Source organism: Gluconobacter japonicus (assembly GCF_002723975.1).
GTDB classification, from domain to species: Bacteria; Pseudomonadota; Alphaproteobacteria; order Acetobacterales; family Acetobacteraceae; genus Gluconobacter; species Gluconobacter japonicus.
Genome location: NZ_BEWO01000003.1, coordinates 1 through 57671 on the forward strand (window position 1 = coordinate 1; position 57671 = coordinate 57671).

Consider the following 57671-nt stretch of genomic DNA (forward strand, 5'->3'; position numbering starts at 1 on the left):
ATTCCTGATGGCCGACCACTGACGGGAATCGGCTTTCCGGGCATAGTGCCACGAGACCCACGAAAAACGCGGGTAATCGTGCCAGGGTTTCGTCACAAGGCGGACAGGAGCCGCTCAGAGACCTTTGGCTGCACCAGCATCATCACGCATGATGACACCAACGGCGCGTTGCAGATCTTCCTTGAACAGGGACATGACAAAGCGCATTTCGGGGCGCGTCTGCTCTTCCAGACGGGGAAGAAGATCAAGGATGTCTTTGTCTTCCGGCTGATGCGGATGACGGTTCTGCTGCCGAACGAGACGTTGTTCACAGCTGTGAGCCAGGGCACGAAGTGCATGGCTGAGACTTTTATAGAGCGGAACAAGACCCGTATTGCCTGCTGCGCGGCCCGTTGCGATTGCACGAGCCACCAGCATTGTATCGTTCAGGAGCCTTCGCATCAACCTTGGGAGGGCAGCCAGTACCGGGTCACGCTTTTCCAGATCGCTGAAACGCTCGCGCCGCGCCTCTTCAACCGCGCCTTCCAGTTCGATCAGCAGGGTCACGCAGGCTTCATTGCGCTTCTCAATTTCCCGCCAGCTTGTTTCCTGATCCAGCGCGCCATCCAGCAATCCATCAAGCCTCCTCAGCAGACGACCCGACGTGTGGAAAGCCTGCTTCCTGGCACTGCTATGCAGGACGACAAAAGACACCACCAGCGAGACCATGACACCAATCAGAATGGCTGTCAGGCGCGTCACCATAGGCAGGAACGGACTGCCCTGACTGGGAAACAGGTACACGATCATGAGCGTAATGCAGGCAAACCGAAGATTCGTCTGCACTGCAGCCAGAAAAGCGAGAGGCGTCAGTACAATCCAGAAGGACAGCCATTGCTGACCCGTCCAGAGTTCCAGCAAAACAGCGATCGTTCCTGCCACAGCGCCCAGTAACGTCCCGGTAATCTGGTCACGCGCGGTGGCCATCGTCTGGGTAATGCTCGACTGAGTGACGATCAGCGCCGTCACCAAAGCCCAGATTGTTTCCTGCAAATGCAGAACAAACCCGACCAGCCATGCCGCAGCGATGGAGACCAGAACCCGGATGGTCTGGCGCGTTGCGGGCCGCATGACCTCGTGCCAGCTCGATCCCCGCGGCGGAACAAGAAGCCACTTCCGCATCAGGCCATTCAAAATTGTCATGGGACGTTCCAGCGCCCGTTCCCGCAATCAGTTCCCGAGAAAAGGCACAGGCACCCAGCGCAGACCATCATCATCCTGAACCAGAAGCAGCACTTCTGTTTTCTTCTGTTCCTGCGCCTGATGAATGGCCTTAGCGAAGGCATCAGGCGTGTCGATCTGATCCTGACCAACCTGCGTAATCACGTTACCGACCGCGATACCCCGCGACGTTGCCGGACTGGACGGCTCAACCCGATCCACCAGAACACCACGCTGATCGTCGGTCAGGGCGTATTGTGTGCGCATTTCGGCATCAATGGATCGAACCGTCAGGCCCAGTTCGCCGAAAGCCGCCTTGGTATGCGCCGGCTGATGCGTGTCAGACGGTGGCATATCCGGCGCATTCGGAGACTGCGCCAGCGTGATCGGCACTGTCTTGGTACTGCCCTTGTGCCAAACCGTCAGTTCCGTCTTCGTGCCCGGCAGAATGGACGCAATGATACGGGGCATGGTCTGACCCGTTACATCCTGATCCCCTACGCGGGTGATGATGTCACCAACCTGAAGCCCTGCCTGCGCTGCCGGGCTTTTCGACCCTACTTCAGAAACCAGCGCCCCCTTGCCCACAGTCCCGTCCGGCTTATGAAAATCCAGATCCTCGGCAATCTCATAGGATACGTTCTGGAATTTCAGTCCCATCCAACCACGGGACACATGCCCGGTCTTCCGCAACTGATAGATGATGCCGCGTGCATCGTCAGCAGGAATGGCGAAACCGATGCCGATAGAATCTCCACCAGCGCCACCATAAATCAGCGTGTTGATGCCGATAACTTCGCCGGAAAGGTTAAAGAGGGGGCCACCTGAGTTCCCTCGATTAATGGCGGCATCAGTCTGGATGTAGTCATCATACAGACCGTGTTCGACATTCCGCCCACGAGAGGAAATGATACCGGCCGTCACGGTGCCGTTCAGACCAAACGGGTTACCAATGGCCACCACCCAGTCACCAATCCGTGCCGCATCGCTATGCCCGAGCGGAACCGCAGGCAGTGGGTGTTTGGGCTTCACTTCCAACACAGCCAGATCGACCTGACTGTCACGCCCGACGATCCGCGCTGGAAGCTCTGTCCCGTCCTGAAGGGTCACGGAAACCTGATCTGCGCCTTCAATGACGTGGTTGTTCGTCACGATGATGCCAGCCGGGTCAAGAATGAAGCCCGATCCCAGCGCCTGCATCCGGCGCGGAGGACGGTTCGGGGCCGGCTTGTGTGTCATGTAATCATGAAAGAACTTCTCCAACGGGGAGCCCGGCGGAAACTGCGGTACCTGCGGCCCTGCCGGACTGCTGGAGTCTGGCCCCTTGTCCTCGTCCTTCCCCGGCTTGAGCACGGCTGATGTAGAGACATTCACAACCGACGGAAGGAGCCGGTTAGCCAGATCCGCAAAGCTCGATGGAACCGAACGTGGCGCCGGAACGGGAGCCGGAGAGGGCTGTGATGTCGTCTGCGCCTGCGCTAACGGGGCGGACAGCACCAGAGAAATGGCGCAGGAAAGGGCAAGGCGGGCGGTCAATCTGCTCATGGTGATACGCTAACGCAGAAGACCCTTCCTCGTCACTATGCCGCAGTTCAGGATGCGATCAGGAGATGCCTGTGCTAGGCTCATCTGCTTTCCTAGACAGGCCGTTTTCCAGAAAAGAGTCTTGGCATGACCGATCATACCCCCCCGACTACCCCTTCCGACACGCCGTCTGTCAGTGCCGAGAAACGCATCTCCGAAATTCTTGGAAGCGAACAGGCCGGGCCGGGATCGAATGTTCTGGCCTTTGCCTCTCTGGAAGGCGTTTCAGTGCGGGACGGGCACGCGCATGTGTCTCTTGCCACGTCGCGCGACAATGTCTCCCGCATGGAACCAATCCGCCATCATGTAGAAGCGGAAATCGCCCGCATTCCCGGCCTGACAGGTGCGACCATCTCCCTGACGGCCCATCGCGCCACGACGCCGCCACCAGCCAATGCTCCGGCAGGCGGTGGGCACCGGCCTTTCAATCTGGGTGGTCAAAGCCGCAACGCATCGAGCCGTCATGCCCCGGAGACGCTTCTGCCAGGTGTAAAAGCCGTTGTTGCCGTAGCCTCTGGCAAGGGGGGCGTCGGAAAATCCACCACAGCCGTCAATCTCGCAGCCGGCCTGGCAAAGCAGGGCATACGCACCGGCCTTCTGGATGCTGACATTTATGGCCCTTCCCTTCCCCGGATGCTGGGCAAGAATGCACGTCCGGAAGTTGTGGACGGGCGTATCCTCCCTATCGAGGCCTGGGGCCTGAAAAGCATGTCCATCGGGTATTTGGTGGATGAACATCAGGCCATGATCTGGCGTGGACCAATGGTCATGGGGGCTCTGACACAGTTTCTGGGAGAAGTGGACTGGGGGGAACTGGATGTCCTCGTCATCGACATGCCGCCGGGAACCGGAGACGCTCAACTGACGCTGGCCCAGAAGCTTGGGGCCAAGATGGCCAAGGGGGGAGCCGTTATTGTCTCCACACCGCAGGATATTGCCCTGCTGGATGCCCGACGCGGCGTCTCCATGTTCGAACGCATGGAAACACCCATTCTCGGTGTCGTTGAGAACATGTCCTATTTCTGCTGCCCGAACTGCAATCATCGGACGGAATTGTTCGGTCACGGTGGCGCGCAGGAAGAAGCAAAACGCCTTGGTGTTCCTTTCCTCGGGGAAATTCCCCTTTTGGCCGATATCCGGGCAAGCGGAGACGATGGCACTCCGATTATCCTCTCCGCCCCTGCCAGCGAAGCGGCACGCGCCTATACAGCCCTCGCCTCCACCATTGCCGCCGCACTTGCCGCATCTGAAGAAAAGGCTTCCTCATGACCCGTATTCTGCTTCTGGGAACAGCGCTGCTCCTCTCAGCCTGCGCCCGCCCCCCTGTCGTCCATCACGGGCTCTCATCTGACGGCTATGGATTCACGAACAACTCGTCCCATCTCCCCCCTCCACCAAGCCTCATGGCACCATCAAAGTGAGAAAATTACAGAAATCGTCTCTCTGACGCTTGACCAAAGGGGCCTCGGCATGGAAAAAGCCGGGCTGTGGATGCCGGGTTAGCACAGTGGTAGTGCAGCGGTTTTGTAAACCGAAGGCCGGGGGTTCAAATCCCTCACCCGGCACCACGATTTTTCCCAGAAAATCAAGACTTTGACGCGATTCTCTTCAGAGAACTACGCGCAATTTGTTATCCACTTTTCCGGGGCAGAACCCTGTGGATAAGTTTGTTGATTAAGAGTCCTGGAATGTGAGTCCGGCAGGTTTCTACATTCGTTCTCAGGGGAATCCGTTCAGAAACAGCGATTCTGGAAAAACAGATCATCCACCGGCTGTAAGACTTACAAAAACCGGCCCTTCAGTCTTCCGCTGTCGGATCTACTTTATAGCAGTGTTCCGTCAGACCATGTTTGCACAGAGCCATGTGCTTATGTGGCGGAACAGGCCAGAAAACATGAATAAAAACCGAAGCGAGCATGAGCAATCCTGCCAGAATCGCCCATGGCCACATCCGCGGTGGCCGGGGGCCGAATCCGGGAACAGGGTCTTCCTGCACAGGGGCAGGATCATTCAGAATTTTATCAAGATCGCTCATGCAGGACGCAACCGTCCTTATGCTTCAGAATCGATGATGGCGTTCATCTCGATCCATTCGCGTTTCGTCAGACCCGACGTCTCCTGCGTGACAGCCTCGCCTGCCAGACGACGACGCAGCACCTTCAGCATCCCTGCCGAGAACGTGAATGCGCCACGACGGTATTCTTCAAAGGCCGCAGCCGTTGCGGGAACCCAGGCATGCAGCAGTTCGATCATTTTTTCAGCATAAACGCGGATTTCGTACTGCGCATGCGGATCGGCGCGCAGGGCCAGGAAGTGCATCAGATTGTGCAGATCAATCTTCCAGTACCACTGCGTATAGGTGTTGAGCGTCAGGTTCATCCGCGCCAACTCGCGGGCCAGACCGGTCTCATCCGGATTCAGCAGGCTCTCGTAATCATCGTAGCACTGACTCGCATCGCGACGCAGAATCTCCAGAACGCGCTCTGCCGTCTCCGGATCAAGAGCCTCGCTCCGTCCCTGTCGATTAGAGGCGCTCTGGGAGGCAACCTGGTCCAGCGCGGGCAGGTAAAACTCACGATCCAGAATGGAATAGCGTGCAGAATATTCGTTCACGCTCGCCATGCGGTGGCGAATCCATTGCCGCGCCACAAACACCGGCAGCTTCACATGAAACTTGATCTCGCACATTTCGAACGGCGTGGAATGGCGATGCCGCATCAGATAACGGATCAGGCCCGCATCCTCGGAAACCTTCTTCGTACCGCGACCATAGGACACGCGGGCAGCCTGAACGACGGCCCCATCATCGCCCATGTAATCGACAACGCGCAGGAACCCATGGTCCAGCACTTCGATGGGCGTGAAAAGGAGTTTCTCCATCGCCGGAACGGTCGGGCGGGAGGTCAGCTGGGGCTCGTTGCGCTGAGCTTCGATCTCAGCGCGCTGTTCGGATGTCAGTGCCATAGGGCGCGGCTCTAGCATGACGAAACATCTCCCGCCACCGCTCGAGACGAGTCCGGCCGCTGTCATCACACGCTTCGTCTTTTCCCCTTGCAGGACGGCAACAGCACTCCTATGTTCAGCAGTGCAAGGGGTTCGTCCCCGGCTATGGCGATAAACGGTAAGTGAAATAAGTGTTGTGGACCCGGGGGCAGTGCCCGGCGTCTCCACCAGAAAAAATCCCTCGCAAAAGGGATCTGTGGGGACGAAACAGGCTCGACGCGCATGGTAAAGACTTATCTTTTGCCCGGCATTGTACCACCGTCATCGGGCTAAACTTACAAGTGCCAACGATAACTCTGAGGTGCTCGCTGTCGCTGCATAAGCGATAAGCGCGGTTCGGGAGGGCACCGGGCAACAGAAGCCCTCCCACCTCAAATTTCCTTTTCTGCAAAACGTCTTGCCATTCAGGCCGGTCTGTCGCATCCCTGAGAGGATTGACTGAAACATCAGGCTTGCGACCATGAGCGACGACGATCACACCGGCCAGGACGGCTTCGAACACGAACTGCCGGAAAGCCTTCTCCCCTATGACGACTGGGTGGAAGACGCCTACCGTGAAGTCATGCTGCGTGCCATTGAGCATGTTGCCGCAGAAGGCCTACCCGGCGCCCACCATTTCTATCTGACATTCCGCACCAACCGCCCGGACGTTATTATTCCGGCTCGCCTGCGGGCACAGTACCCGGAAGAAATGACCATCGTTCTTCAGCACCAGTTCTGGGATCTGGCGCTGGATCGCGACAAGAACATCATTTCCGTCGGCCTGTCCTTTGGGGGCGTTGGCAGCATTCTGGTCATTCCCGTCTCAGCCATCACGGCCTTTGCCGATCCGCATATCCGTATGGCTCTGCGCTTTGTCAGTTCCATGCAGGATGATGAGGACATCGAGATCCCGGAAGACGCCGTCGAGCCTGACGACATTGATCCGGCTCATCATCCGGAAGTCCGGATCGAAGAGCCTCCTGCCGATGAAGAAAAGAAAGAGGCTGAAGTCGTCAGTCTGGCAGCCTTCCGCAAGCGCCCGCCGACCTGAAAACCTTCCGCCCCGGAGGGTTTGCTCCGGGGCCTCTGACGCCGTTCTCGTAAGGGATCATCATGCGCTTTACCGTCGATCGCCTCGATCACATCGTTCTGACCGTCCGTGACAGGACCATCTCGGCGTCCTGGTATCAGCGGGTTCTCGGTATGGATATCGAGGAGTACGGACGGAACAATCGCGTGGCCCTCTGCTTCGGAGGGCAGAAGATCAATCTTCGCCCGGAAAATTCCGAGGGCTGGGAAACGGCAGAGGGCGCGCAGCCGGGCACGTCCGATCTTTGCTTCACCTCGGCGATCGCCAGCGAAGACGTTATCCGCCATCTGGAAAAATGCGGTGTTGTGGTGACGGAAGGCCCTGTGGCGCGTCTGGGAGCTCTCGGCCCCATCACGTCCGTTTATTGCCGGGACCCTGACGGCAATCTGGTGGAAATCGCGTCCTACCAGCGGTAACAGGCAGGGTCTCCCCTGCCCTAAAGGCTGTTACCAGTTCTTGGAAATCAGCCAGAACTCTTCAGACGTCAGCGTGATCTGATTACAGTCCTTCGTCTCGGCAGCGGCCGTAGCAAGGGCTTCAATACGCTCGATCATGATCGTCTTGCGCTGATGCGCTTCGGACTGCTCCTTGACCGTGGAGAGCGTCTGCAGGGCAGACTTGGCGGCCTTGGCAACGCGGGCTGCATCAATTGCGGCATAAGACATGGTCTGTCTCCATGAGGGTGATAAACTCGCCCAAGACTACCGCACCCTTCGGGTCAGACCAAATCGCAGAACTCAGGCCAGAGACGCCTCGTATGCATCCAGAACCGTCTGGGTCGGTCCGTCCATGCGAACCTGCCCCCCCTCCATCCATAGAATCCGTGTGCACCATTTCCTCAGAACCGGAAGGGAATGTGACGTGACGACAAGGATCTCGGCGGCATCCACCATGCCTTCCATCCGGTTCTTCGCCTTGTCCTGAAAACGCTGATCACCGGCCATGAACCATTCGTCCATCAGAAGAATGCTCGGACGAGGCACCGTCGCCAGTGCAAAACCTAATCGGATTCCCATGCCAGACGAGTAAAGCCGAACAGGCAGATCGAAAAACGGTCCCAGTTCGGCAAAAGCCTCAACATCCGCTTCAAGCCCGGCGATATGCTCCTTGGCTACCCCCATCCGACACGCAAACAGATGAAGGTTTTCACGGCCTGTCAGTTCAGGGTTCATGCCGGACTGTGGATCAATCAGGGCATGACTGTCCCCTTCAATGTCCAGCACACCATCGGTCGTTTCATAAATCCCGGCCAGAACGCGAAGCAGCGTGGACTTCCCGGCCCCGTTATGACCGATCAGGCCAACACGCTCACCGCCCTCAATCTGAAACGTCAGACCGGAAAGCGCCTGAACCAGAACAGCATCAGAAGCAGCAGCGCCAAGGCGCATCCGACCGCCCACACTGGCAGGCTTCGTAACGGTCGCTTTTGCGCGCACCAATAGCGTCTTTTTCAGCGATCGCGAGGCGCCATGCAGAACGGGAAATGACAGGGACAGATTTTCAAGACGGATATGGGTCATGCTCAGATCCAGAACACCAGACGCGCCCGGACACGCACGAAAACCCAAATCGCCAGAGCACAGAACACCGCACTCGTTCCAACGGCCACACCCCATACCCCTGCTGACGGAACATGTCCCAGCAGGGGTGCACGAACGATTTCCAGCAAGGCATAGAACGGATTGTAAAGCAGGAACCTGGCCTTGCCCGCGAGTTGCTCCGGCTGCCAGATGACTGGGGTGACGTAAAATACGATCTGCATCAGGGCCCCAACGATCGGCGGAATATCCCTGAAACGTGCACAGAGCGCACCAAGCAGCATTGAGGCCGCGAAACCGTCGATTCCCCACAGCAGCAGCGAAGGAATAGCGAGCAATGCCGATGCGCCCGGCCAGACATGATAGAGGGCAAAAACACCAATCGGCACGATGATGTTATGCCCGAACACGATGGCATTGCGGACCACAACCCGAACAGCCTGAAGCAGGAGAGGCAAACGGCTGGACCGGATCATGCTGTCCGCATCCAGAAAGCTCGTACAGGATTCCTGTACAAGACTGGCCAGACCGGTTTGCCAGAGCGTCAGGGACAGTGCCAGAAACGGCAGATAAACCTTGAGATCCTGATGAAACAGCCGCCCGTACAGAACACCCATGGAAGCTACCATGAGGACGGACGTAATGGTCAGCCAGAAGGGGCCGAGCGCTGACCCGCGATAGCGCAGCTTGATATCCAGCCAACCCAGCATGACACCCAGCCGCCAGAGCTGACGCGTTTCGCAGAAATCATTCCACGCACGCGCGGCAGGACTGCCACGGCGCTGATCGAACTTCATCAGGCCGGAAGCAGGCGTCGACAGACTGTCAACGTGAGGTTCGGTCGGGGCCGGAGACAATGCGCTCATATGGTCCGCCTAACCCATAGACCTTTATCCCGCAAGCTGGCAGCCCCTTGATGGCTCCCTGCAGTTTCCCCATGTAACGATGTGCCATGCTCTTAAGGAGAGAGGGTTCCCGGAAAACGTCCGGTTTTCGTCATTTTTCCTAGTTTTGCCGCAATCCCTGTGTATGCTTTGCAGGTTGCGACAGTTCTTCCCTTGTCAGGTACCCTGCCCCGATGCCCAGCTCCGCCGTGCCGCCCCAGACTACTCCACGTTTCAAGACCGTCCTCCGTTCCGGTCTGGCACTTGGTCTGATTGGCCTGCTCGCGGCGTGCGCTGACACAGCTGACATGAGTTCGACCTCGCGCCTGCCCGTAACGCAGGAAGCTGCAAAATACCGGGCCCACGCCAAGTCATATTACGCCCCTCCAGGCCCACCGGATGATCCATGGGGTCCCTATATTGAAGAGGCCTCCGCACGTTTCGACGTGCCGGGACAGTGGATTCGGGCCGTCATGCAACAGGAATCCGGTGGCCATCTTTTTGATCACAACGGCAACTTCATAACCTCGACGCCCGGCGCCATGGGTCTTCTCCAGTTGATGCCACCAACTTATGACGACATGCGTCAGCAATACGGCCTCGGGGACGACCCTTTCGATCCGCACGACAATATCCTCGCCGGGACAGCCTATCTCCGGCAGATGTACGATATTTATGGCTCTCCCGGATTTCTGGCTGCCTATAACGATGGTCCGGGAAGTCTGGACAGCTACCTCCGCCGGGGACGTCCGTTGCCGCGTGAAACGCGCCGGTATGTTGCTTCCATCGGACCACGGATTGCTGGCATAACGCCTCATAACCGTTCGGCAGCAGATCTTCTGGTCGCCCAGCATGATCCGAACGCCCAGATCCAGATTGCAGAAAACAGTGCTCCGGCCTCTCCGACCAGTCAGGCTGTCAGTGCCGCTTGGTCGCACAAAGATACTGCTGATACGAGCGCGTCTTCTGCCGCTCCCGTAGAAGTTGCCGAAGTTCCAGAGACGCCTATTGCCGTGGCTTCCGCAGCGACACCTGCCGCAGGACCGAGCAGCGTCAGCGCCGCATGGGCAGCACGCGGCATCACCTCCCCCACACCAACGGTTCAGGCAGCAGCCTATCGACCAACCGTTGCAAACAGCATGGATACCGAACTGGCTGACAGTCAGGTGACCGCGCAGGAAATCCCCATCGGGCATCGCCTGAAGCCACAGCCGATCATGGCCATCATGCCTGCCGCCAACCAGCAGCAATATCGCCTGTCGCCAGGTCCCGCGCCCATTGCCCGTCGTGCGGCACCCGTTCAGCAGGATACATCGGGACCGCGCACATGGGCGATTCAGGTCGGCGCGTTCGCCAATGCCAGTCAGGCCAATACAGCCGCCTCTCAGGCACACAGCCGCGCCGGTGCCGCCGTTGCTTCTGCACGAACACAGGTTGCCAGCGTCAAAACAGGCAAGGGCCATCTGTATCGCGCACGTTTGACCGGTCTGACGCATGAAAGTGCTCTTGCAGCCTGCCAGCATCTGCCGCACGGTTCACCCTGTGTCGTGGTCCCCCCCGGCACATTCTGACACTCATTCAGGAAACAGAACTGACCCTATGCGCCTTCTGCTGCCAATCTCCGCTTTCTGCGCCCTCGCTTCGATTGGCACTCTTGCCTCCCCGGCCCATGCCGCACTGGAAACCGGAGCCCACGCTCCTGATTTCACGGCTCAGGCCAGCATGGGAGGACATCAGTTCAGCTATCATCTTGCCGATGCCCTGAAGACAGGCCCGGTTGTCCTGTATTTCTATCCTGCAGCCTTCACCAAGGGATGCACGATCGAGGCCCATGATTTCGCGGAGGCCATTCCGCAGTTCAAGGAAATGGGCGCAACCGTTATTGGCATCTCCATGGATCCGATCGACAAGCTGACAAAATTCTCTGTCAGCGAATGCCGCAGCGCCTTTCCTGTTGCAGCAGATCCAAACGGAACCGTAACGAACTCCTATAAGGCCAAGATGCCCGCAAAACATCTGGCCAGCCGCACGTCCTATGTGATTGCTCCGGACGGGCATATCGTTCTGTCCTATGCCTCCATGTCACCGGATGAACATGTCGAACGGGCACTGGCTGCCGTGAAAGCCCTTAAAGCCGGCCACTAACGCCGTCACACCATCCTCCGGATTTCCCTGCCATGTCCCGTTCTTCCCACCCCGCTCCTGAAAAGGAGCTGGCTGGTTTTGCCGACCTGTTTGGTCAACATCATGTTGGGCATGCACGCCCCCTTCGCCTGTCAGAAGACGTGCGCAGCACAGCCCTCTATGCAGGTCCCGGCGACTGCTACCGTTACACACTTGAGCGCGTGTGGGACGACAGCAAACCGATGATTATGTGGCTGATGATGAACCCATCTGTCGCCACAGAGATCGGAGACGACCGAACGGTCGCCAAATGCCAGCGCTACGCTCGTGCATGGGGGTATGGCGGCATTTTTGTTGGCAACAGTTTTGCCTATCGCTGTACGGATCAGAAACGCCTTCTGGAAGTTGAAGATCCGATCGGGCCAGACAATGACACCCATCTTCTGGCCATGGCGAAAAAAGCAGATCTGGTCGTTCTAGCCTATGGGGCCCCACAGGCCAAAGCCCTCAGGCCCCGTGGAACCGAAGTGGCCCGAATGCTGGGCCATCATGGCATCAAAGTCACTGCGCTACGGCTTAGCAAGAGCGGCAGACCGGAGCATCCGCTCTACCTGCCTTCTGTTCTAACCCCACAGCCACTCGACCCAGAAACCCTGTCCTGACACGAAGCCTGGTCAGTACGGGGTCCTCTCTCCCTCACGTTCCTTGATCTGCCAGACCAGAACCAAATGGTTGTCATGATTGGGGTAGACAACCTGAGGCTGGATTTCAGCACCCAGCTTCTTCTCCTGATAAACCTTCTGGATCGCCACTTCGTCAGCAGCCAGCGTCTCGTCTGAGATAGTCGCACCTTCCTGCAGATGCGTTGCCGCCGCCAAAGCCGGTGTTGGAACGCTGCTGTTTCCGTCAAAGGCGACCTTGTCGAGAATGAGTTTTCGCGCCTCGCGATTACGTGGAACTTCCTCTCGAAGAACAAGCTTTACGTCCACCTTGTCAGCGGAAATGTGCATCTGTTCGCCAAGATCCGTCCCTATGCCCCGGGACTGATACAGATCTGCCACACGCTTTTGCGCCGCAGAAAGCTGAGCACGGGTCACACTCTGACCAGACTGGTAACCGAACGTCTTCAGAATATCCTCTGATGGAACACTCTTATTGCCCTGCACAGAAACCGTTCCAAGCTGCAAAGGAGCGTCCATTGCGGGAACAGGAGGCGGAGCCGGTGGTGTAGCCGTATCGGCCGCAGCCGATCCCACCAATAATATCGCTCCCAGGCCAAGCCCTGAAGCTGCCTGTTTCAGCATGGAACGAGAAAACATCATGCTGCCTCCTGTGTCTTGAAAAAAATAAGAGACCCTCCTTTACGCTATAGAAACCCCGAGGTTGCCAATTATTCAGACCCGACAAGTCTCCATCCACACAACGTCACAATCCAACAGATCCCATCATCCCAACCCGGCTTAATCTCTTCGACGCATTGACACTGGGGGGACCGTTCTGCGACACACCATGTCTCCCTCCCTAAATTGGAATTCATTTTCTTCGTCCCATCACGGGAACAACAACGAAGAAAACATGTTTTCCACCCCACCATCATCAGACAGAAGAGAGACCTGCTGCCTCATGGTCGTGCTGCCTATTTCCGCTCGCGTTCCTCGTTCCGGATCTTTTCGTTCGGCCTTGCTCGGCGTCCTGTCCGCCACGACACTGGCCTTCCTGCCCGGACACGCCTTCGGACAGGCGGCCTCTCCTTCCGGATCTACACCCACAGCAGGCCCTTCTGCGGAACCGTCTGCCGGCAACAGCAAATCCGAACTCACACCTCACCCCATGGACACAGGCCGCCGCGTTCCTCTTTTGCAGAAAAACATGCGTGGCGTTCGCAGCGCAGGAGCCTCCGACGACATCGCAGACCCTGGGTCCTTCTTTGCAGCACCCATGGGATCACAGCATTTCTTTGGAGACTGGGGTGGCATCCAGCCCTGGTTGGTGGATCACGGCATTCACCTTCTCGCTTCCATCAACGAAGAATTCGCCGGAAACATCACCGGTGGAAAGCAGCGTGCCTATTCAGATACGGGTCAGGTCGGCGTTGAACTGGACGTCGACTGGAACAAGCTGGCCGGTATTCCGAATTTCTGGACCCACACCCTGATCGTCAACGGTCACGGTCAGAACGTGTCGCGCATGTTCGGGGATTCCATCGCGCCCGTTCAGGAGATTTACGGTGCCCGCGGGAACGTGGTTGCCCATCTGGTCTCGATGTATGGCGAGACGTCCTTTTACCATAACCGCATCGACATCAGCGCTGGCTGGATTCCTGTAGGCTCCTTCTTTGCAGCGTCTCCCCTGTTCTGCGACTTCATGAACGTGGCGGTATGCGGCAACCCGGCACCAAACAAATATACAGAAGGCAACCGTGACTGGCCGTCCGGTAACCTGGCAGCCATCGTTCGTGTCATGCCAACCGTCGATACCTACATCATGGGCGGTCTGTTTGCGGTCAGCCCTCATGCCTATAACGGCGGCATCTCGGGTTGGTCGTGGGCCCAATCCGGGTTGGGCAAGTTCTCAACACCCATTGAAATTGGATGGGTGCCACATTTTGGGAAAAACCGCCTCGTCGGCCACTACGAACTTGGTTATTCCTACGACAACTCACGTTATCCCAACCTGTATGAAGACATTCACGGCAACTCCTGGCAGCAGACCGGCCTGCCTCGCCGCTACGAAGCCGGCCGAAACAGTGCATGGCTCATCATGGACCAGATGCTTATGCGCAATGGCCCGGGCGATACCAATGGTCTGATCCTCATGGCAGGCGCCATGTATAGTGACGGCCAGACGGTTTCCATGCGTGATCACACATGGGTCGGAATGCTGGATACAGGCAAAGCGTGGGGACGACCGCTCGATACGGTTGGCGCCATGTGGCAGCACTTCGACATGAGTACGACCGCCGCCCTCCAGCAGGAATCTTCCAAAAACCTCAATCTTCCTTATCAGGATACACAATGGGGCGCGGTCTATGGTCCGCAGAGCCATGAGAACGTGTACGAACTGTTCTACAGCGCGCATGTTGCCCGTGCGATGGCGATCCAGCCGGACTTTCAGTACATCCAGCGCCCAAGTGCCACGACGACATTCCATGATGCGGCGGTCCTGGGGGTCCAGTTCACAGTCGTGCTCTGACGCAGCCCACCTTGCCTCTGACGACATAGCGAAGCCTCTTTCGGGCTTCGCTTGTGTCATGACCCAAAAGCCACGCTGTGCCCAAAATCATATTACGTTACATCAATCTATTTGAGATTAATTCTCATTCCCGTATGTAGCACTCACCTTCTCCTCCTCTCGAGGCTTTCATCGTGCGCGTACATCCGATCTTCCACACCAGACCTGCCCGATCCCGTAGCCGCCTGGCCTGCATCCTCCTCGCCGGCACCACCTTCCCTATCCTTGCGACAGCCGCGACCAGCTCTTCCGTTGCATCGCAGCAGGCTACCCAGAACACAGCCCCCATTTCAAAAACGTCGACTCCGAATGACGAAGAAATCGTCGTTAGGGCAAAGCGCCGGAACCAGATGGAAGTCACAAGCGGTGGTCAGCTTGGTGTTCTGGGAAACAAGAAAGGCCTGGACGTGCCTTTCAACATCCGCAGCTATTCTTCCAGCATGATCCTGAACCAGCAGTCCCAGACGCTCGGACAGGTTCTGGAAAACGATCCCTCTGTCCGCACCACGTATGGATACGGCAATTTCTCGGAGATGTTCGTCATTCGTGGCTTCGCCGTGAACGGAGACGACGTCGCCATCAACGGCCTGTACGGCATCACCCCCCGCCAGCTCGTCTCTCCACAGCTTTATGACAGCGTGCAGGTTCTCAATGGAGCCAGCGCATTTCTGAACGGGGCTGCACCGGGCGGGTCAGCCATCGGCGGCAACATCAACCTCATGTTCAAACACGCCACGGATGCTCCGATTACGCGCCTGAGCGCAGGGTATACCAGCAGCGCCATGGGAGACGGCAGCATCGACGTCGGGCGGCGCTTCGGAACGGAAAAACAATTTGGTGTCCGGCTGAATGTCGCAGGACAATCGGGCGAAGATTCCATCAATAACGAATATCGCCATTCGACGGCTCTGGGTGCAGATTTTGACTGGCACAGCCGGGATAACAGCACCCGTATCTCAATGGACATGAATTATCAGAACCAGGGCGTCGATGGCGGCAGACCCGCAATCTTCCTGGGTAGCGCAGTCACATCCGTGCCGCGTGCCGTTTCGCCATCCCATAATTACGGGCAAAAATGGGCTTATAACGATCTGAACTACATTTTCGGGATGCTCAATATCGAGCACGACCTCTCGAAAAATGTCACGCTATACGGCGCATTTGGTGCCCTTCACGGCGATGAAAAAGGCAACTACTCCACCCCGACCATCACCAATCCCACGACAGGCGACGGAACAGCCGGAGCCATGTATGTGCCGTATTCCCAGGCAAACGAAAGCACGCGCGCAGGCGTTCGCGCGCATTTCCGCACAGGCTTCATCAAACATGAAGTCAACGCCGGTGGATCGGCCCTTTGGGAAGATACCGGTGCAGCTTATGCGATGTCCCTGACCCCTCTCACCACCAATCTTTACAACACGCCGCAGAAAGCCGCCCCCGCTGAGACATTTGTTGGCGGCGTACTGGATAACCCACAGACAACAAGCTGGACACGGCTTTACAGCCTGTTCTTTTCAGACACGATGACGTTTCTGAACGGTCGCGTCGCGCTGACCGGTGGGTTCCGCTACCAGAACATGCTGATCAACGGATACGCCTATAGCAAGACCGGGCGCGGCGCACAGTCCAGTCATTACGACCAGGACGCCATCACACCGGTTGTGGGGCTGGTCATCCATCCAACGCGCCAGACATCCGTGTACTTCAACCGGATCGAAGGTCTGGCCAAAGGCGCGGTGGCCTCAGGAAATGTCATCAATCTTGGCGAAGTCTTTCCGCCTTACAAATCCACCCAGTACGAAATCGGTGCGAAATACGACATCGGACGGTTCAGTGCAGGTCTGGCCTTCTATCAAATCGCTCAGCCCAATGCATATTCTGAAGCGCTGGGAACAACCGGAAACTACATCTATCGTGTCAACGGCCTCCAGCGAAACCGCGGTATGGAACTGACCGTCAACGGCCAGATCCTTCCCGGACTACGCTTCAATGGTGGCGGCACTCTCATTCAGGCCGCTCTACGCCGCACAGCCGGCGGGACTTATAATGGCAACACGGCGATCGGCGTGCCCCACTACACGATCAACGGCAATCTGGAATATGACCTGCCCTTCCTGAAAGGTGCAACGGTGGTCGGGCGCGTCGTCAACACGGGCAAGCAATGGGTCAACCAGGCCAACACCCTTCATATTCCGGTCTGGACACGCTTTGATCTGGGCGCACGCTACACGTTCACAACCTATCACAAGCCCGTCACGCTGCGCTTCGGCATCGATAACATCGCCAATACCCGTTACTGGTCTTCAGCGTTCAACGGCTATCTGCTTCAGGGCCTCCCTCGGACGTTCAAGTTCTCTTTCACAACCGATCTCTGATTTCCCATCAGAGATCAGGCACAAAAAAAAACGCCCCCCCATGATGAGGGGCGCGTTTTTCATATCTGCTCCGAGCCGAAATTTAGAACGTAATACCTGTCTCGAAATCCATCAGCAGCGCATTCTTGTACCGGTTGGTACCACCCGGATGCATGATGTACTGCGCACCAGGCCGGATCACGAGCCACGGGGTCGGGCGCCAGCCGTAGTTCAGTTCGATGGCATGTTCTTCAGAAGGCTTATACAGCCCTGTTGCCCCCGCCGCCTGCATCTGGCGCGCCCAGATGGTCAGCTTCGGGTTCACCCACAGCATTTTCATGCCAAGGCTGATCGTGTCGTTCGGGCGGTCCTTGAAGGTGCCTTTGCGCGTGATGCCCCATGTGATGAAGTAAGGCGCAATTGCCGTACGCGGATCACCCCAGGTGAAAGAGCCGAAGAACGATGTTCCACGGTTCGGATCCGCCTTGTCACGCTCCAGCATCCGGTCAAACTGGAACCAGCCACCAAACCGACCACGCACCTGCTGGACTGGCGCCGAAATCAGATATTCCGTCGGAACGCCGAATGTTCCAAGCTGACCGTAAACATTCTTGACCTGAGAAGAATCCCAGTAGCCGCCAATCTTGATATTGGTCTGAAGCGGGCCGCTGTAATCATCCTTGCCGCCCTGATGCCAGCCAAGCTGGAACGGAACGTACGTGCCCGTTGCGCCATGAAGGTTCATCTTCCAGCCGTTATGCGTATTGGCAATCGTCGGATCGACCGAATACGCACCAAACTGAATCAGATAATGATTGTTCCCGGCGGGGTAGAACTTCACCCACGCACCCGGATGCGCCGTCGGGTAATATCCATAACCCGAGTTCATCGCGACAGACTGCGGCATACCGCAGATGGCGTTGGACTCGAACTGGCAGTACTGGCTCATGCCCCAGTACATGGAGGACTGTTCGAAATCGTTCTCGGTATTGATTTCACCGACTTCCGTGGAGACATACCGGTTCCACGGCATTTCCCATGACAGACGGGTCAGGCGGACGGTTTCACCCGATCCAAAGATCTGCTGAGGGCTATCCAGCGCCGGGAGCTTGGCGCCAATACCCAGACCCTGTCGGGCCGTACTCAGGAAGTGGAAGAGACCAAGGTTCCAGCCAGTCAGCCGCTTCAGATCAAGGTCAATATTCAGGCCAAACTCATCCGCATACCTAACGGTCTTGGCCTTGCCCCCCATAGGGTTGCCAGCGCTGTCCTGCAGGAAGTGCCCGCCGATATTGATACCTTTTTCCGTCAGCCAGGTCCGATAGCCGCCCCAGTCCCCTGTCATGGTGCTCTGGGTCAACCAATCGTGGAAACTGGCAGGGAAGAAACGGTTTTCCGTCGTATCAGAAGGCTGCACACCCGCCAGATGTGAGGGCGTCGGCGCGGGCTTGACCAGCAGAGGGCTGGGCTGGATGGATTTCGTGCGCAGAACCGGATGACCCGCACTGTTATGGGCGCGAGGCTGCTCTGCCGATCCTTGAGAAGATGCAGAAGCCGTTTCGGCGTATGCAATCTGGAATGTGGACAGAGCCGTACTCAAAAGACAGGCCGTCCCCAGAGCCTTCGTCAAACCGCTTCTATACCTCTGCATTTCTTTTCGCGTGTCCCTCTCGCGTGGCCTGTAGCTGGAAAATCGTGAACGACTGTCCAATACAGGCCGATACCGGTCCGGAATAGAGAGAGGAAGACGCTTGTTTTCCTAATCGGCACCCTCGGGAGATTTAAGACAAATGATGTCCAATCATTTTCCTAGGTTTTCTCCCGAATTACAAAAGTTTCACGTTCAAGAAATCGTGGAAAGTTTCTTGTTCACAGTTATGTGTTGTCGATCCCAACGCCGCGTCAAAGGCTCGATACAGGCCAGAATCACGACAATCGCAACGGCAATTTCACAAAGCGTCCGGAACAAACCCGCATAAAGAACATTGCCAGCAGATGTCGCCACATCGGCCGGCATGGCAGCCTCATTCGCAATAACGCTGCCCACATACATGGCAATGCCCCAAAGCAGGTAAAGGCCGCCCATCATGAAACCACCAAGCCTTGCCGGAGCGTAACGGGCGATAATGGCCAGCCCCAGACCATTGGTCAGCAATTCCGCAAAGGACAGCAGCCCGTAGCCCACAACCATGATCCATGGAGAAACAAGGCCCGTCGTTGCCGCCGTTGCAAACCACCAGACACCAAAGGCCAGTGCGACCATCGCATATCCGATCAACATCTTGCGGGCGATAGACAGATCCCGGCCCTGTGCACCGAAGCGATTGTACACGGTGGCCAGTATCGGGCTGAGCGCCATGATCCAGAGCGAGTTGAGAGCCTGGAACTGTCCGGCAGACATGTGCAGGATCGTGACGCCAGCAATTTTGAAATCACCGGACACATCCCGCAAGGCATAGAGCGTGAGAGACGTAATCATCTGCTGATAATAAATCAGATAGATCGTCCCCTGCAGGGAAAGCAGATAGGTCAGTTTCAGACCGGGCCGCTCTTCTGCTGGCGCGCGGCCATACAACACCGCCCAGATAACGGCCAGACCAACCCCTGCAACAATCACGCAAATTCTTGCAAGACCATCGCTGCTCAGAATCCACGCATTGAAAAGCGTCAGCAGCAGCAATCCCAGCCCCACCAGCCCAAAACGACTGAGTGGGATACCTTTCTGCTCGATCGGACTGGCCGTATAATCCAGCCAGTTGGACCGCCACAGATAATAGAGCAACCCGACAACAAGCCCTCCGGAGCATGTGGCAAAGGCAACTGGCGCCCCATAATGGACCTGTAACCACGGCGTCAGCAACATCGAAACGGTCGAGCCGACATTTACGGACATGTAGTAGAGCGTAAATGCAGCATCCAGCGCCGCATCATCCCCTTCATAAATCCGCCTGACCAGATTACCCGCATTGGGCTTGAACAAACCATTCCCCGTAGAAATCAGGGCCATAGCCAGCAACAGAAGAGTCGTGGAATTCAGGGACGCTGCAAGACAGGCATAACCAAGGGCCAGCGACACGGTCCCCATGACGACGGTCCGCCGCGTTCCCAGAACACGGTCTCCCAGAACGCCACCCAATGCTGGCGTGATATATGTCAGAGCGGAAAAAGCGCCCATCATCAGATTGGCCGCTGTGTCTGCCATCCGAAGCTGTTGCACCATGAACAGCGTCAGAACGGCCTGCATCCCGTAATAGCCGAACCGTTCCCACAGCTCGATTGCCAGTACGACAGTAAAGGCCCGGCGGCGTTGCGCCCCGGTATCCTGAACAGCGGGAGAAGAAGAAAAGGACGCCATGAAATACCCGTCAAAAGCAAAGACGGGCCTTACTTTAGGGCAAATGCCACTCCCCGGCGAGGATGAGCGCATGCGCTCCCATGATGCTTAGAGCCACGACAAAAATAATCGCGAAAATACCGCCAATGATCTGCCGCCATGGCCAGTCTGGCAGACGCGCTTTCGCGCGCCGGACCATGCCCATTTTCAGACCTCCTGAGCAGCAAAAAAGGCTTCAAGCTCAGGCGAGACAGTCCCGATATGCACCTGAAGGGTCACGAACAGATCACCTGCCGGATGCTTCTTGTCTGCACCAACGCCACGCCCCGCCAGCCGGAGAACCTTCCCGCTGTCAGAATGCTTGGGCACCTTGACCGCAACATCCCCCTTCGGCGTCGACACCGTCACCTTACCGCCCAGAACCGCTGTTCGCAGGTCCACATTCTGGGTGATGCGCAGATTACGCCCGTCGCGGGTGTAACGCTTGTCAGGTGTGACACTGATGGTCAAAAGCGCATCGCCCGGAACACCCGGCTGTCCATCCATCCCCGGACGACCGGGAGCTCCCTTGCCACGAACACGCAAGGTCTGGCCGTCTTCCACTCCGGGAGGCACTCGCACTTCCGTATGCCCTCCTTCTCCCAAAGCAAGATCAAGAGATGTGCCCAGAACAGCCTGTTCAAAACTGATGGTTACGGAAAACCGCCGATCCGATCCTTTTGAGGCCCGCCGTCCGGCAGCGCCACCGGGACGAAAATCCCCACTGAAGCCACCGCCCCCGAACATATCGGAGAAGAACGACCCTAGGTCTTCCTGACTGAAATTGCCCTGGAACCCATGCGCGCCGCCGCCCGGCCCACCACCGAACCCTGCGCCACCAAATGGCCCGCGTTCCTGCCCCTCGGCATCAATCTCGCCACGGTCAAAGCGCTCGCGCTTTTCCTTGTCTCCGATGATGTTATAGGCCTGCCCGACAGCCTTGAACTTTTCCTCGGCATCCTTGCTGTCAGGATTGTGGTCAGGGTGATACTGCTTGGCCAGCTTCCGGTACGCGCTGCGGATTTCCTTGTCCGTCGCTGTCTTGGCAACACCGAGAACCGAATAAGGGTCTTTCATCTCACCTCCGCATCATCTGCCGGACCATCATCCAGCAGGTCAATCAGGACTGCGATCACAACGTTACGCGCAAAACCCGCCTTAACGCCGTCTGCAATCAGGCTTTCCAACCTGGGGCTGAGGTAGTCCTCAGCCGGATGTCCATCCTGTGCCATATATACTGTTCCTCCGTTATCCCAGATGTGTGACGCCCGTCGCTCCGGGTCAATGACTGAGGACAAACTCTGCAATATGCGGGACAAGTTTTGGATCCAAAGGCACAGTTGAGTCTGTATAAGCCTTCATAAAATCCGCTTTGTCGGTGCCTTGAACATCCTTCAGCATATGATTGGCCTCTGGCAGATACAGTGCGTCCGCTTTTGGCGCAGCAGCTTTGAGAAGATCAAAATCGGCTGTCGGACTGATCTGCGTGTCCCGCCCACCCTGAACCAGCATCGTGGGACCTTGATAGGCAGCCACCAATTTTGCCGGGTCATAACGCATTTCATCCATCAGATAATGCTGAACATTAGAGCGGAAAAGGGTGCGCAGGCCCGGATGCAGCGTCTGGGGATCAACAGTTTTCCCTGCTTCAAGATCATTCAACGCTCCATCAATCTGAGGCAGAATGCTTTGTGTGCCAGGGGCCGCATGGAGCTGACTCCGAAGGATTTCTCCTATTGATCGCCCTGGCGCAGACAGCAGGATTAATCCGCATAGAGGCTTCACCGAGGACGCCGAAGCGAGAGCGACAAGCGCACCTTCACTATGACCTGCAACCCACACACAGGAAATGCCAGTTTGATGCTGGATTGTGTTTATCCAGCTTTGCACATCCGTGACGTACTCATGGATTGTGACGTTATTGGCATCGGGAATAGCCCGCGCGCTTCCGAACATACCCCGCTTGTCGATACGGACAGAAGAAATCCCATGTTCTGCCAGCCCTTCTGCCAGCAGACGAAGGGTCGCGGGCTTTATGGAGGTCAGACTGTCTCCGTTGCGATCGGTAGCACCAGAGCCGGGAATGAGAAGAACAACCGGCTTTTTCGCTCCCGCATCCAAGAAAGCTCCTGCCAGTACACCCTGAGGACCCGGCGCCTCGACAGGACTTTCCGTCGCAGCCAGTACAGTCGAAGGCGGGAGGGCAAACACCCCCAGAAGAAACAGGTAGCGGCGGAAACGATACATCTCAGTCCCCTTGCGTGACACACCCCGAAACCTGCCACGGACAACAACGCACCGCCACGTTTTTCACTCAGCGCGTAAAGGCACGCGCCAGAGCGTTCTGCTTCCCAACTTCAACCGGCAGACGCGTATCTGTGAGCTGACGTCCCTGCCAGCCAGCGCCCATGGCTGTATAAAGTGCAATAGCATCGCGCAGGCGCGCCGTGCGCCCGACAACGGCCTGATCCTGCGCGGTCAGAGCCGTCTGCTCGGTGGTCAGGACATTCAGATATCCTGTCAGACCAGCACCAAACAGCTTCTGAGCCCTGTCACGGGCCAGACCAGAATCCCGGGCAGCATCTTCAAGCTGACTGACCAGTTCATCGTCATGCCGCCAGTCGCCCAGTGAGTCTTCAACTTCCTCAAACGCCTTGAGCACTGTCTTGCGATAGACCAACCGGCTGGCTTCTGCTTCTGCACGGGCCTGAGCAATCTCAGCGGTATAGCGACCACCATGAATGACAGGCAAAGACGCCATCATCATGAAGCTCCAGGCCATACCGCCCATCTGGAACGCCTGATAAGCCGCCGAGGCATTCGGGTTGAACGTCAGCGGGATCATGAACTTCGGATAGAGGTTCGCGACCGCTACACCCACCTGCGCGGTATCAGCAGCATAATGTGCCTCAGCCGCACGAATATCCGGGCGGTTGGCCAGAACAATCGACGGCAGGGACGCAGGGAACGTCGGAACCGTTGGCAGCGGTTTGCGAACATCCAGCTCCTCTTCAAGCTTGCCGGGCATTTCACCCAGAAGCACGGAAATCGCATGGATCAGTCGCTCTTCCTGCGAGTGGAGAGGGGCAAGCCGTGAGCGTTCGAGATGCTCTTCGGTCTGCGCCTGCGCTACAGCCAGTGTATTGCCAAGACCGTGCGTATAAAGCTTTTCCGTCAATTCACGCGAGCGCTGTGCCACATCAATGCTGCGTTCCGTAACAGCCAACCGCTCCTGCACGCCGCGAAGCGATACATAATCCGATGCCAGTTCAGACAGCAGCGAAACTAGAATGGCGCGACGGTTTTCAATGGACTCTTCAACCAGCCGCTTGCGCTCTTCCACCTGACGGGAAATATGCCCGAACAGGTCAATTTCCCAGCTCGCACGCGCACCATAGGTCAGGACAGACGCCTGAGGGCGGTTTGCGGGATTACCAGGACGGAGCGGCCAGTTGTCCACATTGATGGAATACCGGTCATCACCGCCGCCCATAGCCGCATCAAGCTGCGGATACCAAGCTGCCTGCGCCTGTCGACGGACAGCACGCTCGGACACAATATGCTGGGACGCAATCTGAAGGTCGTAGTTCCCTTTGATCGCCTGCTCGACCAGTTCGTTCAGCATGGGATCGTGGAATTGCGCCCACCAGTCCTTCATGTCCGCTTCCGTTCGGGCAATCTCCTCTGCCGTCACCGAATGAGGCTGCTCAACGAAAGAGTCAGGCACCTTGATCCTGTCTGGCTTGAAATTCGGCCCAACGGTGCAGGCCGTAAGCGACAGACAGGTGCTAAGAGCGAGGGTAAGGAGTTTGCGGGACATGATCAGAGATGATTCTGCAGCCAGGTGGTCAGCTTGCCACGGGCGCCGGGCGTTTCGCGGCCGATCGTGACAGTCGCGGTCATACCGGCCGCAAGGGTGATTTCCGGCGGAACGTTATCCAGTTCCAGACGAACCGGAATACGCTGCGCCAGTCGGACCCAGGTAAAGATCGGATTTACATCCGGCAGGCCAAGGCGATCTGAGACACCATTGCGGTCATTAATACCACGACCAATGCTGACGACGTGCGCAGGAAGGATCTGCTTGTATCCCATCAGCTTCACACGGGCTTCGTCACCGACATGCACGCCGTGCATCTTGGTTTCTTCAAAGTATCCGTTGATCCAGTAGCTGTGCGCGTCAATCACTGCCAGACCGGGCTGACCAGCATGGGCATAGTCACCGACACGAAGATTGAGGTTGGTAATGTACCCATCAACTGGCGAATAGACTGTCGAGCGCTGAAGATTGAGCAGAGCGGTATTCAGTTCAGCTTTCGCCGCATTGACCTTGGCCCGCTGCGTCTCGACATTCGAGTTGAAGTCTTCCTGCTCTTCAGCAGAAACAATGCCACCCAGCCCCATACGGCGCTTGGCATCCGAAGAGCGAAGCTTCAGGTCTTCTTCCGCACCGGCAAGGCGCGCACGAGCCGCATCAATATCAAGGCGGAAACGCACCGGATCAAGCACGAACAGCGGATCACCGCGATGGACGAACTGGTTATCCACTACGGGAACAGAGACCACTGTTCCTGACACTTCAGGGGCTGCATCCACGACATAAACGCGAACACGACCATCTCTGGTCCACGGCGCGAGAACGTAAATGTCCCACATGGTCCGGCCAAGGCCGATAGCCATGGCAAGGACAATCAGAGTCAGCAGAACGCGGATCACACTGCGGGTCCAGTTCATAGCCGACCCCTCCTAGACGTAAAGGATGAGCAGACAGAGAACACAGACATAGAGCGCTATTTCAAATAGAGCGACGTGCCAGAACCAGCTTAAGGCGCCGGTCCGCCACAGAATGCTTCTCAACAGCAATGTCACGAACACTGCTGCAACGGCATAGATTGAAAGGGGTGCGACAAAGACGCCGAAGAGATTAACTTCCGTAAGCATCAGGTTGTGACCTTGCTGCCAACTAACGGACTGTTCGACGAACTTTCCACGGGACTCCTCGCAAGTCCGTGACGACTCCCACAAGGGCGTGATCACGGCACAGGCGAAGTCCTTACGCCATTAACCCACGGGTGGCCAGATGGCTTTGACAAAAATCAGTCATAAAATGTCTTATTTGGAATGACTGAAAAAACTTCTGATGAGTGAAAAGAGTTTCCGGCCTGTAAAACGTCCTGCCGGTCCAAGCAAAAGACCCGTCACGGCGGTGACCGCAATAGACTGTTTCAGTTCGACGAGCTTACGGTCACGACGGATACGAGCCTCGATTTCAACCACATCAGGGATGGACCAGGCCGCCAGCGCAGCGAAGATCACCACAAAAAGCATATCCACACCGATGACACAGAGGCTGGCTTTGACGTAGCTCAGCCCTGCAACACTGATAAAGAAAGCCCACAGGAAGCCATGAAAAGAAATGGCAGCGAACAACAGGAAGACGACTGCAACAAGGGCACAAGCCACCCGACGGCCGATTCGCATCGCGGAACGTGAGAGGATCTGGCCTTGGGCGGACAGGACTTCCTGACCGAGTTCGATAGGCTTCATGGAGGATCGTTCGCCTTTATTCTAAACAGGACGGGTGCAGGCCTGCGCACATCGCCTGCTTCCCGCCTGAAAAGGTTACGTGCCGATTACTTGGAAAAACGGCCCGCCAGGAAACCGACCACAGCCGAGATCAGAATAGCGGCGATAGGCCGCGACTGCACACGCGTCGATACATTTTCGATTTCATGATCCGTGATTTTACGGGCATTTGCAACGGCGTGCTCCGTGCGATCAGCAGCCTGAAGCAGCATAGGGCTGACATAGTCGTTCAGAATCTGTTCGACCTGCTTGCGAAGACTGTCAATCTGCTCCTGCGTGGTTTCTGCAGCGACTTCGATGTTCTTCTTGACGGTATCACGGCTCATGTTCAAACCCTCATTGCAATATAGTAGGGGCTTGGGAATCAAGCCCTGTATCTCACTTCAAACGCAAAACCATTATCAGAGGTTGCATGCCCCGCCCACCCGGCGCTCCACTTACCAACCCCAGAGGTCAGGCCGCTCCACGTGTAACGATGGCCCTTCAACTGGAGGCACTTCGTCTCGGTTTACAGGCGGAAGCCTTCGATCTGTCTGTTCCTCAAGGCGAGACGGTGACAGCGTATGGTACAGACACAGCCGTGCTGTCCGGTATTCTGGATCTGATCGCCGGGTTTTCTCCTTCAATGGGTGGCCGAGTTCTTGTATGCGGCACCGACATCACATCACGCCCGGCTGGTCAGCGCGGTGTGACGTTGATCAGCACCCGGGACCCGCTGTTTCCCCATCTGGATGTACAGAGCAATATCGTTTTCGCACTCCGCGCTCAGGGGCAAAAACACGCAGAAGCTGACGCTGGCGCGGGTAGAATGATGTCCCTTCTCGGGTTGGATGGCCTGGGGAAAGCAGCACCTCGCAGCCTTTCACCAGAACAAACACTGCGGACCATGCTTGCAAGAGCACTTGTTACATCCCCCGCCGTCCTCCTGCTCGACAATCCGTTCGCCGCACTGGATCCACAGGCAGCACGTCGAATGGCATCCCTGCTTTCAAAACTGACGCGCGCCCGTGATCTCAGCATCCTTCAGAGTGTTCCCAGCAAAGAAGACGCCTTACGGGCAGGAGGCTCTATTGCGTTTTTCCAAAATCAGACGCTCCTTCAGTCTGGCCCCGCCGCGGACCTCTACGACCGTCCGGCAGGCGTCGAGGTTGCTACACTTTTCGGGGAGGCCAACTGCCTGACCGGGCAGGTTCTCGATATCGGGGATGATATTGCGCGCATCCAACTTGCGTGCGGCGGAGTTGTTGAAGCCCTGGCCTCCGAGAGCGAGTTGGCTGAAGGACAAGCCTGTCTGGTCTGCGTCCGACCTGACCGGATTTCTCCTTTCTTCGGCACACAGTCTCTTGGACTGGAAGATGAGGATATGCCGCCTGTACGCGGCGCCCTGACAGAGACCGTGCATCTCGGGGACCACATAAGAATGCGAGTCCGTTGCCCGGAGGGCACCGAAATCGAGCTTCGTCGCCCTCCCCTTCAAACACAGAAACTCCCCCGCCCCGGCTCCCCCGTCCAATTAGCCTGGCCGGCAGGACATGCGACGGCCTTTCCGCTTCGGCCCGACCTGTATTAAAGTGCCGCCGCTTTATAGTGGGTTTCTGGCCCGCTCTCGTTTCTCCCTGAACTAAGGATCGTCATCTGTCCCGGCCCGCCTCCCTTTTGCGACAAACGCTCCCGGTCTGTATCCGGGCGGGTCTCGGTCGTGCCTTACGTCCTTCACGCCTGCTGACGGGTTTTCTGCTTTTTCAGTGCCTTCCGCTGAATATGCCTGCCCATGCCACTACGTCCAGCTCCTCGCAGAGTGCATCCGCGAGTGTGGAAAGATTCTTTTCGCATATTGGCCAAAGTGTCACGTCTGTTTTCTCAACACCCGAAGCCTCGGCTCATGCGCATAAACATTCCAGAACACACTCCGTCGCGAAACACCGGAAAAATACAAAATCAGCTGCTCCACCTGCACCAGGCTGGGGTGTCCCGGAAGGAACTGTCGCTGCCAACGCTTTGGCAGGAGCAGACAGCACAATACGACTGATTGAGTGGGATGGTCAGAAGACAACTCTGGATGTTGGCGTCCATGCTGCAAGAGCGGACTGGGCGGCAGTCCTGTTGAACGGAAGCCAGCTTTCAGAAGCCTGCCAGAAGAACTGGGTTCGCCCTATTGAGAACAACACATCATGCGGCGTTCCTGGAGGCCAGAGCACACTTGCCCTCGCCTGGGACAGGTCTCGCCTGCCGTCCGCTCCTGGCTGGAAAGATTTCTGGGATGTTGCCCGCCATCCTGGCAGACGCGGTCTTCGCCTGAGTGCACGCACAACCCTTGAAATCGCGCTTCTTGCTGATGGTATCGATCCAAGAGATATCTACACAGCACTCTCCACGCATGCTGGTGTGGATCGCGCCTTCCATAAGCTGGATCTGCTACGCCCCTATATCGTGTGGTGGAAAACGCCAGACGATGCCGCGCGCATCATGGAACAAAGCAGCGCGTTGATGACCAGCGCTCCCATGGCAGAAATTTCCAGCGTCAGCACAAAAGTGAAGGCTGGTCCGGCATCCTCGCTGTTTGTTGCTCAACCGGATGTGGTCCTTCGTACCCCCCTTTACTGGGCGATTCCTGCCAACACGCCAAACGAAGTAGCCACAAAAACGCTTGAGCACCTCAACAAAACATCCCTGCATCTGGATGACACCCCTGACAGCGCAGTAGCGCCTAACGGGATAATATTACCCGTCAACGAAGCATTCTGGACAAAATACGGGGATCAACTGGAGCAGAGATTCCAGGATTGGTATGGCAGCAAGCAGCCATGATGGCCCTCTCCCTCCGCCTTCATCTGGCGCCCATTCTCTCAGGACTGCTTCTGGGGTGCGCCGTCATCACACTGTTGATGCGCCTGCTTCCCGCCAGATATGTACGATTGTTAGGTCTTCTGGTTCTTTTGCCAGGGCCCGCGCTCGCCTTCGCCCTTCCTGAGCTACATAAAGCAGGCGTGATATTCGCCGGACGATATTATGATGTGCTTCAGGGCGGCTTAATCTCTCCTGCTGTTATGCTTCCATTCGGAGCTACACTTTTAGGTATGCCTGCTGGCACAACGCGCGCAGCAATAGGGCTAGGCGCCAAATTCTCAACGCGTGTACGACTGATCTGGCTGCCCCTTCTGCTCCCAGCCGCACTTCTGTCCTGCACAATGGCAGTTCTCCTGACAGTCGGGTGTGTGATACTGGATCGTCCATGACGTCCGTACCTTTTTTCTGGCAGACCACGCCTCTGGACCAGATGACACCTGAACAATGGGAATCCCTGTGTGATGGATGCGGGCGCTGCTGCCTGAACAAGCTACGCGATGAAGATACGGAAGAAGTCGTCTATACAACGGTCGCCTGCCGCCTTCTGGATACGCAGACCTGCCGGTGCACGAGTTATCTCAAGCGCCATCGCAAAGTTCCAGACTGCATCACACTGACACCGGAACTCCTTGCGGACATCGACTGGCTTCCCCCAAGCTGCGCATACCGATTACTGCGTGACGGCTTTGACCTGCCTGAATGGCACCCCCTTCGCAGCGGCACCCGTGACAGCGTCCACACGTCCGGTGCATCTGCTGGCGGTCGTTGCATCAGCGAACGGCACGCGGGCTCATTAGAAAATTACATTGTGGACTGGCCTGGAGAGTGGCCTGAAAACTCGCCCCCCTGCATGTCCTTGAAGCAGTCCGGCTAGAACACCTTTCATGCTTCCTCCGACCGTCCCCCTTGTCTGGCGACGTTCGAAACGTGCCCGCCGCATGACCCTGCGGATTGATGCCATGCAAGGCAGCGTCATTGTAACAATGCCTGATCGTATAAGTCGCAAACAGGGATTGGCGTTCGTCCAGCAACATATGGACTGGATTTCGACGTCTCTAACGTCCTTGCCTGAAAAGCCGGTTCTGGCGCATGGGCATGACATCATGATCGAAGGCAACCTCGTCCCCATTTTCCATGAACCGACTGCACGTCGCGGTACATGGTTGGACGATGACGGGCTTCATGTGAGCGGAGATGCCGAGCATACCGAACGCAGAGTGCGGGACTTTTTGCTTAAACTTGCAAAAGACCGTCTGGATACCGCCGTAAAACGCCACAGCGAAAGAATGCAACTTGTTCCTTCCCGTCTGGATTTACGAGACGTCCGAACACGCTGGGGCAGTTGCACCCGTCAGGGTCGCATTATGCTAAGTTGGCGCCTGCTGATGACACCGGTTGAAATTCGGGACTACGTCATCATCCACGAACTCGCCCATCTCAGACATTTTGATCATGGTGCCGATTTTTGGGCTCTTGTTGATCATTTTTGCTCAAATGGTCGCCCAGGACGTCTTGCAGCGGAGCGCTGGTTGCGCGAAAACGGGACCGCCCTGCTGCGCGCAGCATGAGGCGTGTGCGAGCTTGGCGGAATGGTAGACGCACGAGACTTAAAATCTCGAGTCCGTAAGGGCGTGCGGGTTCGAGTCCCGCAGCTCGCACCACATTTAAGTTATTGAAAATAAATGGCTTTTAGGGTTTTCAGCAACCCGGAGCCTCCGTTCTTCTACAAAGGGCTTCTACGAAACGAGCCCTGCTGTGCTGATTCGTCTGCAATCCGGTTTCCATTTCAGACGCGGGATTCCCGTTCGTTTTCGTCCTGCTCTGGGGAAACGGGAAATCTGACACTCACTGGAAACCCTCGACAGAAATCTTGCCAGAACCCGTGCCTGTGCCACGTATGGACTGACCTCTCAGCTTTTCGAGTGCATCAGTCTGGCCATGTCTTCATCGGAAGAAACATCCTTGCTCAACAAGGCGATTGAGACCTTTCAGGAGGCTCTGACACATCTGACCTGCATCCAGTCCATTGTCCAGACTTACGACAGTGAGATTCAGGCTCTAAAGGCACGCTATAAAACAATAAATCCGGCATTTTATAGCTTCAAAGAAGCGGCAAGCCCAAGTTCTCACGCAGCGTACGGCCAGCATATTCCCGGCGCAGAAGCCCACGTTTTTGCAGTTCGGGAACAACCAATGTCACAAAATCCCGAATACCATCCGGAGCAGACGTGAACATGATATTGAAGCCATCCGAAGCGCCGGTGCGATACCAGCCTTCCATATCATCCACAATGGACTGAGGCGTCCCCACAAGAATACGATGGCCACCTTTGGTGAAGGTTTTGAGGACATCCTTTGTCGTAGGAGCTTCACGCCTGATCCAGTCCACAATAAGCGATTGTCGGCTCTTGTGGCTATTGGTCTCCTCCACGTCTTTTAGTCGGATGGGTTGTTCGTCTGGCCACTGAGACAGATCAATCCCCAAGCTGGCATAAGCGGAAAAACTGCGCAGAACCTCCGCTCGATTCAGGTAGCTCAGATAGGTTTCAAATTTCCCACGCGCTTCATCTTCCGTTCGCCCCACGAAAGGCGCCAGTCCTGGAAGAATCCGCAAATGCGCGTCTGTTCGGCCATAGCGTCGTGCCCGATCCAGAACATCTGCCCTGTAATCCCGTCCCGCGGCAGGATCATATTCTGCCGTGTAAATGACTTCACCAATGCGCGCCGCCAGTTCCTTCCCTGCCCCGGACGCACCTGCCTGCGCCAAAACGGGACGGCTCTGGACCGGAGGCGGCGCATTCAGCGGGCCCGCAACACTGTAAAAGCGCCCCTTGTGATTAAGGGGGTGAACCTTGGCCGGATCGAGCCATTGACCGCTTTCTTTGTCCCGCAATATCGCATCCGGTTGTACGCTCTTCCAGAGCCCAGTCACGACATCCACAAATTCATGTGCGCGCTCGTAACGCTCCTGATGATCGACATGTCGTGGCAGATTGAAGTTTTCACCTCCACCCGTCGCAGTCACGACATTCCAGCCAGCACGTCCATTACTCAACCGATCCAGCGAGGCGATACGCCGGGCCACATTATATGGCTCATTGAATGTTGTGCTGGCCGTACCGATCAGGCCGATATGCCGCGATGTGACAGCCAGCGCAGACAAAAGCGTAAAAGTGTCCCACCGAGCCAGCGAAGGCATGTCAGCAATCACTGAAGGGTCAGGGATTGGCAGCACGTTATCGTACAGAAAGATACTGTCAAAGCGGCCCTGCTCCAGCAGATCCACATACGAACGATACCGTTCAAAACTGATATCCGCGTCCACATCTTCACCCGGTGCCCGCCAGGCATCTCCGTTCGTGGCGGAACCGGTCAGATACGCTCCAAGTGCGAAGCTGCGGCCTGGTGAATAAGACATCTGCAACCCTTTTCTCAGAACGTGAAACTGCCATCCATGACGGCCTGCGCATTCAGTCTTCCAGAGATCATTCCCGTTTCAGTCATGAAGTCAGAAACCTGCTGTTGCTTGGCAACGATATCTGGCGTCAGGGAAATAATCGTCCCCCGCATCGAGCGTACGACATCCTTCGCTACAGGAAGGGACAAGCCGACTTCTTCTGCCCACACCTTGGCATAATCGTCTGCATGGGTTTGCATCCACTGATGCCCGGCCTTGAGCTGCTGCACATAACTCACCAGCCCTTCCCGGTTCTTTTCTAACGCTTCGCGAGTGGCAACGACATAGCTCAGACCGCTCATCAGCTGACCGCCGTTTACGATCTCCCGTGCTCCATTGGAGACCTTGGCGTCCGAAATGTAGGGCCCCCATGTTGCCCATGCATCTACGGCACCCGTTTGTAAGGCCAGTTTTGCCGCTACAGGTGGAATGAAAACAAACCGAACATCGGTCGCTTGAAGCCCCGCCGCTTTCAGTGCCGCCAGAACAAGATAATGTCCCGTCTGTCCCTTCAGGGTCGCAATACGCTTTCCTTTCAGATCCGCGACAGATCGGACGGTACTGTCTGGCTGCACGACGACAGCCGTTGTCGTTCCATCCGTTTGCACACCAGCGATAGCCCTGATTTCGTCAGACCCACTCTGGGCAAAGACCAGCGGCGCATCTCCAATAACCCCGGCATCAATAGCCTTTGCCGTCAACGCCTGTATCAGCATGGGAGCCCCGGCAAACAGGCTCCACTGAAGGGGTGACGAAGCGTTATCTCCTATTCCTGCTGCCTTCAGAAGAGAGCGTGCTCCGCCCTTCTGATCTCCGATCCGCAGAGGTTCTGCGGCGTAAGCCCCTGAAATGCCATGCCAGTTGACCGCAGCAAGGGAAAGACCTGTCAGCCCGAGCATAAGGCTGCGTCGACGTGTCAGGATCATGAATTCACCAGCTCCAGGCAACTTTGCCATAGTAATATCCTCCCTCCGCCCCGTAGATGGCGGCGGAACTGTAGTTCGGGTTCACCTGAAGAAGAGACGCAGCACTCTGGGCTGTTGCACTCAGGGTCTGCGGGCGATGATTGAAAACGTTATTGCCGCCAACGGACACTTTGATGCGGTTCGGGAAGCGATAGGTCAGATCGAAATCCACCAGCCATGCCGGAGCAACGGTTTCATCATAAGCCGCCCCTCGATCACTCAGCAGCTTGGTTGCAGAGTACCGCGAAAGCCGAAGCGTGGTGGACCAGCGTTGAATATTCCATGTCGCATTCAGGCGAATGGTATTGCGCGGATAAAGCGTCGTGATGTTTCCGATCTGACTGCGGAACAGGGCCGTAATACCAGACCCTAAATTGACGTTGAGTGGATTGACCCGAATGATCTGATGCTGCTGCTGGTTCATCATCAGGCTCCATGTTACAGAGCCCGCACGGCCGAAGCGCGTCAGATAATGAGCTTGGAGATCGAGACCTGTCGCTCGCGTATGCGCGGCGTTTCGTTCGTAAGTATAGCCGTAGTAACGACCATCATTCGGCACAACACCAGCCTCATGCAGGATCTCAAGTACTCTGGCGCCCGCAACACCGGATCCCGCCACGGAAATCGGGACAATCTGATTGAAAATGTCGATACGGTAAGCGTCCAGAGAAACATCCAAGTTTTTAATGGGTGTCAGAACAAAACCTACATTGAAGTTATGTGATGTTTCCGGCTTCAGGGCTGTCGCCCCAAGAGCACGCGCACCCGGATTATCCACGGACGCATAGGTCGTATAGGACTGCACAAGCTGGTTGGTGCTCGGAAGGACGGAATAATAAAGCGCCGTGCTCTGGAAATACTGCTGCTGAAGTGTCGGAGCATGAAATCCATTACTGGCAGACCCTCTTAAAGCCAGCCATGGCGTAACCTGATACCGCAAGGAGACTTTGCCACTCAGCGTATTACCAAAATCGCTGTACTGTTCATCACGGCCAGAAAGATTGACCGTTAGATCCTTGGTCAATTTCTGGGTCAGATCCAGATAAAATGCCCCGTTCATACGGGAGTGCGTTCCTGCCTGTGATGGCGACGTAAAACCCAGACCAGACGCGCCCGGCAGAGCTGGACTGGCATTTGGAAAGACGTAGCTTGCCGGAAAAACGTAACCGCCATCGGCATATGACGCTGTTTCTCCTGCCGAAACACCATATTCATTGTAACGATATTCAACGCCACCAGCGACCTGCAATGGACTGGAAAACAGACCCGTTCGAAAACTGCGCTTGATATCGAAATCTGCGGTTAATTCCGAATTATCCAGGGATTGAAGGTGGAATTTATGCTGGCTGTCTGGACCCAGAGAGTTATTCAGCGTGTTCTGAATGCCAATGCTGCTGAGATTGCGTCCATAATTGACGCTCGCATCCCACTGCCACCCAAAGAAATCACGACCACGAACACCATTTGTGATCTGAAAATCATGGTCTTCCGTCGTATCAGTTGGCAGATATCCTTCAGGATAAACGCTCATGATATTCTGCTGGGAGTTGGATGGCCGATACCAAGCGGACGCAAAAACCGTACGGTGACTATATGTCCCATAAGAATAAAATGTCGCGGCGTCCGAAAGAGGCACCTCCATATTATAGGCAATGCTCTGTCGTTGAGACTCAGGCTGCCCCGAGATTTGACGATACCGGTTTCCGTTCTCTCGCGGGTCCTGCTGCCCATTCGCCAGAAGGGGATAGAGAAGAACGGCCTTTCCACCCTGCGTTCTGGGAACATATCCAGCGGTATTGGTCGCCTGATTTCCAACGAATTCTGCCGTGATGTTCAGAAACCCGCTACGTCCGATTTTAAAGCCCTGATTATAATTCAGGTTACCCCCACGCCCGTAGTCTCCCAAAGGACCTACGGTCCAACCATACTGATTGTACCCTAATTCAGCACTTCCTCCATGGTTGGCAGATTTGAGGATAATGTTGATCACTCCCGCGATGGCATCCGATCCATATTGAGCAGCAGCACCGTCCTTGAGAATTTCGACGTGATCCACTGCGGAAAAGGGAATCAGATCCAGATCGACAGGTGACTGCCCTTGCATCGCGCCTCCATAAAACACGGAAGACATCGTATGCCGACGCTTGCCATTCACAAGGACCAGCGTTTCATTAGCTGGGAGGCCGCGCAGGGACATGGTTTTCGTCGTAAAACCGAGCTGACCAGGATAGCCAGGTGTATTATTGATGGAAGGGTCGAGCGCCGTCAGGGCATTCCGCAGACTGGTCTGGCCGGTTTTCCTCAGATCATTTGCCGTGAAAATGGCAATAGGGGCCATGCTTCGAGAAGCTTTAACTGCCGTACGAGTTCCCGTTACGATGACATTCTCAGCCGATACAGTGCTGTCGCGATCTGTATCACCCCCTTCCCGCGCATCAGCAGGAGGCGATATCAAGGACGTGCAGCAGGCCCCCAGCATCGTGCCATATAAAAACCGCCGACGATAAGAAGCCGTCCTGAACATGAAAGATTTCTTTCCTGCACTCTGATTGAGTTACAGGAGGTAAAAAATTGTTTTCGCGAATAAAAACGAAATATCATTATCTCACGTATGACCAAAAATAATATAGAACTTCTCTGTATCGGATTGGTGCAGGAACCGGTTAAAAAACGTGGGCGTTATCGAAAGATTTGTGACAACAAAACTGAGAAAATCCTGCCAAATAGCACAACTTTCCCGCAGACCGGTTATCTAAAATTGGTAAAATCGTTGCTTGAACACTCCATTTCCAATCAGCCCGCGAGTAGGATTCAGCGCTTGATATCATCTCGATAAAACAACAGAATTATTGTCACGAGACATCCATACAAAAACACACCTGTTATTTTCCTGCACGTCCTTCTTTAGGACGAGGATTTGCAATTCATAGTTTCAATATCAAAAATCCGAAGAGATTGTACCGGTCATTGAAAATCTGGGAAGAACATAAAAGGACGCACCGTTGCCTCCGGCAAGAGTGCTACCGTTGAGCAACGTGACGTTGCGATAGTTATTGGTAATCCCGGTTGTCCCGACGCGAATGATTGACCCTGTTAGATTTGAAAAATTCAGGCGAAATGTCGGTGTCTTAAGAAAATAAAGAGGTTTAAAATGATATCCAAGCGCAAGTGTATTCGTGACGAACCCAGACATCCTCTGGTCATTTACAAGCGTTACAGATTGAGGCCCTGTGTAGTGAAGGCTGAAATTCCCAAAAAACCCGGCATTGCTATAGGTCAGACCAAAATTCGCTAGCAACCGAGGCGTCAAAATAGATTGCTTCCCTTTTGTTGGAAGATAAGTGTCTCCATAAGGAATATTAGAATCAAACGTACCGTGCAGATACTCGACAGATGCATAAGGACTGAAATGATGAACCTCGCGCCCTGCAATCATGACATCAAAACCACGAATGGTTTGGTTACCTGCATTTGAAACAGCGTACGCCGTATTAGGAAGATAGGTTGTCAACAGTCGATTAGTAATATTTGAATTAAACGCTGCAATATCAACAGTCAGGTACCGGTTATTGTAGCGGTACCCAATCTGCTCGGTAATCGAATACTGATTTTTTGGTAAAGACGTGGAAGCGGAAAGCTGGGATGGAGAGGGTTGCCGGAAATCTCCCTCCGCATTCAGGTAAATCTGACTATGCGTATCCAATTTGTACGAAACTGATAGATGCGGCAATGGTGCTGTCGAATTTGCACCAATAGTGAACTTGCTTAAGCCTGAAGCCCTGTCCCAGTAATTAGACATGACATATTTAAACCCAGCATTCACAAGCAAACGGTCCTTAAAGTATTTTGCAGTATCCTCGATAAAGAACGAGTTCAGTTCATAACCGGCATCATACCTGTAAATGGCTTCCTGCCCGTTTGCCGTATAAAGCTTATAGGCCGCATCATTGGTTTTTGCATTGCGACCACTTTCCTGCGTCGCCATGGTCGGGAAGAAATAATCAACGGCATTGTTTTCATACCAATAGCCAAAAGACAGATGATTATGGCGGTCAATGTCATATCCCAGCTTGGCCACAAGCCCGACCTGAGGCGACCAATGCTGCGCCCAGTAGGTGCTTAAGGGAGCCGAAGCATCCACTTTTTGTCTATTTCCGTAATAATATGTTGACCCTGTGAACGATGGCGTCCCTGCCGAAGAACCGTCCCATCCAAAGCCAGTGGCAAAATAAGGAGAGAGATCAAAACTCAGACGTTTATTGATAATAATATGGGCTTGCGTGGTGACGAAAAACTGGTTCCAGGAGTCAATATTTCCCTGCCAATAATTCCCGGCGGACGCGGAATTTCGATCCCAGATATCTGTGCGATTATATCCATTGCCAGTATGTTTGTAATTGTAAAACGTCTTGGCATCGGGATAGGCATCAATCGTAAACATTGAATTGTTCCACGACCCAAAAAATTTTACGGTCGATCCATTCGTAAATTCCTTAAATAATCCAACATCAACATGCGTTCTCCGGTTTGTCCCCGCACCCATCCATTGGCGCGAATGTGTGTTTGAAACCGAGATGTAAGACCTGATCCCAGAGTTTCCGATTTCTCCGGATTCCAACCGTACGAACTCACGCGACATATTATTGGTACCATAGGAAAAATCCATGCTTCCACCGGCTTTCTTGCTCGGTGTCCGTGTTCGTTCATCAAGTGTGCCAGCTGTAGCGTTGGAGGCCGGAGCATCAATGGGAGAACTCCCAGGTGTCATGGTCACGGTCTCGATATTTTCTGCATCCACATTCTGCTGAAGATACGCCGCCAAAGACGCAGGAGCACCATCCAGCAGTAACGCGGTATCAGCATCAGTGAAGCCTCTCATATACAAGGCACCACCTTTTATTCCCGATGTATCAGGCATCGCGATACTGACACTCGGTAGATTTTGAACGACGTCCAGCCCCGTGGAAGTGGGGCTTCTCATCTCGATATACTGCTTCCCGACAGACTGCACCGCATACGGAGCCGTTTCGGCGCGCATCATACCGCCGCCGGAATCGTGTGCACGCCTTGACCCCCTAACTCCAACATTTTCTTCATCAACTGACATCAGGGATGTCCGACGAGGACGAAACTTTGAAGACGAAGGCGTGACAGGCTGCCTGAGCAGCGTATGCCGAGCGTGTGAGGACTTGGCAGCCTTGGCGTTTTGGGAGGCTCCCACAAACGTCATCGAACCCAGGATCGTACCAAGCAGCAAACGAGAAACCAGTGTTTTCACTTTTTCTTCTCCGACACTCGGACAGCGAGAGCAACACCGCTCATATATATTACGATATAATAATGAAATAATTTGTATTTTTGGGTCAATGAAAATCTGAAAAAATATTGAAGGCGCTTATGGAATAAATAGAAAACAGGTTTAGCCGAGTGACGGAAGCATCACTCGTCTCTCAATCATTATTTTTAAAAATCTGACTTTTAAATCAAATATATTAGAAATCTTCTTCGCATTTCAGAAGAACCTTTCTTACCTTTTGAATCATCTCTTTGATCTGCTCTGGAGTTGAAATAAATGGCGGTCCAAAGGAAATTATATCTCCCGTCACTCTGAGCAACACCCCCTTCTGCAAACCATATTCAAAGAGCTGAACACTTCGGAGAGCAGATTTTTCAGGCGCAGGAACAAGTTCGATAGCCGCAGTAAGGCCGATATTTCTCAAGTCCTTGACTGACTTTAAATCCCGAAGCGCATGCACTTCTTCTTCCAAAACTGACTCAAGGGCCTTTACCCGCCCATTTATTCCTTCCTCTTCCATAATATCGAGGACGGTATGAGCAACAGCGGCAGCCAGAGGATGTCCAGAATAGGTGTAGCCATGTGCGAACTCTATCGCACTTTCGGGCCCGTTCATGAATGTCTTGTAGATTTCAGACGTAACGATAACACCACCCATCGGAACAATTCCGTTGGTCACGGCCTTTGCAAACGTAATCATGTCAGGCGTGACACCGAATCTCTGGGATGCGAAATTCTCTCCCATTCGGCCAAATCCGGTAATTACTTCGTCAAAAATAAGAAGAATACCGTGCTTTGTGCAGATTTCCCTGAGCTTTTGGAGATACCCGACAGGAGGAACCAACACACCTGTGGACCCCTGCACAGGTTCGACGATCACAGCCGCAATAGTGGAAGCATCATGAAGCGCCACCAGCCTTTCAAGATCATCTGCCAAACAGGCACCCCACTCCGGCTGTCCTTTTGAAAAGGCAACATGGGCGTGGTCATAAGGATGGCGAAGGTGATCGACACCCGGCATCATAACTGTCGCAAACATTTTCCGGTTGGAGACAATGCCACCAACGGACATCCCGCCAAACCCGACGCCGTGATACCCACGTTCCCGTCCGATCAGACGAAAACGACCGCCATCTCCCCGTAACTTATGGAAACCTATGGCAATTTTCAAAGCCGTATCAACGGCTTCCGATCCTGAATTTGCAAAGAAAACATGCTCCAGTCCTTCTGGAGCCATCTTGGCAATTCGCGCCGCCAGCGTCACCGCCGGAGCATGTGTCATTTGGAATCCGGGTGCAAAATCGAGCGTTTCGGCTTGCTGACGCAGAGCTTCGACAATGCGTGGATGCCCATGTCCGAGCGGCGTACACCACAGCCCGGACAGAGTATCAAACACGGTGCGTCCGTCGGCCATCGTATAATAAGGGCCCTTGGCTGACGCCACGACACGATGATCGCCCCGACCGTTCACCAACCTGTTGGCACTGAAGGGCAACCAGTTACGCCCTTCGCTCATCGCCACAGCACACAGGCTTTCATTTTTCAACTCGTTCATCACGCTGTCTCCGCGCCATTCGAGGGTCTCGTACCGCCAATCCTAAAAGGTTTGCGTTCCACATACCGGCCCTGCCCGCGCTCGGCTCTCAACGTCCCATCGTCCCAGACTACACGCCCCTGACTGATGGTTTTTTTCGCCACTCCCGTCACCGTGATGCCTTCGTAAATGTTGTAATCAACATTCTGGTGATGTGTGGCCGACGAAATGGTTCGGGTCGCCAGCGGGTCCCACAGAACGATATCTGCATCCGCACCCGCAGCAATCAGCCCCTTCCGCGTATGCAGGTTGAAAATACGCGCTGTATTGGCGGACGTTACTGCAACGAACTGTTCTGGGGTCAGCTTTCCGCTTGTAACCCCATGATGCCACAGGATGCTCATTCGGTCTTCAATACCAGGCACACCATTGGGAATACGCGTGAAATTCGTCAGCCCCATTTCTTTCTGGGAACGGCAGAAACAGCAGTGATCCGTTGCCGTAGTCTGTAACTGCCCTGAAGAGAGCCCTCCCCATAGCGCCTGCTGGTGGGATTTTTCTCGAAATGGCGGGCTCATGACGTACCGGGACGCCTGCAACCAGTCTGAAGACTGATAAACGCTTTCATCAAAAACCAGATGCTGAGGGAGAACTTCTCCGTAAACTTCCAACCCGCGCAGACGGGCCGCAGCTATGGCTTCCGTCGCTTCCCGTGTAGAAACATGCACAATGTAAAGTGGGGTTTTGCTAACAGAAGCCAGCGTAATAGCCCGTTGAGCCGCCTCTCCTTCAACACTGGCCGGACGGGACAATGGATGAGCGTCTGGGCCGGTTTTCCCCGCTTTCAGGAACGTTTCCTGAAGGAAAGAAACAGCGTCCCCATTTTCAGCGTGTACGGTACATAAAGCACCCAGTTCTCCCGCACGACGCATGGAATTGAGAAACGTCTCATCATCCACCATCAGGGCATTTTTATAGGCCATGAAGTGCTTGAAGGAATTGACGCCACACTCCCGCACAAGCGTGCCCATGTCTTTATGAACCTGGTCATCCCAATGCGTTACCGCGACATGAAAGCCATAATCGGCAGCCGCTTTCTCAGCCTTGTCCCGCCATGCTTTCCAGGCATCATGGAGGGACTGCTTGTGATCGGGAATGACGAAGTCGATAATGCTGGTATTACCGCCCGCCAAACCGGCGGCTGTGCCAGTATAAAAATCATCACTGGCCGTCGTGCCCATGAAAGGCATTTCCATATGGGTATGAGGATCTATACCGCCCGGCATGACAAGCAGTCCGTCGGCTTCGATAATCGTGCTGCCAGTCGGCGCGTCCATATCCGGCTGAACGTCTGCAATCAGCCCGTCATCGTCACATAAGACGTCTGCGCGAAACTGCCTTTCCGACGTAACAACTGTTCCACCCTTGATCAGGAGCATGTCATCCCTTCCATTCAGGAAAAGCGATTGGCACAATGTCGTTGTCTTACCGAAACTGTATGGCTAATCTGACCATTCGGTCAACATAACGATTGCACTGCCGGATTTTTTCGAGAACAGGGATCATCAGCATGACACAACTACCGGACGTGCACCCTTCAGGTCGTTTGACCAATGCTGATCTGGCACCCGTCCAACAAAGAACCTGGGCCTGGAAAGACTTCCTCTTTTTATGGATGTCTGACGTTCACAGTGTTGCCGGGTACATGACGGTTGGCACGTTCTTCGCCATGGGACTCCCCGTGGGGAGCGTGCTGTTCGGCCTCCTGATCGCAATCCTTACCGTACAGATTCTCTGCAACCTGATTGCCGTCCCGAGCCTGCGTTCCGGTGCCCCTTTCCCCGTGATCATCCGGAGTGTTTTTGGGGTTTATGGCGCTGTTATCCCAGCTCTTGTCCGTGGAATTATTGCAATCGGCTGGTACGGAATTCAGACGTGGCTGGCATCCAATGCCGTTGTGTTGTTCCTTCTGCGCGTCCTACCCTCTCTCACGACATACAGCGATGCGCATCATTATGGCTTTCTGGGCCTCTCTTTATTGGGCTGGATGGCGTTTCTCCTCATCTGGTCCCTACAACTTGCCGTCTTCTGGCGCGGCATGGAGTCCATCCGTCACTTCATCGACTGGGCCGGCCCGGCGATTTACATCATGATGATTCTTCTGGACGGCGTTCTGCTCTGGAAAACCCACGGACAAATCAGCTTTTCTGTTCTCCCGCGTTCAGATCTTACAATAGGTCAACACCTGACCGGCCTTCTGAACGTCATTTCCCTGACGATTGCTTTCTTCTCTCCCATCGTTCTGAACTTTGGTGATTTTTCTCGATATGGCGTCAGTATCGACGCTGTGAAGCGCGGAAATTTCTGGGGGCTCCCCATCAACTTCATGGCGTTCTCCGCCCTTGCCCTGACGACCGTGACCCTGACCCAGCCTGTCTTTGGAAAAATCCTGATTGATCCGGTTGAAACTGTCACCAGACTCGACAGTCAAACCATTATGGTGGTGGGCATCCTGACCTTTGTGGTCGCGACAATTGGCATCAATATTTCTGCCAATTTCGTCTCTGCCGCTTTCGACTTCTCTAATATCGCGCCTGCTAAAATTTCATGGCGAAGCGGCGGAATCATTGCGTCCATAGGGGCGATTATTCTTACGCCTTGGAATCTTTATGCCCGGCCGGACCTGATCCATTTCACTCTTGATGTTCTTGGGCTGTTTATTGCACCGGTCACAGGGATTTTGCTCGCAGATTATTACCTTGTTCAACGCCAGACGCTGGACATCGACGCCCTCTACAGTACCGATCCTGCAGCCCGATACTGGTATAAAGGAGGTCTCAATCCCGTGGCAGTCTGGGCACTGATTCTGGCTGTTCTTGTGGGATTAGCGAATGTCTTCATCCCTGCGTTGACAGCATTCCAGAACTTTGCCTGGTTTACAGGCTTTTTCTCTGGACTGGCTTTCCATCTTCTCCTGACACGCCTGACGTTAGTGGGCGGAAAAGCGAGCCAACAAGCGTCATGATCGTCGCCACACCGGTATCATAATCGGCGTCCGTCAGAGGAGCACGGTCCAGAATGGCTTCATACTGGACCTGCATATCCGCATAGGATTGTGTGCCTGACCAGAGCAGCAACAGAAAATGCGTGGGGTCGATCGGGGCCATGATGCCCCGCGCCTGCCAATCAAGGAAAATTACCACATGCCGTGCCACATGTGCTCGCAGTTCTCCTCTCAGGAAATCCTGGACCATTAGCCCTCCCGACAGGAGTTCCTGAGCAAACAGTCGGGATCCCTCTGGCCGCGTGCGGGAAAAAGCTATTTTGGCTTCAACATAACCCTTCAAGCCTTCAATCGGATCCCTGTCCGGAGAAAGCCAGGTATCCGCATCCGTCAGCCAGACATCCAGAAGCCGGGCCAGCGTGGCGTTATAGAGATCTTCCTTGGAGCCAAAATAATAGAGGATATTCGCTTTGGGGATGTCGCAGACCTTGGCGATATCTTCTAGCCGCGTCCCCTTAAGGCCTCGCGTTCCAAACGTCCATTCCGCAGCATTAAGGATCTGCGGAACAGTGGCGCGTCGTGGGACGCCAGCTCTTACTCTTTTTCTGGGGCTCGGAGCGGCTCCCAGATCGTCATTTGGCACGTCTTGCTCCCGGCCTGATCTGCGGGAGCAGATTTTTGACAGCTCTCAGGGCGAGCGACAAGCCCCTGCTTTTGGAGCAAGTCTAAAGAACGCTATCGGCGCGCAGAACGGCTCCAAGAAGAACATTGGCACCCGCTTCCGCTTCGCTTTCCGTAATACTCTCTTCCTCGTTGTGGCTCAGACCATCCCGGCACGGAACGAAAATCATGGCTGTTGGCGCAACTCTGGCCATATAGGCGGCATCATGACCCGGTCCTGAGACAATCGGGAGAGGATCATATCCCATCTGCCGTGCGGACTCTGTAACCATTTCAACGCAGCGCGTATCAAAATGGACTGCCGGAGCATCCCAGATAGACACAATCTCCAACGTTACGCCCTCTGTCTCCGCAATCTGCTTAAACCGGGCAATGAAGTCTTTCTCCATGGCCGCAACCACCGCGTCCTCGGGATGACGAAGATCTACGGTAAAGAATGTTTCACCCGGCACGACGTTATTACTGTTGGGCCTGTTCTCAATCAAACCAACCGTTCCAACGGCAGCAGGGGCATTCGCCTGGGCCACTTCCGAAAGAGCAACGACCATTTTCGAGGCCGCCAGCAAAGCATCATGACGCATCGGCATTGGGGTCGATCCCGCATGCGCGTCCTTGCCTTTGACCGTCACCTCATACCAACGCATACCCTGAACACCCGAAACAGCGCCAATAACCCGGTTCTCCACTTCGAGAATGGGGCCCTGCTCAATATGAAGTTCAAAATAAGCCGCTATTGGATGATCCCCGCACGGCTCTTCTCCCCGATAGCCAATTGCCACCAGTTCGTCCCCAAACCGGGCGCCAGCACGATCCCGCTTATCCAGCACCTCCTGCTCGGTAAAAACACCTGCAAAAACGCCAGAACACATCATGGGCGGGGTGAAACGGGAGCCTTCTTCATTCGTCCAGTTAATCAGCTCGATTGGATGCCGCGTCCCATGTCCTGCTTCATGCAGCGCTCGCAACACTGCAAGACCACCGAGAACACCCAGAATACCGTCAAATTTTCCACCCGTCGGCTGAGTATCCAGATGGCTTCCCATAGTGATGGGCGGGAGGCTGGCATCCTGTCCCGGACGTCGTGCAAACATGTTGCCCATGGTATCGACGGTGATAACGCAGCCCAGCTTTTCACAGGTCGCAGCAAACCATTCCCGAACCTGTCTGTCTTCCTGCGTCAATGTCAGACGACGAATGCCACCTTTGGGCGTTCCACCAAAACGGGCAGTCTCCATCAGATCTGCCCAAAGAGCATCTCCATCAACGCGGATATTGCTGTGAATCATGCTGATCATCCTCTATCGGTCTTTGACAACAAACCCATTCTGGCGGGGCTCTGCTTTTCAGGCTGTAATCCGGTGCGGGTTTGAGGGATGCTCAGGCCATGTCAGTTCCCCATCAAAAGGCTGCGGAACCATTGTGATGCAGTCATCCACCGGACAGACATGAGCGCAGAGATTGCACCCGACGCACTCCTCCTCAATCACTTCATAATGACGACGATCCGGCCCATTGCGTTTTGAAATGGCCTGATGGGACGTATCTTCACAAGCGATGTGACAGAGCCCACACCCGACACAGGCCTCCTGATCAATATCGGCGATGGTCCGGAATTTCATATTGAGCTGGTTCCAGGGGACAAACTGCGAAACCGCCCGCCCTGTCACATCCTCCAGCCGCTCATAACCCTTCCCGTCCATCCAGTTGGACAGACCGTCAATCATGTCTTCAACGATGCGGAAGCCATAATGCATGGCAGCCGTACAGACCTGAAGAGATCCCGCACCCATAGCTAAAAATTCTGCAGAATCCCGCCAGTTGCTGATACCACCAATCCCGGAAATCGGAATACCGGCCATGGTCGGGTCGCGGGCGATCTCTCCAATCATGCGCAAAGCAATCGGCTTGACGGCAGGGCCACAATACCCCCCATGCGTCCCTTTGCCGCCCACCACAGGCATCGGCGCCATGGCGTCCAGATCAACCCCGATGACAGACTGGATCGTGTTGATCAGCGACACGGCATCAGCGCCACCGGCGCGTGCAGCCCTTGCCGGCATCAGAATGTTGGTCACGTTCGGTGTCAGCTTAACAATCACTGGCATGCGGGTGTTCTGCTTGCACCACCGCGTCACCATTTCCACGTATTCCGGAACCTGTCCGACCGCCGCGCCCATATTGCGCTCGGACATGCCATGCGGGCACCCAAAATTCAGTTCGATCCCATCAGCACCCGTTTCCTCCACGATGGGAAGAATGGCTTTCCATTTGTCTTCCTCACAAGGAACCATAAGGCTCACAATCACAGCGCGGTCTGGAAACTCCCGTTTCACGCGCTTGATTTCCGCAATATTGGTCGCAAGAGGACGATCCGAAATCAGCTCGATATTGTTGAGACCGATCAGCCTGCGCCCTTCAAATCCCAAGGCCCCATAGCGGGAACTCAGATTGACGACTGGCGGATCTTCACCAAGCGTTTTCCAGACAACACCGCCCCAGCCAGCCTGAAAAGCACGGCGGACGTTATATTCCTTATCCGTCGGAGGGGCAGAAGCCAGCCAGAACGGATTGGGAGATTTGATACCGGCAAAAACAGTGCGTAAATCAGCCATTAACCGCGTCCTTTTCAGCACTGGAGACCATGAGTTCAGCATGGATGGCTTCGGCAGCGTCCCGACCATCTCGCACAGCCGCTACCGTCAGATCTTCACCAGCCGTACAATCTCCCCCGGCATACACTCCTGGCATTGATGTCCGCCCATTCCCATCCACAACAATGCGACCATTTTCCACCAGGATCTGATCATTCTGGATCGGATCAGACACGAAAACCTGCCCAATCGCTTTCAGCACCATGTCAGCTTCAAGCGTAAAACTGTCCTGAGGGTCGTAGCCTTTTCCAGAAGCTCCACGCGCGAAACAAATACCCTGCACAACTCCCTGATCAGTCAGAAGGTGGTGGGGAGAAGCCCAGAAGCGGAGCGTAACGCCATTGGTCTGCGCCCATTCCCGCTCAACAGGCGTGGCGGACATGTGTTCTGCACCCCGACGATAAACCAGCGTGACCTCTTCAGCTCCCAGACACTTGGCCTGCACGGCTGCATCAACAGCCGTATTTCCACCTCCGATCACAACGACACGTCGGCCAACAGGAACGTCTGACAGGGTGCTGGATCTGAGCGTTTCGATAAATGCTACCGCATCCAGAACCCCTTCAACGCCCTCATTTTCAAACCCTAACGCCCGTACACCTGACAGGCCGATCCCAAGAAAAACTGCATGATAGCTCTCGCGCAAACCAGCCAGCGTCAGGGTTTGGCCCAGCACAGCGCCTCCCTGAAAGCGGATTCCCCCGATCGACATGAGAAAATCAATTTCTTTCTGAGCAAAATTATCAGCCAGTTTGTAGGCCGCCACGCCATATTGGTTGAGACCGCCCGGAGCCTCATGCCGATCAAAAATCGTCACATCATGGCCACGCATAGCCAGCCGATGAGCACATGCCAAACCTGCCGGCCCAGCGCCCACGACGGCGACACGACGACCCGTACTCTCCTCGCGTTGAAACGGATGCGCACTCTGGTTCATCTGCCAGTCTGTAGCAAACCGCTGCAAAGCACCGATCCGAACAGCGTGATTGGCTTCAATCGCAGTGTGGACACATTTCTGCTCACACAGGATTTCCGTCGGACAAACCCGTGCGCACGACCCGCCAAGAATGTTCGACTGAAGAATAGTCCGCGAGGCACCTGCCAGATTGTCTGACGCAATTGCTTTGATAAAACGCGGAATATCAATTCCCGTCGGACAAGCTTCAACGCAGGGCGCATCATAACAATAGAAGCAACGATCTGCTTCCAGCGCAGCCTGCTCATGGCTTAGGCCCGGATGAGCATCAGCAAAATTGAGATCCAGAACGGTCTCTGGCAACCGTCCGCAGGCAATATCGAATCGCGTACCCATCTCATGCCCCTGATTGGTTCGTAATCAGAACGGTATGATTTCAGAACTGTTGATTGCAAGAATTTTCTGACCAAACGTTCAATTTATACGCTCTTGCGACATTCTCTTTTCTCAAAGGGCCAGTCCAAAAAAAATCCACGCCCGAAAACCAGCGACATCCACCGTTGTGCAGTTCTAGAATTTCAAAATGCTCTTCGATCTTCCAGACCCTGAAACCCTTTATGCAGCACTCTTGTCCCGTAACGAGACGTTCGATGGACAAGCCTTTGTATGCGTCTCTTCAACAGGCATCTTCTGCCGCCTGACCTGTCCGGCACGAAAGCCCAAACGAGAACACTGCACATTTTTCCAGACTATCGGCGAATGTCTCAATGCAGGTTTCCGGCCCTGCAAACGCTGCCACCCCGTACAGGCCTCAGCACTTGCCGACCCTTCAATTTCTGTGCTCCTACACAGTCTTGAAGCGCACCCGGATAGACGCTGGTCAGAGGGACACATTGTCAAAATGGGCTACGATCCTTCGACAATACGACGCAGCTTCAAACGACAGTTTGGAACGACCTTTCTGGAAATGGCCCGGCAACGACGTATTCGCGAAGGATTTGAGACACTAGCAGGTGGAGGCAAGGTCATTACAGCGCAACACGAGGCCAGCTTCGACTCTGCAAGCGCGTTTCGTACCGCTTTCGCCAGACTGCTCGGCTGCTTGCCTTCCGAACTACGTCCTAACAAGCTTCTTCAGGCAACCTGGATACCAACGCCTCTGGGTGACATGATTGCCGTAAGCAGCCGAAGTCACCTGCATCTTCTGGAGTTTCTGGATCGGAAAGCTCTTCCAGCTGAACTCAAGCGACTTCATACAACGTCAAACGGAGAAATAGGAATCGGGCGCCTCCCGCCCTCGGAGCAGGCAAAAAGTGAGCTGGAAGGATATTTTTCGGCCCGGTCCGACAGCTTCCAGACTCCTCTTGCTTTGAACGCCACTCCTTTTACGCGCCTAGTCTGGAATGCCCTCCAGACTATTCCTGCAGGAGAAACACGCAGTTACTCAGATATTGCACGGCAAATCGGCCACCCTTCTGCCGTAAGGGCGGTTGCACGCGCTAATGGCGCTAATCAGATTGCACTGATGATTCCCTGCCATCGCGTCATCGGCGCGAATGGTTCCCTAACAGGATATGGAGGAGGCCTCTGGCGAAAACAGCGGCTCATCGAAATCGAAAGACAACTCAAAATACCGAAGGTCAATCAGAATACGTGACGCTGATCTATGCTCATGACGACCCACTAAACCATGCTTCGGGTACAAGTAGACAATAAACGTCCATCTTATTTCATCAAATGAGCGATATGCCACCTTCTCTCAACGAAGGCAGGACCGAGCCATAGCATCTATGGCGACACTGGCTTTGGCTAAAGTGTTTATTTTCTTAAGAAAAAGGAGACCTGGTGGAGAGAGTTGGACTTTCCACAAATCGGACATTTTTCGCAGAAAACTGCCAAAAAACCAGTGACGCTCGCAAGTTAACTCAACGTCACTGACGTTCGATCCTGCTTTGGTCAGGACATAACGGAGCCTTAGAGTTTCCTCAAGGAAATCCTTATGAGGCCCGATTTTCTTTAGTGACGCTCATGCTCCCACTGACAAATAAGTCAAACATGAACTGCCTGTAATTTTTGTTAGCCTCTCAGGCACCCACTGGGATCGATAACGCCAGCGCCCAGTTCTAGACCGCGCTTTCCATCTTCGGTCTTCGTTTACACTTCTATCGAATAAAGCTGCTTAGCGAGTATCATAATGAATAAGGAACGCGCCAAGCAGCCAGCACTGATAATGCAAACCTTAAAATCGGCTCACCATGGAAAAATTACACTGCCCTCCAATAATCTGGCCGACGCTTATCATCCAAGTGACGAGAACGCGCTACATGAGGCACGTAACCTTGCCTTTTTGCCCAATCAATTCCCTCTTTCTGAGTATGAGTTTTGTGCAGAACACTGTCCGCCTGATCCTCAACAACCCAATGCGTAATCGGGTCACCGTCTCGCCCCTTAGGACGAGCTTCTACATAAACTGACTTTGACAATTCAATTCTCCTTCCACTGAAGGATATTTGCAGGAACAGAGTAAATTTCAATACGACATTTATCGAAAAGATTTATTGACTCAGATTGCACACTAGATTCTTGAATAGATACTACCATCCAAAATTCGAGATACAGTAGCAGCGGTCCACGTCCCGCCTTTGGAAGTCTTAATGCCCTGCTCTGTCATGCGCTCTGCAATCTGGCGAAGGCTCATGCCCTCCTCCCGTAGCCCGGCGACCATTGGACCAATGCTTGCACGGAACGCTTCAGCCGCTTTCTGACGCGCTTCTATGGACAGCCGATAATCCACCTTACCAGCGCCGGGCCGATAACCACCCAACTTCTGGCCCCGAGCCTTCGCTTCAGCGAGAGCGGCCTTGGTCCGTGCAGAGATAGCTTCTCGCTCCTGTTGGGCGACGAGAGCCATAATCCCGACTGTCAGGCGATTAGCGTTGGGCATGTCGGCTGCAATGAAGTCTATCCCCGCCTTCTCCAGTCCGAGGAGGAAATGGGCATCACGACTAAGACGGTCGAGCTTCGCAATCAGCAGGACAGCCCCCGTGAGACGGCAACGCGTCATGGCCTCGACAAGCTGGGGGCGTTCGTTGTTCTTGCCGCTCTCAATCTCAGTGAAAGATGCAAGCTCACGTCCGCCTGTTTGGGCCACATGGATAGCAACGGCTCTCTGCTGGGCCTCGATACCAAGCCCTGAAGCGCCTTGGCGAGCTGTGGAAACGCGAAAGTAGCTGATGAAGAGTGGGGCCGTGGTAGTCATGTCGTCCTGTGTTCGCTGAATGTGAACCCTCGTTGACATTAGTGATACAGGCCCAGCGAAGGCATGACTCTTGCAGTTTCGGAATCCCGACGATTCCTAAAACGCATGGCTTCGACCAAGACCCACACACCTGATTTTCCCCTGCACAAATGAGGCAGACGGCAGGACACCTCTAGCTTTGGTAGGACGCGGGACTCCAAACGGGCCACCGCGAGGGCATGACACCATTCTCAAGCCGGTTCCAATTCAGGGCCTAAACCCTGTGTTGTTTTGTTGTTCGATCCAGACGAGCGGCGTGGACATTTTGAGGCTCTAAAGCCAACATCTTTCGATTAAGAACCATGTAATAGAGCCGCTCCCTCAAATTGAGGGACCAGGTATTCATCGCGCATAGCATAATAAAATTGATTTGTAACGACTTGTATTCTTGTTTTTCATTCGTAATTCCAGATGAATACTCAATTTTACAGAAAGGCACGCCATTTGACCGACCTAGTCACCCTGAGCCCAGCGGATACAGAACGCTTCCACTCCAAAGTGGATACCAGCGGAGGTCCAAACGCCTGCTGGCCGTGGACCGGCACCGTTACAAAAACCGACAATGACGGGAATGCATTTTATGGCAGCTTCAAAACCAACGGACGGGATGTGAAAGCCCATAGGCTTGCCTACATGTTGGCAAAGGGCGCTATTCCTAGTGGTATGGTAATTCGACACCTGTGCATCCATCAGCCGATGTGCTGCAACCCAGCCCATCTTGAGATAGGAACTCCCCAGGAGAATCAGGCTGACAAAGCCATTACAGATATTGTGCGACGCGGCCCGTTCTGGACTGCGGTAGCCCTGTGGTCCATTCGCCGCAATGCTGCACAGGACAAAGCGTTTCAGATTCCGACACAGCAATTGGCTGAAGAGCTTGGAATCACGCCCCAGATGGTCAACAGAATTGCACGCAAAAAGCGCTGGCTGCCAGCTTGGGAGTTGTTCGGCGATCTGGACATCAACACACGACCCGAGCCGCCGGATGTTCGAGCCATTCTTGAATCCAGAGGTTTGTGTGTGCAGGACGGTTGGCAAAACCCCACCGACCCAGACCCAGAAGACCCCACCATTTCATCTGTCTCACCTGAAATATGGGCAGACGTTTTGGCGCAACTGCAAGCAGAGGAGGCAGCAATTGACGAAGCCGCCTAATAAGGAGAAGGACACGGATGCCAAGCCTTCTTACTCGCGTCGTGTCTATGATAATCCTTTAGAATGGATAGCCTGCGAGATTATTCCAAATGTGCGAGATGTGCCCAGAGCAATCAATAAGAAGCCATCCAAAAAGAAGAAAGAAACGCCTTCTTCATAAACAGGACGTCTCATAGTTCCCTTCTGGGATAATACCGTTCTCTATGTCCTGATGTCTGGTCTCTTCTAATGATGGAGGTGGTACTGTATTCTATGACTGCCATCTCCTCTCTACCTTCATCATCATCATTAACACCATCTCATATTCATGATGCCCTATTAAAGAAGACTGGCTTGCCATCAACGAACAGGACCTCTACATGGAATCCCTATAGGGTATAAGGTGAAAGGTTTCGGACATTGGGCGATGGCCTGACAAATACACACGCAAGAGAACAGCGCCCGTTCTCTCCTCCATCCCACCAGCATGACCCTGCCGATCTGGAAGCCGCACACTGGCTCTCGCTAGGTCGTGTCCCGGACACTGAAGCTGCCCATGCGCTCGTGGCCCGCATTGCGGAAGACATTCGTCCCCACCTCGGCAGCCGCACCAAAGCCGCTCTAGGAAACCGTGACAAGGGCAAGGAAAGGCGTGTCCGTGAGACAGGGATTATCCTCGCCGGGCTTCTCAGAAGAGGTCTGAAAGGCCACTGGTCCGCTGTCAATGAAAGCCCAAGCACATGGTTCTGGAAGGCATCCCGTAAGCTGCCCGTGAAGCACACAGCCTTTAAGAGCAAGGTCGATGCAATGCAAACGCTGGGCTTGCTAGACCATGTTCCCGGCAAGAGCTTCAAAGGTGCCTTTGGGGACTATCAGGGCCATGCTGCCCGTCTGCGTCCGTCCAAGAAACTACTTGAACTCGCGGAGCAGTACGGATGCCTTTCACAAACCGCTGCACAGGATTGGAAGTTGATAAACCCTGCCCCTGTCGAACGCATGGCAACTCATGAACTGCTGTCCTTCACAACTATTCCACGCAAAAGAAACGGGCGGATAGACCCTGCCAGCAGAAGCAAAATGGACATCCCGGCTGGCTGTGAAGACCTTCTGGCGTTCATGAAGGCTCTGACAAGTTCCTTGGCTACTGTCGTGTTCACAGGATGTGCGGAACCTGTCTTTCAGGCCCGCTTCAGTGGAGCGAGAGAGTTTGGTGGTCGCATCTATGCCCAAGGCCCGGACAACTATCAGAACGGCATCAGCAAAGACGAACGCCAGCACATTACCATCAACGGAGAGCCCGTAGCAGAACTGGACCTGTCCGCATCGTTCCTGTCCATCGCTTTGGCTCTTCTGAACCAACCTGCTCCTGAGGGCGATCCTTATGCGCTTCCTGGGCTGGACGAGGCGCACCGCGCTGCCATCAAACAGTGGTTTGTCGTTTTCTGGCAGACTGGAAAAGCGCCCAACAAATGGTCCGACAAGACACCTCAGGCCATCCGTGACAGCATCCCGCCCACGGACATTACAGGCCCGGCGTTCGAGCGCTATCCGGCCCTGAAGGACATCAAATCCATCGTTCCGGAAGCCCTGCTAAAGAGCGTCGAGAAACCCATGAGAAGCTGGGCGGTCGGGCAATATCTGACAGGCGTGGAAGCGGGCATCATGCGGGAGGCTATGAGTTCCATCATGGAAACAGGCGGCATTGTCCTGCCCGTACATGACAGCCTCATCGTGCCGCGCTCACTAATGGAAATTGCCGGAAAAATAATCCAAAGTGCCTACAAAAAACGCCTTCACAAAAAGATCGGAATAAAAATTAGATGAATATTTTATTCATATCAATTGAGTATCCAGCCGATTTTAATTCTCTTGCAACACCTAACTTCCAGCCTTCGCCGTCGTTCATGCCAATATAAACCAAGCCACTTATATCATTAGGAATTTCAATATCACCCTTCACAACTGCGCAAACTCTTCCTCTGCCAAGCTTTGCAGTAAGATACCCATGCTCGAATACTACATTTTGTCGCGCTCTATGCTTTAAGATTTCACTTTCAATCAATCCTCCCCTGTCACAGGCGGTATACAGAACAATTGCAAAGCCACAGGCCGAATGTTCCTCAAATTTTTCAATTATAGTTTTCCCCAGATTCTCCTGCTCATGTAGTATGACAGGTACAAGTCCCAATTTTGAAATAAATCGAGCCATTGACTCTCGCGCCTCACCGTCTCGTCCATGCACGATGAAAACACTTTTGTTATCCTTATGAGAAACAACATCACTAGGATTTATTCCTTGAGAAATACTTTTTTCGATTCTCCCTAGAACTTCCGCAGATATGTCCTCCATATCGTCTCGACTCAATACGACTGATTCGTCAGTTATAAGAACATTGATCCCACGGCTTTTTGCGACCTCTCGACGAAAACCTACCAGCTCTTTAGCAGAATTTTCAGACCTCTTTATTGACATTCTCTCAACTGTACTCGGGTCAATAAATTTTCCATCAATATGAAACCTTTCCTTACGGAAGAAGGGAACAATTATCTGCCTTTCTATTTCATCAAGATTTGTTCTGTCCCAAAGAATGTATCTTTTGACCGGATTTCTTCCTACTTCAGAAGATGTCCTTCTAGCTTCAACTATTACGTAATAATACATTTCCCACTCTGCCCTCAGAGTCCAAAAAATTTACCTTCCCACACCGTTTCTGACCCAACAAGTCGTACTATAATAAACTGTAGTAAATATTTGTTCTAACCATGTCAGGGATACCCTTCTCCACCATGCCAAGCACAGCTCGGCTGTACAGGTCCCATCCAAGGTCCTTAGCCGCATAAGTGTTCGAGCCCAGCGCCATGGGCTTATGTCCGATCAAATGATCTCGCACCAGTTCAGAGCACTCGGACACCCCATTAGCCAATGCCGTTGCCATGAAGGTGGCGAAGCATCTCCTGAAGCTATGGAAGTTCACCTCACCATCCGTCTCTCTCCCAAGAACGTCTCTCCGGAAATCCGTGAAGCGCTGGGAAAAGAAATGACTGCGCTTCATTCCTGTTCCTCCCGGTTTGCACTCAGGGAATAGTGGAGCGTCAACATTCCCCTCCCCGGCTTCCTTGAGGCGTCTGGCAATGATTGGCTGTACAAGAGGATGGAGCGGTATGCGTCTGACAGAGTTAGCAGTCTTGGCTTCCTCATCGGTCACTTGGATACCCCAAAGTTCTCCGTCAGCCTCGTCCCGGTTGAGAACTCGGCCAACGGTTAGCGAAGCAAGCTCATTCTGCCTTGCACCAGTCAGCAAAGCGAGACGCATCAGGTCACGGATAGCCGGGCCCCACGCCCATCTGCGTTTCTCATCAGGGTCCGCTCGCAGGAGAAGGACCAGTTCATCTTCGTTGAAGGGCCTGACCTCAGACTTCTTCTTGCCAGCTTTTCGCTTGAGGCCAGCGGTCGCACCCTGCCATGGGTTTGGGCCTTTCAGAATGTGCTTCTGGATAGCAAACGTCCACAAACCTTTAAGCGATGATATGCGGCAACTGACTGTCTTTGCACTCAATCCGCGTTCGTTCAGGAGCCACTCAGAAAAGCCCCCCAAGACCACCTCAGGCACATCCTCGACAATCTGAGCGCGAAGGAAGTTCATGAGGTTTTCAGGTTCCTCACGGTCCTGAGAATGAGCCAGATAGCGAGAGAAGAGATTAAACGCGGCCTGATCCAACGATATGGCGGAATGACCCACATCGCTCTCCCGATCCTTCATCCAACGGTCCATCACCAGAGCGAACGGTGTACGGACACCCGTTGCTATCTCCCGGAAGCGGGTCTGATACCTTGCCCCATCCTTCCCCGCATGGTCGAGCTTATGCGCCCTGCCTTCCAGAAAGCAGTCCATGCCTTCCACAACGCGATCTCTTGGGCTTTCTGAGATGCCGGTATGCTCGTCATAGACGTCATCAGTATCAGAAGCAGACGCGATCCTTCGCCGGGCCTCCAATGCCTCAGTCAGCATCAGTTCTTCGTCCAGCCAATCAGGCACATCAACCCCATGAAGAGGTGCCAGTCCTGCATCCATCAGCTTCCTGTTTAGTTGCTTTCTGATTGCCTCAAGAGCGGCATCACGAAGCCTCAGGGCATCTTTATGCGTGCGTGTCTGGAGCGATTTGAGGATGTCTTTCCGGATTCCCGTCCGTGACCCAAGCACCTTACCAGCATCCTGCCAGCGGTCTTTCGGGATGATGAAGCGGACATAATAGAGTCCGTCCCGGTTAGTCAGATTAGCCATATCCATGCCGCCTTCTATCAACGAAGGCAGGACCGAGCCATAGCATCAAGGTGACGCTAGACCAGTGACGCAGCGTTAACCTGAAGTGACGCTGGCTTTGGCTAAGTGCTTGTTTTTCTTAGGAAAAAGGGGACCTGGTGGAGAGAGTTGGATTCGAACCAACGTAGGCGTACGCCAGCGGATTTACAGTCCGCCCCCTTTAGCCACTCGGGCACCTCTCCGGGTCGGCGGTTGGAATATGGCGGATAGACGGCTATGTCAATCGCCTATCGTCGATTATATGATTTTTTCATGTCCAGACGACCCTCCCCCCGCTCCGCCGCCCCGTCCCGCCATGCGGACAAAGGCCCACAGCGTTCCGGTAATGCCGAACGTGCCTCACGCTCAGGAAAGCCTGCTTCAGGCTACTGGATTTACGGTCACCATGCCGTCGAAGCCGCTTTAAACAATCCGGACCGCGTTATTCTTGAGTTTCTTGCCACACGCGAAGCCGCCGCCGCATTCAGCCAGTCTTCCCGCGCACAACCACAGACCGTGGAACGTGAACGACTGGATCGGCTCTGCGAACGGGATGCGGTTCATCAGGGCGTCTGCCTGCGCGTAGAGCCCCTCGATCCCCCAACCATCCATGATGCCCTTGAGCGACCAGGTCCGATCCTTGTGCTGGATCAGGTTACAGATCCCCGCAATATTGGTGCGATCCTGCGCTCCGCTGCTGCATTCGGTGCCTGCGCCCTTCTGGTTCAGGACCGCAACACGCCGCAGGAGAGTGGCGCTATGGCGAAAGCCGCGTCAGGCGCACTGGATCTCGTTCCGATCATTCGCGAAGTCAATCTGTCACGCGCATTGGCCACACTTCAGTCTCAGGACGTGTGGGTCGTTGGCCTTGATGCCGGCGGTACACGCCTCGATGGTGCAAGTTTCGGAAAACGTCGCGTGGCCTTGGTACTCGGCGCTGAAGGAGCAGGACTGCGTAGGCTGACACGAGAAACATGCGATGAGATTTCGAGTGTTTACATGCCGGGAAACATGGAAAGCCTCAATGTCTCCAACGCAGCAGCTGTTGCCCTATACGAACTGGCACGCCCTACAGCATAAGACGTGATTTCAGCTTTACTGGCACAGTCTGATCGCCTTCCAGACGCCGTCACTAGCGAGCCAGATAGCAAGCAGTCCTTTACCCTTCGTACAAAACGAACAGTTTTACGGCATCATCCCTCTGGATGATGCCACACACTGAAGCCGCGTTGCGGCAAACCTCATATCGTTACGCACTACCACACGCAGTGGCCTGAACCGCCTCCAATGAGCGGTATCATACCCTTTTGCACAAGCAGATCCTGGCGCTCATTCAAATGAAACAACATAAATAAATTAAAGTAATTCCAAGATATTTCAATAATATTAAATTTCTCACTTTCCAAACAATTAACGAATAATTCCCTCACATAACACAATCGTGATAAATCATAAAAGATTGCAGAAATCTTTTGACATTAAAATATGCATATTTTTCAAAATCTTAATATAAGAAGATCGTTAATTCTTGATTAATATCATTGTTAATTTTTTCCTTGCATACGAATCGTGACAGAACATAGGGTGAAAAACATCTTAACGGTAAAAAACGTTATAAGAATCATTTTTATCGTTAAT

The 57671-nt window shown here is 54.5% G+C and carries 51 protein-coding genes, 3 tRNA genes, 1 other RNA gene and 1 pseudogene; 23 read left to right on the forward strand and 33 right to left on the reverse strand.

The annotated features are described in order from the left end of the window. Positions 1–114 precede the first annotated feature (114 nt). Entirely contained in the window at positions 115–1182 is a 1068-nt protein-coding gene (locus tag GJA01_RS02495) for an FUSC family protein (RefSeq protein WP_062502471.1), read from the reverse strand. A 27-nt stretch (positions 1183–1209) separates the two neighbouring features. Then, positions 1210–2745: a Do family serine endopeptidase gene (locus tag GJA01_RS02500; protein ID WP_062502469.1), complete on the reverse strand. Its 1536-nt coding sequence runs from the start codon at positions 2743–2745 to the stop codon at positions 1210–1212. Between the two features lie 126 nt (positions 2746–2871). Here GJA01_RS02500 and GJA01_RS02505 point away from each other — a divergent pair, with 126 nt between their 5' ends. The 3 genes from GJA01_RS02505 to GJA01_RS02510 all read left to right on the forward strand — a co-directional run bounded on the left by GJA01_RS02505 (position 2872) and on the right by GJA01_RS02510 (position 4352). After that, positions 2872–4053 (forward strand): Mrp/NBP35 family ATP-binding protein, encoded by a 1182-nt coding sequence (locus GJA01_RS02505; protein ID WP_172794437.1) that lies wholly within the window; start codon positions 2872–2874, stop codon positions 4051–4053. Further along, on the forward strand, positions 4050–4205 hold the full coding sequence (locus GJA01_RS15210) for a hypothetical protein (protein WP_164473957.1): 156 nt from the start codon (positions 4050–4052) through the stop codon (positions 4203–4205). The genes GJA01_RS02505 and GJA01_RS15210 overlap by 4 nt, the downstream gene beginning before the upstream one ends. A gap of 72 nt (positions 4206–4277) precedes the next feature. After that, positions 4278–4352 (forward strand) — tRNA-Thr (locus tag GJA01_RS02510). Between the two features lie 230 nt (positions 4353–4582). Here GJA01_RS02510 and GJA01_RS02515 read toward each other — a convergent pair. After that, complete coding sequence (locus tag GJA01_RS02515) at positions 4583–4819, reverse strand: hypothetical protein (protein WP_062502470.1); 237 nt, start codon at positions 4817–4819, stop codon at positions 4583–4585. Positions 4820–4836: 17 nt separating this feature from the next. Then, positions 4837–5748, reverse strand: a complete 912-nt coding sequence (gene thyX, locus GJA01_RS02520; protein ID WP_023943548.1) for an FAD-dependent thymidylate synthase — start codon at positions 5746–5748, stop codon at positions 4837–4839. An 83-nt stretch (positions 5749–5831) separates the two neighbouring features. Between thyX and ssrA the strand changes: the two genes are divergently transcribed. From ssrA to GJA01_RS02535, 3 genes are all read left to right on the forward strand, one after another. Further along, positions 5832–6156, forward strand: a transfer-messenger RNA (tmRNA) gene (ssrA, locus tag GJA01_RS02525). Positions 6157–6247: 91 nt separating this feature from the next. Beyond that, a complete protein-coding gene (locus tag GJA01_RS02530; RefSeq protein WP_010504613.1) occupies positions 6248–6820 on the forward strand; it encodes an SspB family protein in 573 nt (190 codons plus the stop codon). Positions 6821–6882: 62 nt separating this feature from the next. Continuing rightward, the gene (locus tag GJA01_RS02535) at positions 6883–7275 is read left to right on the forward strand and encodes a VOC family protein (protein ID WP_010504611.1); all 393 of its coding nucleotides are present in this window, start codon (positions 6883–6885) and stop codon (positions 7273–7275) included. A 30-nt stretch (positions 7276–7305) separates the two neighbouring features. Here GJA01_RS02535 and GJA01_RS02540 read toward each other — a convergent pair whose 3' ends face one another. The 3 genes from GJA01_RS02540 to GJA01_RS02550 form a co-directional block, all read right to left on the reverse strand. Beyond that, on the reverse strand, positions 7306–7524 hold the full coding sequence (locus GJA01_RS02540) for a hypothetical protein (protein WP_007283870.1): 219 nt from the start codon (positions 7522–7524) through the stop codon (positions 7306–7308). A gap of 72 nt (positions 7525–7596) precedes the next feature. Continuing rightward, a complete protein-coding gene (locus GJA01_RS02545; RefSeq protein ID WP_062504894.1) occupies positions 7597–8379 on the reverse strand; it encodes an ABC transporter ATP-binding protein in 783 nt (260 codons plus the stop codon). 2 nt (positions 8380–8381) lie between these two features. Next, on the reverse strand, positions 8382–9263 hold the full coding sequence (locus tag GJA01_RS02550; RefSeq protein ID WP_062504892.1) for an ABC transporter permease: 882 nt from the start codon (positions 9261–9263) through the stop codon (positions 8382–8384). A 212-nt stretch (positions 9264–9475) separates the two neighbouring features. On the opposite strand from GJA01_RS02550, the gene GJA01_RS02555 reads away from it, so the two are divergent. Genes GJA01_RS02555 through GJA01_RS02565 form a run of 3 tightly spaced genes read left to right on the forward strand, consistent with a single transcriptional unit; the run spans position 9476 to position 12067 of the window. Beyond that, the gene (locus GJA01_RS02555) at positions 9476–10852 is read left to right on the forward strand and encodes a transglycosylase SLT domain-containing protein (protein ID WP_062504890.1); all 1377 of its coding nucleotides are present in this window, start codon (positions 9476–9478) and stop codon (positions 10850–10852) included. Positions 10853–10880: 28 nt separating this feature from the next. Continuing rightward, a complete protein-coding gene (locus GJA01_RS02560) occupies positions 10881–11426 on the forward strand; it encodes a peroxiredoxin (protein WP_061929549.1) in 546 nt (181 codons plus the stop codon). Positions 11427–11458: 32 nt separating this feature from the next. Then, positions 11459–12067 (forward strand): DUF1643 domain-containing protein, encoded by a 609-nt coding sequence (locus GJA01_RS02565; protein WP_062504888.1) that lies wholly within the window; start codon positions 11459–11461, stop codon positions 12065–12067. Positions 12068–12079: 12 nt separating this feature from the next. Here GJA01_RS02565 and GJA01_RS02570 read toward each other — a convergent pair whose 3' ends face one another. Further along, positions 12080–12727 (reverse strand): POTRA domain-containing protein, encoded by a 648-nt coding sequence (locus GJA01_RS02570; protein ID WP_062504886.1) that lies wholly within the window; start codon positions 12725–12727, stop codon positions 12080–12082. Positions 12728–13028: 301 nt separating this feature from the next. Here GJA01_RS02570 and GJA01_RS02575 point away from each other — a divergent pair, with 301 nt between their 5' ends. Next, the gene (locus GJA01_RS02575; protein WP_062504885.1) at positions 13029–14597 is read left to right on the forward strand and encodes a carbohydrate porin; all 1569 of its coding nucleotides are present in this window, start codon (positions 13029–13031) and stop codon (positions 14595–14597) included. Between the two features lie 173 nt (positions 14598–14770). Beyond that, positions 14771–17011 (forward strand): TonB-dependent receptor, encoded by a 2241-nt coding sequence (locus GJA01_RS02580; RefSeq protein ID WP_062504883.1) that lies wholly within the window; start codon positions 14771–14773, stop codon positions 17009–17011. An 82-nt stretch (positions 17012–17093) separates the two neighbouring features. On the opposite strand, the gene GJA01_RS02585 is transcribed toward GJA01_RS02580, so the two are convergent. The 11 genes from GJA01_RS02585 to GJA01_RS02625 form a co-directional block, all read right to left on the reverse strand. Next, positions 17094–18641, reverse strand: coding sequence for a carbohydrate porin (locus GJA01_RS02585; RefSeq protein WP_062504881.1), 1548 nt, complete (start codon positions 18639–18641; stop codon positions 17094–17096). 192 nt (positions 18642–18833) lie between these two features. Then, a complete protein-coding gene (locus tag GJA01_RS02590; RefSeq protein ID WP_062504879.1) occupies positions 18834–20345 on the reverse strand; it encodes a peptide MFS transporter in 1512 nt (503 codons plus the stop codon). A gap of 34 nt (positions 20346–20379) precedes the next feature. Continuing rightward, entirely contained in the window at positions 20380–20529 is a 150-nt protein-coding gene (locus tag GJA01_RS15215) for a hypothetical protein (RefSeq protein WP_169925623.1), read from the reverse strand. A gap of 2 nt (positions 20530–20531) precedes the next feature. Next, positions 20532–21440, reverse strand: coding sequence for a DnaJ C-terminal domain-containing protein (locus GJA01_RS02595; RefSeq protein WP_010504586.1), 909 nt, complete (start codon positions 21438–21440; stop codon positions 20532–20534). Continuing rightward, on the reverse strand, positions 21437–21595 hold the full coding sequence (locus tag GJA01_RS15220) for a hypothetical protein (protein WP_169925624.1): 159 nt from the start codon (positions 21593–21595) through the stop codon (positions 21437–21439). The genes GJA01_RS02595 and GJA01_RS15220 overlap by 4 nt, the downstream gene beginning before the upstream one ends. A gap of 49 nt (positions 21596–21644) precedes the next feature. After that, the gene (locus GJA01_RS02600; protein ID WP_062504877.1) at positions 21645–22610 is read right to left on the reverse strand and encodes an alpha/beta hydrolase; all 966 of its coding nucleotides are present in this window, start codon (positions 22608–22610) and stop codon (positions 21645–21647) included. Between the two features lie 67 nt (positions 22611–22677). Next, positions 22678–24183: an efflux transporter outer membrane subunit gene (locus tag GJA01_RS02605; protein ID WP_062504875.1), complete on the reverse strand. Its 1506-nt coding sequence runs from the start codon at positions 24181–24183 to the stop codon at positions 22678–22680. A gap of 2 nt (positions 24184–24185) precedes the next feature. After that, entirely contained in the window at positions 24186–25097 is a 912-nt protein-coding gene (locus GJA01_RS02610; protein WP_023942144.1) for an HlyD family secretion protein, read from the reverse strand. Between the two features lie 12 nt (positions 25098–25109). Continuing rightward, positions 25110–25304 carry a DUF1656 domain-containing protein gene (locus tag GJA01_RS02615; RefSeq protein ID WP_007284708.1) on the reverse strand — a complete coding sequence of 65 codons (195 nt, stop codon included), beginning with the start codon at positions 25302–25304 and terminating at the stop codon, positions 25110–25112. Between the two features lie 171 nt (positions 25305–25475). Continuing rightward, positions 25476–25910 (reverse strand): hypothetical protein, encoded by a 435-nt coding sequence (locus tag GJA01_RS02620; RefSeq protein ID WP_010505726.1) that lies wholly within the window; start codon positions 25908–25910, stop codon positions 25476–25478. Between the two features lie 86 nt (positions 25911–25996). Further along, positions 25997–26275 (reverse strand): hypothetical protein, encoded by a 279-nt coding sequence (locus tag GJA01_RS02625; protein WP_010505724.1) that lies wholly within the window; start codon positions 26273–26275, stop codon positions 25997–25999. An 86-nt stretch (positions 26276–26361) separates the two neighbouring features. Here GJA01_RS02625 and GJA01_RS02630 point away from each other — a divergent pair, with 86 nt between their 5' ends. From GJA01_RS02630 to GJA01_RS02655, 6 genes are all read left to right on the forward strand, one after another. Continuing rightward, on the forward strand, positions 26362–27519 hold the full coding sequence (locus tag GJA01_RS02630) for an ABC transporter ATP-binding protein (RefSeq protein WP_062504873.1): 1158 nt from the start codon (positions 26362–26364) through the stop codon (positions 27517–27519). A gap of 242 nt (positions 27520–27761) precedes the next feature. Beyond that, positions 27762–28757, forward strand: a complete 996-nt coding sequence (locus tag GJA01_RS02635) for an extracellular solute-binding protein (RefSeq protein WP_253783383.1) — start codon at positions 27762–27764, stop codon at positions 28755–28757. Then, positions 28754–29185 carry a hypothetical protein gene (locus tag GJA01_RS02640; protein WP_062504871.1) on the forward strand — a complete coding sequence of 144 codons (432 nt, stop codon included), beginning with the start codon at positions 28754–28756 and terminating at the stop codon, positions 29183–29185. Before GJA01_RS02635 ends, GJA01_RS02640 begins: the two co-directional genes overlap by 4 nt. Further along, the gene (locus GJA01_RS02645) at positions 29182–29670 is read left to right on the forward strand and encodes a YcgN family cysteine cluster protein (RefSeq protein ID WP_061929513.1); all 489 of its coding nucleotides are present in this window, start codon (positions 29182–29184) and stop codon (positions 29668–29670) included. Before GJA01_RS02640 ends, GJA01_RS02645 begins: the two co-directional genes overlap by 4 nt. 10 nt (positions 29671–29680) lie before the next feature. Next, positions 29681–30364, forward strand: coding sequence for a M48 family metallopeptidase (locus tag GJA01_RS02650; protein ID WP_062504869.1), 684 nt, complete (start codon positions 29681–29683; stop codon positions 30362–30364). 7 nt (positions 30365–30371) lie between these two features. Next, positions 30372–30457, forward strand: a tRNA-Leu gene (locus tag GJA01_RS02655). 440 nt (positions 30458–30897) lie between these two features. Here GJA01_RS02655 and GJA01_RS02665 read toward each other — a convergent pair. The 6 genes from GJA01_RS02665 to hydA all read right to left on the reverse strand — a co-directional run bounded on the left by GJA01_RS02665 (position 30898) and on the right by hydA (position 41487). After that, positions 30898–32214: an LLM class flavin-dependent oxidoreductase gene (locus GJA01_RS02665; protein ID WP_062504867.1), complete on the reverse strand. Its 1317-nt coding sequence runs from the start codon at positions 32212–32214 to the stop codon at positions 30898–30900. A 14-nt stretch (positions 32215–32228) separates the two neighbouring features. Further along, entirely contained in the window at positions 32229–33209 is a 981-nt protein-coding gene (locus GJA01_RS02670) for an ABC transporter substrate-binding protein (RefSeq protein WP_253783381.1), read from the reverse strand. Then, positions 33184–35742 carry a TonB-dependent receptor plug domain-containing protein gene (locus tag GJA01_RS02675; protein WP_062504864.1) on the reverse strand — a complete coding sequence of 853 codons (2559 nt, stop codon included), beginning with the start codon at positions 35740–35742 and terminating at the stop codon, positions 33184–33186. The genes GJA01_RS02670 and GJA01_RS02675 overlap by 26 nt, the downstream gene beginning before the upstream one ends. 414 nt (positions 35743–36156) lie before the next feature. Further along, positions 36157–38496 carry a TonB-dependent receptor gene (locus tag GJA01_RS02680; protein ID WP_062504862.1) on the reverse strand — a complete coding sequence of 780 codons (2340 nt, stop codon included), beginning with the start codon at positions 38494–38496 and terminating at the stop codon, positions 36157–36159. Positions 38497–38710: 214 nt separating this feature from the next. Continuing rightward, on the reverse strand, positions 38711–40069 hold the full coding sequence (locus GJA01_RS02685; RefSeq protein WP_062504861.1) for an aspartate aminotransferase family protein: 1359 nt from the start codon (positions 40067–40069) through the stop codon (positions 38711–38713). Continuing rightward, on the reverse strand, positions 40069–41487 hold the full coding sequence (hydA, locus tag GJA01_RS02690) for a dihydropyrimidinase (RefSeq protein WP_062504859.1): 1419 nt from the start codon (positions 41485–41487) through the stop codon (positions 40069–40071). The genes GJA01_RS02685 and hydA overlap by 1 nt, the downstream gene beginning before the upstream one ends. 131 nt (positions 41488–41618) lie before the next feature. On the opposite strand from hydA, the gene GJA01_RS02695 reads away from it, so the two are divergent. Next, positions 41619–43073 carry an NCS1 family nucleobase:cation symporter-1 gene (locus GJA01_RS02695; protein ID WP_062504857.1) on the forward strand — a complete coding sequence of 485 codons (1455 nt, stop codon included), beginning with the start codon at positions 41619–41621 and terminating at the stop codon, positions 43071–43073. On the opposite strand, the gene GJA01_RS02700 is transcribed toward GJA01_RS02695, so the two are convergent. From GJA01_RS02700 to GJA01_RS02715, 4 genes are all read right to left on the reverse strand, one after another. Then, entirely contained in the window at positions 42985–43695 is a 711-nt protein-coding gene (locus GJA01_RS02700) for a TetR family transcriptional regulator C-terminal domain-containing protein (RefSeq protein WP_253783378.1), read from the reverse strand. The genes GJA01_RS02695 and GJA01_RS02700 overlap by 89 nt on opposite strands. Positions 43696–43777: 82 nt before the next feature. After that, positions 43778–45019 (reverse strand): M20 family metallo-hydrolase, encoded by a 1242-nt coding sequence (locus GJA01_RS02705; protein ID WP_062504855.1) that lies wholly within the window; start codon positions 45017–45019, stop codon positions 43778–43780. 57 nt (positions 45020–45076) lie between these two features. Then, positions 45077–46345, reverse strand: a complete 1269-nt coding sequence (preA, locus tag GJA01_RS02710) for an NAD-dependent dihydropyrimidine dehydrogenase subunit PreA (RefSeq protein ID WP_062504853.1) — start codon at positions 46343–46345, stop codon at positions 45077–45079. Further along, positions 46338–47696: an NAD(P)-dependent oxidoreductase gene (locus GJA01_RS02715; RefSeq protein ID WP_062504851.1), complete on the reverse strand. Its 1359-nt coding sequence runs from the start codon at positions 47694–47696 to the stop codon at positions 46338–46340. The genes preA and GJA01_RS02715 overlap by 8 nt, the downstream gene beginning before the upstream one ends. A 187-nt stretch (positions 47697–47883) precedes the next feature. On the opposite strand from GJA01_RS02715, the pseudogene GJA01_RS15715 reads away from it, so the two are divergent. Both GJA01_RS15715 and GJA01_RS15720 read left to right on the forward strand, forming a co-directional pair. Continuing rightward, positions 47884–48090: pseudogene (locus tag GJA01_RS15715) on the forward strand (Ada metal-binding domain-containing protein); the annotation flags it as partial. Positions 48091–48201: 111 nt separating this feature from the next. Continuing rightward, the gene (locus GJA01_RS15720) at positions 48202–48957 is read left to right on the forward strand and encodes a bifunctional transcriptional activator/DNA repair enzyme AdaA (protein ID WP_284265046.1); all 756 of its coding nucleotides are present in this window, start codon (positions 48202–48204) and stop codon (positions 48955–48957) included. A gap of 918 nt (positions 48958–49875) precedes the next feature. On the opposite strand, the gene GJA01_RS02730 is transcribed toward GJA01_RS15720, so the two are convergent. Continuing rightward, positions 49876–50559 (reverse strand): recombinase family protein, encoded by a 684-nt coding sequence (locus GJA01_RS02730; protein WP_062504848.1) that lies wholly within the window; start codon positions 50557–50559, stop codon positions 49876–49878. A gap of 450 nt (positions 50560–51009) precedes the next feature. Here GJA01_RS02730 and GJA01_RS02735 point away from each other — a divergent pair, with 450 nt between their 5' ends. Beyond that, positions 51010–51753, forward strand: a complete 744-nt coding sequence (locus tag GJA01_RS02735; RefSeq protein ID WP_082785299.1) for an HNH endonuclease signature motif containing protein — start codon at positions 51010–51012, stop codon at positions 51751–51753. Positions 51754–52152: 399 nt separating this feature from the next. Beyond that, positions 52153–53556 (forward strand): hypothetical protein, encoded by a 1404-nt coding sequence (locus GJA01_RS02740; protein ID WP_062504843.1) that lies wholly within the window; start codon positions 52153–52155, stop codon positions 53554–53556. Here the strand turns inward: GJA01_RS02740 and GJA01_RS02745 are convergent. From GJA01_RS02745 to GJA01_RS02755, 3 genes are all read right to left on the reverse strand, one after another. Further along, positions 53549–54394: a TIR domain-containing protein gene (locus tag GJA01_RS02745; RefSeq protein WP_062504841.1), complete on the reverse strand. Its 846-nt coding sequence runs from the start codon at positions 54392–54394 to the stop codon at positions 53549–53551. The genes GJA01_RS02740 and GJA01_RS02745 overlap by 8 nt on opposite strands. 67 nt (positions 54395–54461) lie before the next feature. Continuing rightward, on the reverse strand, positions 54462–56015 hold the full coding sequence (locus GJA01_RS02750) for a hypothetical protein (protein ID WP_253783376.1): 1554 nt from the start codon (positions 56013–56015) through the stop codon (positions 54462–54464). A 135-nt stretch (positions 56016–56150) separates the two neighbouring features. Beyond that, positions 56151–56236 (reverse strand) — tRNA-Tyr (locus tag GJA01_RS02755). Positions 56237–56306: 70 nt separating this feature from the next. Here GJA01_RS02755 and rlmB point away from each other — a divergent pair. Continuing rightward, positions 56307–57113, forward strand: a complete 807-nt coding sequence (gene rlmB, locus GJA01_RS02760) for a 23S rRNA (guanosine(2251)-2'-O)-methyltransferase RlmB (RefSeq protein ID WP_026017651.1) — start codon at positions 56307–56309, stop codon at positions 57111–57113. Positions 57114–57671: the final 558 nt, after the last annotated feature.

Coding starts and splice junctions, on each gene's coding strand:
- GJA01_RS02575 (WP_062504885.1), top strand. CDS start 13,029: ATGGTCGTGCTGCCTATTTCCGCTCGCGTTCCTCGTTCCGGATCTTTT.
- GJA01_RS02745 (WP_062504841.1), bottom strand. CDS start 54,394: ATGTATTATTACGTAATAGTTGAAGCTAGAAGGACATCTTCTGAAGTA.
- preA (WP_062504853.1), bottom strand. CDS start 46,345: ATGGCTGATTTACGCACTGTTTTTGCCGGTATCAAATCTCCCAATCCG.
- GJA01_RS15210 (WP_164473957.1), top strand. CDS start 4,050: ATGACCCGTATTCTGCTTCTGGGAACAGCGCTGCTCCTCTCAGCCTGC.
- GJA01_RS02495 (WP_062502471.1), bottom strand. CDS start 1,182: ATGACAATTTTGAATGGCCTGATGCGGAAGTGGCTTCTTGTTCCGCCG.
- GJA01_RS02625 (WP_010505724.1), bottom strand. CDS start 26,275: ATGAGCCGTGATACCGTCAAGAAGAACATCGAAGTCGCTGCAGAAACC.
- GJA01_RS02750 (WP_253783376.1), bottom strand. CDS start 56,015: ATGGCTAATCTGACTAACCGGGACGGACTCTATTATGTCCGCTTCATC.
- rlmB (WP_026017651.1), top strand. CDS start 56,307: ATGTCCAGACGACCCTCCCCCCGCTCCGCCGCCCCGTCCCGCCATGCG.
- GJA01_RS02640 (WP_062504871.1), top strand. CDS start 28,754: ATGATGGCCCTCTCCCTCCGCCTTCATCTGGCGCCCATTCTCTCAGGA.
- GJA01_RS02550 (WP_062504892.1), bottom strand. CDS start 9,263: ATGAGCGCATTGTCTCCGGCCCCGACCGAACCTCACGTTGACAGTCTG.
- GJA01_RS02545 (WP_062504894.1), bottom strand. CDS start 8,379: ATGACCCATATCCGTCTTGAAAATCTGTCCCTGTCATTTCCCGTTCTG.
- GJA01_RS02535 (WP_010504611.1), top strand. CDS start 6,883: ATGCGCTTTACCGTCGATCGCCTCGATCACATCGTTCTGACCGTCCGT.
- GJA01_RS02715 (WP_062504851.1), bottom strand. CDS start 47,696: ATGGGTACGCGATTCGATATTGCCTGCGGACGGTTGCCAGAGACCGTT.
- GJA01_RS02600 (WP_062504877.1), bottom strand. CDS start 22,610: ATGTATCGTTTCCGCCGCTACCTGTTTCTTCTGGGGGTGTTTGCCCTC.
- GJA01_RS02665 (WP_062504867.1), bottom strand. CDS start 32,214: ATGTCTTATTCACCAGGCCGCAGCTTCGCACTTGGAGCGTATCTGACC.
- GJA01_RS15220 (WP_169925624.1), bottom strand. CDS start 21,595: ATGGCACAGGATGGACATCCGGCTGAGGACTACCTCAGCCCCAGGTTG.
- GJA01_RS02595 (WP_010504586.1), bottom strand. CDS start 21,440: ATGAAAGACCCTTATTCGGTTCTCGGTGTTGCCAAGACAGCGACGGAC.
- GJA01_RS15215 (WP_169925623.1), bottom strand. CDS start 20,529: ATGGGCATGGTCCGGCGCGCGAAAGCGCGTCTGCCAGACTGGCCATGG.
- GJA01_RS02530 (WP_010504613.1), top strand. CDS start 6,248: ATGAGCGACGACGATCACACCGGCCAGGACGGCTTCGAACACGAACTG.
- GJA01_RS02615 (WP_007284708.1), bottom strand. CDS start 25,304: ATGCTTACGGAAGTTAATCTCTTCGGCGTCTTTGTCGCACCCCTTTCA.
- GJA01_RS02685 (WP_062504861.1), bottom strand. CDS start 40,069: ATGAACGAGTTGAAAAATGAAAGCCTGTGTGCTGTGGCGATGAGCGAA.
- GJA01_RS02735 (WP_082785299.1), top strand. CDS start 51,010: ATGAATACTCAATTTTACAGAAAGGCACGCCATTTGACCGACCTAGTC.
- hydA (WP_062504859.1), bottom strand. CDS start 41,487: ATGCTCCTGATCAAGGGTGGAACAGTTGTTACGTCGGAAAGGCAGTTT.
- GJA01_RS02570 (WP_062504886.1), bottom strand. CDS start 12,727: ATGATGTTTTCTCGTTCCATGCTGAAACAGGCAGCTTCAGGGCTTGGC.
- GJA01_RS02675 (WP_062504864.1), bottom strand. CDS start 35,742: ATGTTCAGGACGGCTTCTTATCGTCGGCGGTTTTTATATGGCACGATG.
- GJA01_RS15720 (WP_284265046.1), top strand. CDS start 48,202: ATGGGCTACGATCCTTCGACAATACGACGCAGCTTCAAACGACAGTTT.
- thyX (WP_023943548.1), bottom strand. CDS start 5,748: ATGGCACTGACATCCGAACAGCGCGCTGAGATCGAAGCTCAGCGCAAC.
- GJA01_RS02695 (WP_062504857.1), top strand. CDS start 41,619: ATGACACAACTACCGGACGTGCACCCTTCAGGTCGTTTGACCAATGCT.
- GJA01_RS02630 (WP_062504873.1), top strand. CDS start 26,362: ATGCCCCGCCCACCCGGCGCTCCACTTACCAACCCCAGAGGTCAGGCC.
- GJA01_RS02500 (WP_062502469.1), bottom strand. CDS start 2,745: ATGAGCAGATTGACCGCCCGCCTTGCCCTTTCCTGCGCCATTTCTCTG.
- GJA01_RS02730 (WP_062504848.1), bottom strand. CDS start 50,559: ATGACTACCACGGCCCCACTCTTCATCAGCTACTTTCGCGTTTCCACA.
- GJA01_RS02645 (WP_061929513.1), top strand. CDS start 29,182: ATGACGTCCGTACCTTTTTTCTGGCAGACCACGCCTCTGGACCAGATG.
- GJA01_RS02505 (WP_172794437.1), top strand. CDS start 2,872: ATGACCGATCATACCCCCCCGACTACCCCTTCCGACACGCCGTCTGTC.
- GJA01_RS02555 (WP_062504890.1), top strand. CDS start 9,476: ATGCCCAGCTCCGCCGTGCCGCCCCAGACTACTCCACGTTTCAAGACC.
- GJA01_RS02670 (WP_253783381.1), bottom strand. CDS start 33,209: ATGGCAAAGTTGCCTGGAGCTGGTGAATTCATGATCCTGACACGTCGA.
- GJA01_RS02540 (WP_007283870.1), bottom strand. CDS start 7,524: ATGTCTTATGCCGCAATTGATGCAGCCCGCGTTGCCAAGGCCGCCAAG.
- GJA01_RS02515 (WP_062502470.1), bottom strand. CDS start 4,819: ATGAGCGATCTTGATAAAATTCTGAATGATCCTGCCCCTGTGCAGGAA.
- GJA01_RS02560 (WP_061929549.1), top strand. CDS start 10,881: ATGCGCCTTCTGCTGCCAATCTCCGCTTTCTGCGCCCTCGCTTCGATT.
- GJA01_RS02590 (WP_062504879.1), bottom strand. CDS start 20,345: ATGGCGTCCTTTTCTTCTTCTCCCGCTGTTCAGGATACCGGGGCGCAA.
- GJA01_RS02610 (WP_023942144.1), bottom strand. CDS start 25,097: ATGAACTGGACCCGCAGTGTGATCCGCGTTCTGCTGACTCTGATTGTC.
- GJA01_RS02565 (WP_062504888.1), top strand. CDS start 11,459: ATGTCCCGTTCTTCCCACCCCGCTCCTGAAAAGGAGCTGGCTGGTTTT.
- GJA01_RS02620 (WP_010505726.1), bottom strand. CDS start 25,910: ATGAAGCCTATCGAACTCGGTCAGGAAGTCCTGTCCGCCCAAGGCCAG.
- GJA01_RS02650 (WP_062504869.1), top strand. CDS start 29,681: ATGCTTCCTCCGACCGTCCCCCTTGTCTGGCGACGTTCGAAACGTGCC.
- GJA01_RS02705 (WP_062504855.1), bottom strand. CDS start 45,019: ATGATTCACAGCAATATCCGCGTTGATGGAGATGCTCTTTGGGCAGAT.
- GJA01_RS02605 (WP_062504875.1), bottom strand. CDS start 24,183: ATGTCCCGCAAACTCCTTACCCTCGCTCTTAGCACCTGTCTGTCGCTT.
- GJA01_RS02585 (WP_062504881.1), bottom strand. CDS start 18,641: ATGCAGAGGTATAGAAGCGGTTTGACGAAGGCTCTGGGGACGGCCTGT.